Source organism: Paenibacillus sp. LHD-117 (assembly GCF_030929555.1).
In the GTDB taxonomy this organism is placed as follows: Bacteria; Bacillota; Bacilli; order Paenibacillales; family Paenibacillaceae; genus Pristimantibacillus.
Window position 1 is genome coordinate 1 of record NZ_JAVFVT010000028.1, and the last position, 56,506, is coordinate 56,506.

The following is a 56,506-nucleotide window of genomic DNA, read 5'->3' on the forward strand; positions in this document are numbered from 1 at the left end:
ACTGCATAGTAACAGCTCCTTTTGCTATGTAGCTCTGAAAATGGTTGTGTTCTTACTTCCCATTTTTAACCTACGACGTGAAGCACATACGGGGCTGTTTTTACGTTCATCATAGCTAGTCCGAACCAGGAGAGTTTTTCCGGGGGGACATTCATTTTATTAGGCCGCCATGCGGCAAACTTTCATGACCAATTGCTCGCCTTCTAATACCATCCCTTCTGCTCAGGAAAATTCTATAGGCGAAGTCGCCGTCAAGTACATTACGGCCAACTTCAACATCATCCCTTCTGCTCAGAATCGAACCGAAATTTAGAATTTATATCGGAAAGCAGCGGTTAATAAATTAAATACGCGCTCTTGCCAAAAGGTTCCATACATGTTAGTATAAAAGAGAACAAATGTTCTTATTTTGGAGGTGCTGATGTGAGCCGATTGGAAGAAGCCGTAACTCGGTTTTACGAGAAATTTCGTAATGAAGCGGATTGTTTTGATTTCATTGAAAAAATGAGATGGCCCAGCGGCTTCCGCTGCCCATCCTGCGATCATCGGTTTGCTTATCGAATCAGTACCCGGCGCGTGCCGCTTTTTGAATGCATCCATTGTGGGAATCAGACGTCATTAACATCAAATACGATTATGCATAAAAGCAGGACCGATTTAAGCAAGTGGCTCCTTGCTATCTTTCTGGTGTCCACCTTACCTAATAGCATTACTGCAGTGAGACTCTCCGCGGTTATCGGGGTGACGTACAAAACGGCGTGGAGGATGCTGCATGAAATTCGTAAAACGATTTCGGAGGTTGATGAACATATCCGATTATCGGGCCAGATCGAGGCCAAACATGAGATTTTTATGAGCGATTTGTTTATGACGGAATTCCGCATGGCCAAAGAAAAATCGGTCATCATCGCAAGAGAAAACCCAGCAGATCGGTTACCTCGCTATAAAATCAAACTTATTGCACGCAACCAGCAGGCCAGAGTGCCGTTAACCGAGGAAGATGCCTATGCTTTTGTTTTGGAGCATTGCAGCGCTGATTTGACCTCTTTCGCATTGGATCCCAGGCATCAATTCAACACGATTTTATCCGTCCATGATCAAGGCAGCAGCCAGTTTGTTCCGCGTAACCCACGTAACAAATTAATTACGGTCGTAACGTCTATTCCTAGTAGCAAACAGCAAGCCGCTAATGCAAATGTTAACCAATCGTTATCGCAAGTAGCGGTAGAAGGATTCCGATGGTTGAATGCTTCCTTTAACGGTTTAGGCATAAAGTACGCCCAGCATTACCTTGATGAATATTGTTTTAGAATCAATCATGCGATGTTACCCACAGATGAAGTTTTTGGGACATTGCTTGCTTATACATTAAAGAATTACAACGGTTTAAGTCATAAGCCTGACATCATCCATTCAATTCCGATTTCGGCCTAACCATCACTCGAGTGGTGGATTTACTATGCATTTTTAGTATTATTCGTACTCGTGCAGCCAATCGCGTTAGAAAGGGTAGAGCATGGTGAGTATAGCTTAGTGAGAATAGCAAGGTGAGCAAAACAAAGTGAGCAAAATATGGTGAGTATAAGCCTGTTGGACTTAGTTCAAGGGAGAGCGTTCGAAAGACTTGCAAGATGAAGGACTGTTTACATAGCGACAAAGTAGAAGGGATTGTGTTTAAAAAGGGTTGAGAAGAGAGTACTGTGTACGTAGTAACTGAGTAGAGGGGATCGTGTTCAATAGGGTTGTGAAGAGAGTACTGTATATGAGGGACTGAGCAGAGGGGATCGTGTTCAAAAGGGTTGAGAAGTGAGTACTGTATATGAGGGACTGAGCAGAGGGGATCGTGTTCAAAAGGGTTGAGAAGTGAGTACTGTATATGAGGGACTGAGCAGAGAGGATCGTGTTCAAAAGGGTTGAGAAGTGAGTACTGTATATGAGGGACTGAGCAGAGGGGATCGTGTTCAAAAGGGTCGAGAAGAGAGCGCTGTGTATATGAAGGGACTGAGCAGAGGGGATCGTGTTCAAAAGGGTCGAGAAGAGAGCGCTGTGTACGAAGTAACTGAGTAGAGGGGATCCTGTTCAAAAGGGTTGAGCGGGGTAGAGGATGTGCCAATAGTTAGTGTGAAGAAAAGGGGCTGACTCTGCTCTAGGGAAATAAGATCTAAGCAAAGGGAACAAGTGGGAAGGTGCAGTCTGTATGCAGCACCCGTCCCGACCTTTCACGACTGTCCCGACCTGTCCTGTCCATGAAGTAGTTGGGCTCGCTTCCGCGGCCGTAAATACGTAACTGGTTTTCCGTTAATTTTTTGCATTGGAGCCGGATTCGTCCAGCGAGTCCGAGATGGCGGCGTTGACGGCCTCGAGGTCGATCGAAGGGATCATCTCATCCCGCAACTGATATTTGGATTTGAGCCGCAAAATGCGGTATACGCTCTCGTCCAGTCGCGCATTCGAAATGGTACCGTCCTCAACCCTTTGTTTGACGGTGTCGAGGACCTTCTGCTGTAGGTTGTACTCATGGCATACGAGCAGTACATCGCCGCCCGCCAGAATGGCTTTGACCGCTGCGTCTCCGATATCGTTGCCGCCGGTCAGACCTTTCATGGTCATGTCGTCGGTCATGACGACTCCGTCATAGCCCATCCGTTCGCGAAGCAAGCCGGTTATGACCTCGCGCGAGATCGAAGCGGGATGTTCGTCGTCAAGCTTGGTCATTAATAAATGGCCGACCATGATGGCGTCGGCATCGTTGCGGATAGCCTCTTGGAACGGCAGCAGTTCGAAGCGGCTTAGCTCATCCAAACTTTTGTTCACTGCAGGCAAGCTATGGTGAGAATCGATGGACGTGTCGCCATGGCCAGGGAAGTGTTTGACGACCGAAGCAACCCCTTGCGATGAAATGCCGTTCATCATCTCTAGCCCATGAAGGATAACGGAATCGGAATCGGCTCCGAAGGACCGGTCTCCTATGACGGGGTTATCCGTGTTGCTGTTAATGTCGAGCACCGGGGCAAAGTCCATGTTGAAGCCCAGCGCCCCAAGTTCAAGTCCAAGCGATTGGCCGATCGCGTACGTATAGTCCGGATCGTTTTTGCTTGCGATTTTTTGAGCGGAAGGCGTCTTCTTAAATTCGGAGGGCATGCGGCTGACTTTGCCGCCCTCTTGATCGACGCTTAGCCATAACGGTACGGCGTTCGGCTCTTTTGCATTGGTCTCTTTTAGCTGGTTTAACAGCTTTAAGATTTGATTAGCGCTAGCGATGTTGTCTTTGAAGAGGATAAAACCTCCGACATGGTATTTTTGGATAAATTGTTTGGTTGATTCGTCCATGGTTGTGCCTTCAAGACCTATGATCGCGAGTTGTCCTACCTTCTGCTCCAGCGTCATGGAATCGATTTGCTCCCGAATTAGCTGATCCTCGGTTGCGGAAGAAGGATCAGGGCCCGATGTTCCGGAAGGGTTGTCGGGACTCGAAATCGCGCTTGGAGATACGGTTGGCGAACCGGATTGCGTTGGTTGACCTGCAGGGGGTTGTTGATTTGAGTTTGAATCGGAATTTGCTCTGCCGCATCCGGCAAGGGCGCAGCAGATGAGCAAGGCAGCAATGGCGACTAGGAATGTTCGTTGCATTTGAATCTCCTCCTCCATGCATGTTGCGTATCTTATTATTGTATCGGTGCTCCCTTTGGATAGCAAATTGATGCTCGGGCGAAATTATCTCATCGGTTGCATAGTCGGAAGCGCAAAAAATAGAGTCCAACGGATGGTTGGACTCCTTGTAAAGGTCTATGTCGCGGCAAGCCTACGGAACCTATAGAAGCGAGCGGCTGACGAATTGGCGATTGCTCCGCGATGACTTGCCGGTTGCTCGGCGAAGCCTTGGCGATTGCTCGAGGATGCCTCGGCGATGACTTGGCGATTGCCCGGCGATGACTTGGCGATTGCCCGGCGATGACTTGGCGATAGCTCGGCGATGACTTGGCGGTTGCTCGGCGAAGCCTTGGCGATTGTCCGAGGATGCCTCGGCGATGACTTGGCGATTGCCCGGCGATGCCTTGGCGATAGCTCGGCGATGCCTCGGCGATGTCTTGGCATTTGCTCTGCGATGCCTTGGCGATTGCCCGGCGCTACCTTCCGTTCGCCCGGCGATGCCGGCTATTTTCGGCGTTTCATGCGGTAAGCTTGCTGCTGGACCTCGATGTAATCCTCTTCGATGCTCGTGTCGTACCATCTGGTTGTATACTGGTAGCCGACGATTCCGCTTGTTTTGCATAATTTGCTTAAGGCGTCGGTAAGCTGAATTTCGTCGCCGATTCCGGGTTTTGTTTCTTTTAGCCACTTGAATACATCGGGCTTCAAAATATACCGGCCCATAATGGCGAGATCCGACGGGGGATTATGTTTAGGCTTCTCGACAATCGACTGGATGCTATACAAACGGCTGTTCAGTTCTTTGGCGGACACGACGCCGTAGCTGGAAAGCAACTCCGGTTTGACCCGCTGCAGCCCTAACACGCTTCTCTGATATTGCTCGTAACTCTTAATCAGTGGCAAAAGCATCGATTTGCGCTGCAAGCTGACTTGATCCGGAAGCAATACGGCTACAGGCTCCTTCCCAGCGAACGCTTCGCCGAGCATGACGGCATGTCCGAGGCCCAGCGCTTCATGCTGACGGATATATTGCAGGTTTATTTTGGGAGGCGTAATGGATGGAATCAGATGCTCCTTGTCGCGGGATTCCAGGAAACATTCCAATTCGATGGATCGGTCGAAATAGTTCATGATGTCGTTTTTGTTGCGGGATAAAACGATCAAAATTTCCTCTATGCCAGCCAAAATGGCTTCTTCCACAATATAGTCGATGGTCGGACGGCCGTTGATCGGAAACATTTCTTTCGGAATCGATTTTGTCACGGGCAAATTGCGTATGCCGTAACCGGCAGCTGGAATGATCGCTTTACGAATCAATAATAATCACCTCACGTATCTCTCCGATGTCTCCTATAGGTTCAGTATATTAACGGGGGAGCAAAAGAAGCATGTCCGCCCAAAAAAGGGCAGGAATACAACCGAGGTTGTGCCTGCCCCTGTATAAAAGTATTGTAAAGTTAAATAGCAAACGCCGTTTCCAATCGCCGCTCCCCTGCACATGATATCGTACCTATGGTGTCAGGAGAGGATGCGGATTCATGAACATTTGTATCGTTGGAGCAGGATACGTTGGATTAACGACTGCAGCCGTGTTATCGGAGCTCGGACACACGGTTCATTGCGCGGATCGCGACGAGGGCAAGATTGCTATGCTTGGCAAAGGACAAATTCCGATCTATGAGCCTGGCTTGCTGGAGCTTATTTCTCGCAACGCCGATCAGGGCCGGTTATCGTTCAGCTCGGACGTGACGGCATGCATGGAAGAACACGATCTGATTATGATCGCGGTAGGAACACCTTCCGCCGCAGATGGAACGGCGGATCTTGTATACGTAAGAAGCGTATTGCTTGCGATAAGCACCGTGTTAAACAAACATAAAATAATCGTAATGAAGAGCACAGTGCCTCCGGGCACGGGCAAATGGGCGGAGCAATTCCTTATGGATCGAGGGATACCCGCGGCGTTATTCGATATCGTTTCCAATCCGGAATTTCTGCGGGAAGGAACCGCCATCCACGATACGCTCCATCCGGATCGGCTTGTCATCGGCACAAAAAGTACTGCTGCCGCCGAACGGGTACGCGCGCTCTACGAAGGCATTCAATCCGAGACGGTTATTACCGGACAGACGGAAGCCGAGCTTATCAAATACGGCTCCAATGCTTTTCTCGCGACAAAGTTATCTTTCGTGAACGAGCTCTCGCGCGTATGCGACGCGTTTGACGCCGACGTGACGATGGTCGCTCATGGGATCGGCATGGATAGCCGAATCGGAAGCAAGTTCCTGCAAGCCGGCATCGGCTATGGCGGCTCCTGCCTGCCGAAAGACGTGAATGCGTTGATCGGAGCGGCAGCGTCCAAAGAGATTAGGCTGAATCTGCTTCGCGAAGTTGCTGCAGTGAATGATACGCAGCCGGATTATTATATCGGCAAGCTTGAGAATACGATCGGCGCGATTGACGAGAATACGCGCATTGCGGTTTGGGGAGCCACGTTCAAGGAAAACACGGATGATATTCGTTACTCGCAAGCCATCGAGCTGATGAAGCGTTTGGCCGCCAAAGGATGTACGGTAACTGCCTTTGATCCTCTGGTATCGCCGTCCATTCCGGGCGTTAACTGGGCTAAATCGCTTGCGGACGCGACGGAAGGGGCAGATGCGCTGATCGTGGCGACCGGGTGGAAGGAATTCCTGGAAGCCGATTGGAAGTCAATCCTCGCCAGAATGAGAGGTTCAGTCGTCATGGATGGCCGCAACGTGCTGGATCAGTCGCTGATCGCCGAAGCGGGTTTAACTTATTTGGGAGTGGGCAGACCTTAATAATCATGGAGATCGATGCCATGTTGCCGTATCTGAAGAGGTTGCGCCAGAGCGTTGCTTAGAGCGCCTTTAACCTCCCACGCCGTATAATTGGCGGTAAGCGGTCGGCGTCATGCCTTCGTGAGCCATGAACCTTCTGTTGAAATAACTGACGCTGGGATAACCAGCCTCCATCGCAATCTGGCCGATGGGGGCTGCTTGGCGTTCCAACAGCCATTGCTTGGCTGTCTGCAGCCGGCAGCGAGTAATAAAATCCATCGGAGTCATCTCCATTACGCCGCGGAACAGCTTGCAGAAGTAATGGGGGGAGACGCCTACGAGTCCCGCCCAGCGGTCAAGCTCGAATGGCTGCACTGCTTCCTTCTGCATAAGCGGAAGCAGCTCCAGAATGCGGTTACCGGAAGATGTCGACTTGCCGTTCGTTCTCGGAACGGCTTGCTCCACGAACAACGTGAGCAGCGCATAGGTTAACGTCGTGAGCCGATGCGGCCGAAGCATCCGGTATTCCTCCGCCTCGACGAGCAGCTCTTCATGCGCCCCAATCCAAAGGTCGGTCTGGCGAAGCGTCCAAAGCTGGCTCCGGTGGAGCTCCTGGTTCACGAGGAAGTCGCCGAGCAAGCCGTCTCCGTAGAAGTGAAACCAACGGTTGCTCCACGGATCGTCCTTGCTGCTGTAATACCGCTGCTTTTGGAGGGGGAAATAGAACACGGCATCGCCCGGTCCGAGCGTGTGCGTCTCCCCGTCGATCTCGACGTAACCTTTGCCGGACACAACGAAGTGGATGTTGAAGTTATTCAGCGCTCCCGCTTCGCGAGAAACCGTATGCTCCGGATGGTCCTCGTAATGCCCGACGGATTCGGGCAAGCAGAAGTAGGGGCTGTGCGGCAGCGTGAGCAGCAGGCTCTGTCTCTGCATGCGATTCGGTCACCTCCATGACAATATCGTTCTAATGGACTTCAATATATTATTATTTTCATTTTATGCGGGTAGTCATATAATCGCAATATAGTATTATCCAATTCGTAAAGGAGAGAACATGAATGACCGCAACCAAACTAAAATGGGGCGTGCTCGGCTGTGCCGGGATCGCCAAACGCTCCGTTATTCCGGGGGTACAAGCCTCGGCATTGAACGAAGTCAGCGCCATTGCCAGCCGCGATACCGAGAAAGCGGCGCGTACGGCGGAGGAGCACGGTATTCAAAACGCTTATGGCAGTTACGAGGAATTGCTTGCCGATCCCTCGATCGATGTCGTCTATATTCCGCTCCCGAATCATCTGCACAGAGAATGGACGATTCGTGCCGCGGAGGCAGGCAAACACATTTTATGCGAGAAGCCGCTTGCGCTTACCGCCAAGGAAGCGGAGGAGATGACGGAGGCTTGCGCCAAAGCAGGCGTTCAGCTGTCCGAAGCGTTTATGTACCGTTGGAATCCGCGTTATGATCGGATTCGCGATATTATCGCTTCCGGCGAAATCGGCGAGCTGCGCGGCATTCGAAGCGCGTTCACGTTCAATAACGCCAAAGATTCAGCGAACGTGCGTTACCGCAAGGATTGGGGCGGGGGTTCCATCTACGACGTCGGTTGCTACCCGATCAATGCGGCAAGGTTGCTTTTCGGCAAAGAGCCCGAGGCGGCGACGGTGCAAGCGATCTTCTCGCCCGAACATGACGACGTCGACATGATGGCGTCTGGCTTGCTTGAATTCGAAGGCGGCGTCTCGCTGACGTTCGACTGCGGAATGTGGGCCTCGTTCCGCAATCCGCTCGAGGTGCTCGGCACGGAAGGCATCATCGAGGTGCCGTCGGCGTTCGTGACGCCGCATGCGAGAAGCGGCGACTTCTACGTGACGGCAAGAGGAGAGCGCCGTTTAGTCGAAGTGGAGCATGTGAATGCGTACACGGCGCAGGCCGATGCCCTTTATCGCGCGATTAAGGGAGAAGAGCCGCTGCGTTACGATGCCCTGGACGCTGTCCGCAATATGAAGGTCATTGACGCTTGCCTGCAATCGGCACGCGAAAGAACGAGAATTTCCATCAACTAGGGAGAAGGAGAATTCGAATATGGAATATATCAATATTGAAGGCTGTGCAAAACCGGTGTCCCGACTGATGAAAGGCACGGATTATTTCTACCATGACAGCTACGAGAAGGCAGCGGCCAATCTGGATGCCTTCCTTGCCATCGGAGGCAACTCGCTAGACTCCGCTCATATCTATTGCGGCGGCCAAAGCGAGGAAGTGATCGGCCGTTATATGGAGGAGAGAGGAAACAGGGACCAAATGGTCATTCTGACCAAAGGCGCCCATCACGACCAGAACGGCCCGCGTGTCACCCGGGATGCGATCGCTCATGATCTGTCCGTCAGCTTGGAACGGCTTCGGACCGGTTATATCGACTTGTACGGCTTGCACCGTGACGATCAGGAGATTCCGGTCCAAATTATCGTAGACGCGCTAAACGAACATATCGAGGCTGGCAAAGTAGGCGCCATCGGCGTTTCCAACTGGACATGGCAGCGCATCCAAGCGGCTAACGAATATGCTGCCTCGAACGGGCTAAAAGGCTTTACGTTCAGCAGCCCGAATCTTAGCCTGGCGAAGCCGAACGAACCCTTCTGGAAAGGCTGCGTATCCGCGGACGACGAAACATGCGCATGGCATGAACGCGAGCAGCTGCCGTTGTTGTCTTGGTCTTCGCAGGCAAGGGGATTCTTTACCGGTCGATTCACGCCGGAAATTCGCGATAATGCGGATCTTGTGAGGGTATTCTACAACGATGGGAATTGGGAGAGACTCGAGCGGGCGAGGAAGCTCGGGGAAGAGAAAGGGGCAACCGCGATTCAGATTGCCCTTGCGTATGTCCTGAACCAGCCGTTCCCTACCTGCGCCTTGATCGGCGCTCAGACGGCACAGGAGCTTACGTCCTGCGACGAAGGATCGCGGATCACGCTGACGAAGGAAGAGATGGATTGGCTCGATTTGAAGGTTGAGAGCTTAGTCTAGTTCGAGCGAGGATCATTCCGACTTAAACAAAGTGGCGATGGAGCCGCCCTCGGTAATGATTTTGATGGCGGTTCCAAGCAGCGGAGCCATCGGCAGCACGATAAACTTGTCGGAATGCTCCTGATCGAGGCTGATCGTATCCGTTATGACGACTTCCTGGATGTTCGGATGCGTCAGCTTCTGTACGGCGTTCTCTGAGAAGAGGCCGTGCGTCGCGCAAATAAACGCATCTTCGGCGCCGCGTTTCTTCAGCGCCTCGACAACGTTGACGATCGTGCTGCCCGTATCGATCAGATCTTCGATAATGATCGGCGTCATGCCACCGACTTCGCCAATAATATGCGTAATCTCGGATTGGTTGTGCGCCGGGCGGTTTTTGATCATGATCGCGAACGGACAGTCGAGCAATCCGGCCAGCTTCTCGGCCGTCGTCGCGCGTCCCGCATCGGGAGAAACGACGACGGGATTGCGAATGGATTTCGAACGCAAATAATCGATAATGAGGTCGAGCGCCGTCAGGTGGTCGACCGTTATTTTGAAGAAACCTTGGATCGCATCCGCATGCAGATCGACCGTAATGATTCGGTCCGAGCCTACCGTCGTAAGCACATCCGCGACCATCTTGGCCGAAATCGGCTCGCGCGGCGCGGACTTCCGCTCTTGGCGGGCGTAACCGTAATAAGGCATCACGATATTAATGGATTTGGCCGAAGCGCGTTTGGCCGCGTCGATCATGACGAGCAGCTCGACCAGATGTTCGTTGACGGGATGGGACAACGACTGTACGATGAAAATATCGCAGTTCCTCAACGATTCTTCATAGGATACGTGTATTTCGCCGCTTTCTAGACGGGAGATGGCCACGCGACCGAGCGGCTGCTCCAGCTGCTTGCAAACGGCTTCGGCAAGTCTAGGGTTGGAAGACCCGGAGAAAACTTTAATGTTCGGCATAATGCCCTCCGCTTCTACGATTCGAAAATATCGATTCATTCGTTATGTACCTCTACATCATAGCAGATCGGCTCCGACTGACCAAATCTTTCATTAACACGTCAAAAACGCTGAGCACGGCCGCGGCCAATGCTCAGCGTTTATTCATCTTTAGCGCAAGTTCGGGATCGCTACGTCCGGATTCGCTTCCGCCTCGTAATCAACGCCGTCCGTCTCGAAGCCGAACAGCTGGAAGAACTCGCGGCGATAGCCTTCGAGATCGGAAAGTTCATATACGTTCTCGGTCGTCAGATCGGCCCAAAGCTTAGCGACTTCGGCTTGGATCTCCGGCTTCATCTCCCAGTCGTCGACGCGGATCAGACCTTTCTGGTCTACTTGCGTCTCGCCGGCCCCATACAGTCTTTCGGAGAAGAGGCGGTACATCTGCTCGATGCAGCCTTCATGCAATCCCTTTTCCTTCATCACTTTGTACAAAGCGGAAATATAAAGCGGCACGACGGGAATCGCGGAGCTCGATTGCGTCACGAGCGCCTTGTTCACGGATACGAATGCGCGGCCGCCGGTTGCGGACAGCTGGGCGTTCAAGCGCTGCGCCGTTGCCTCAAGGTCGTTCTTCGCCGCACCGATCGTTCCTTCGCGGTAAACCGCGTGCGTAATCTCCGGCCCGATGTAGGAGTAAGCAACCGTTGTCGCGTCGTCTGCAAGAACGCCCGCGGCGCCGAGCTCGTCGATCCACATCTGCCAGTCTTCGCCGCCCATGACGGCAATCGTCTGGCGCAGCTCGTCTTCCGATGCCGGCTCGATCGTCGCCAGCGATACATCGCCCGAATGGAAGTTTACCGTCTTGTTCGTGTACGTTTCTCCCAACGGTTTGATGACGGAGGAGAATGTCTCGCCCGTCTTTGGATGGGTCCGGCGCGGAGATGCCACGCTGTATACCAGCAAATCGATCTTGCCCAGCTCCGTACGGATCAGGTCGATCGTCTTCGCCTTGATCTCGTCGGAGAAGGCATCGCCTACGATGCTGTACGATTTTGTACCTGCTGCTGCTGCGGCTTCTTCGAACGCGGCGGAGTTATACCAGCCCGCGGAAGCGGTGCGCGCGCCTTCGGCAGCCTTGTCGAAGTAAACGCCGATCGTGTTCGCGCCGGCTCCGAACGCGGAGACGATGCGCGATGCCAAGCCGTAACCCGTAGAAGCGCCGACGACGAGCACGTTTCGAGGACCCGTCAGTGCTGGCTGGCCTTTCACGTAATCGATCTGGCGCTGTACTTGTTTGGCGCAGCCTTCAGGATGTGCCGTCGTGCATATAAAGCCGCGAGTTTTCGGTTGAATGATCATATTGGGATATTCCTTTCTCTCCATAAAATGCAATGATAGGTATGTAGCAAGGACAACTCTATCCCATTTTACCGATTTTTGCCCCCGAATGGAAGTCAAAAGCAAAAAGAGAGCGCTGCGGCGCTCTCTGTCTTTGAAGCCATCCCGCGATTAACGGCGGCCGGCTATCTGTTGTTCGGCCATTTGGACAAGACGACGAGTTATATTTCCGCCGATGGAGCCCATATCCCGAGTCGTCATATTGCCGTAGTAGCCGTCTTGCGGGAGCTGGATGCCCAGTTCTCCGGCAATTTCGTATTTCATCTGCTCCAGCGCGGCGCGTGCTTGCGGTACTACAAGATTGCCGTTTCTATTGTTTGCCATCTATTCTCAGCCTCCTTCTTGAGGCTATTATGTGATATCCCGAAACGTATTATTCGTCAGCCGAACCTGTATTTACCGAAAGATTGATGAATAAGAACATGGTAAAATGGATTCGAGGTGACCCATCTTATGTTTATGAAACCGATGCTTGCGACGGAATGGGATCAACCGTTCGACGATGAGCGGTTCCTGTTCGAGCCGATGATCGACGGACACCGCCTCCAGCTTGTCATGGCCGGCGGCAAAACCAGGCTGCTGACGAGGCATGGGAACGATGTAACGGCGCAATACCCGGAGCTACATAATGTACCCTTACGCAAGCCGGCGGACGTCGTATTCGACGGAGAGGTGGCATACGTAAACCCGGATACGGGCAAAACGGATTTTGACGTGCTTCAGCAGCGCTTCAGAATGAAAGGCATGCCGCGCATCCGCGAAGCGAAAAAAACGATCCCGGTCCATTATTTCGTTTTCGATATTCTTTATTATAACGGTCTTGATCTGCGAGAATTTCCACTGTACATCCGCAAGCGGATGCTTCTGTCCTTGCTCGAAGACAATGCGTACTACAAGCGGATGGGTTTCGCGGTCGGATCGGGAGAAACGATGTTCCGGCTGTCCAGCACGCTCGGACTCGAAGGCGTGGTCGGCAAGGCGAGAGGGAGCAAATACGCCGAAGGCGTCAGCGCCGAATGGATCAAAATCAAAGCAAACCAAACATGATCATCACAAAAAAGAGGTTGTCTCATAAGGTCTGAAGGACCTTAGCGAGACAACCTCTTTGTCGTTCCGCATAACGAGAATTACAGCACTCGGCGAGCGGTAACGTATTTGGTTTTCCAATAGCTCGAATTCATGTCGGTAACGCTTACCCCTTTGCTGCTGGAGCTGTGAATGATTTTGTTGCTGCCGGCATAAATCGCGACGTGGCTGATCGACTTGCCGCCATTCGTGCTGTAGAAGATGAGATCTCCCATGCTTAGCGAACCTTTGTCGACCTTCTTGCCCATCCAGGCTTGCGCGGTAGAAGTGCGAGGCAGCCAAACACCAACTGATTTGAACATATATTGCGTGAACGAGGAACAGTCGAATGCGGCGGTCGAGCCCGCGGCCGCGCCGTACAAATAAGGCGTTCCTATGTAGTTTTTGCTTTTGCTGATGAGCGAAAGAGAGGTTGGAGTTGCCGCATGAGCTGTGTCCGCGCTTGCTCCGAACGTAATGGCCGACCAGACGATTGCGCCGCATGTGCCGATCTTCACGATGTGTTTTAGCAGGTTTCCGTTTCTCATGTTGTCAGTTTTCCCTTCTCACTTGGATTAATGTAAATTCACTATAACACAGCCGAAAAAGGCGGTTTTTCGCGAATGAGAAGCCGATTGCAGCATTCCGAGGGCATTCTGAGCGATTATGAGAAAAACATGAAAAAATCCTAATGATTGCCGCGCGGCGAAACCGGGACGAAAAAAAGAATTGCAATGATTGTTCTGTAAGCGTATTCTATGAGTAGGATTAATAATTTTACTAATTAAATTTATGAAAATGTTAATTCAATAAGTCTATCTTACTACGAATAGCGGGGGCGAAAGTATGACAAGTGGAAACACGCTGACGATTGGGGCCGACCAAACGATCGGCAAGCTGGACCGTAATTTGTATGCCCATTTCTCCGAACACTTGGGCAGATGCGTTTATGAAGGGTTATGGGTGGGCGAAGATTCTCCGATCCCGAATACGAAAGGCATCCGAAACGACGTGCTTGAAGCGCTCAAGCGGATTTCCGTTCCAGCTCTGCGTTGGCCGGGTGGCTGCTTTGCGGACGAGTACCACTGGAAGGACGGCATCGGACCGCGCGAGGATCGCAAACGCATGATCAACACCCACTGGGGCGGCGTGGTGGAGAATAACCATTTTGGCACGCACGAGTTCATGATGTTGTGCGAGCTGCTGGACTGCGAACCGATCATCTGCGGCAACGTCGGCAGTGGAACGGTCCAGGAGATGTCCGAATGGGTAGAGTACATGACGTTTGACGGCGTGTCGCCGATGGCCGAGCTTCGCGCGAAGAACGGCCGCGAGAAACCTTGGAAGCTGACGTACTTCGGCGTCGGCAACGAGAACTGGGGCTGCGGAGGCAATATGCGGCCGCAATATTACGCGGACGAATATAAGCGTTACCAGACGTACGTCCGCAACTACGGCGACAACAGGATCCATCGCATCGCCTGCGGCCCTAGCGACGGCGACTACGAGTGGACGGACGTGCTCATGCGCGAGGCGCACCGGCATCTCGACTCCATTTCGCTCCATTATTACACAGTGCCGGGCGTCTGGTCGGACAAAGGCGCTGCGACCGGCTTTGGTGAAGAGGACTGGTTCGTTACGTTGAAGAAGACACTTCGCATGGACGAGCTGATAACCAAACATTCCACGATCATGGACCGCTACGATCCGGACAAACGGGTTGGCCTCGTCATCGACGAATGGGGAACATGGTACAACGTCGAACCGGGCACGAATCCGGGTTTCCTGTATCAGCAGAACACGATCCGCGACGCGCTTGTCGCCGGGCTTAACTTCCATATCTTCCACGATCACAACGATCGCGTGCGGATGGCGAACATCGCCCAGATGGTGAACGTGCTGCAAGCCGTCATCTTGACGGAGGGAGACCGGATGCTGCTGACTCCGACGTATCATGTCTTCGACATGTACAAGGTGCATCAGGACGCCGAGCGGCTGGAGCTGCGGCTCGTTTCGGAGGAAAGGTATTCGTTCGGCGGAGAGTCCATCGCCAAACTGTCGGCGAGCGCTTCGAAGGATGCCGAAGGCCGCATCCACATCAGCTTGTGCAACGTCGATCCGTCGAATGCGGCCGAACTGAGCATCGATTTGCGCGGGTTGGCAGGGGGCGGCATCCGCGTATCGGGAACCGAGCTGACGGCGAACGCCATGGACGCGCACAACACCTTTGAACAGCCGGATCGCGTCAAACCCGCTCCGTTCAGCGAATTCGCCGTCGAGGGTACGAGCTTGAGGGTAAAGCTTTCCCCGATGTCGGTAACGGTGCTCCGGATCGAAGGGTAAGGGAGGAGCAGCATGAGGGAGCATTCTCCGAGCAGTTGTAGAGGCTGTGATCCCGCGTTCCGCGTGTCGGAGGCGGATATCGACCGCGTGCTCGCGGCGCCGATGTTCCAATCGGCGGAGCATGCCGTCCCGGACAATGTTTACGAGAGCAGGTTGGCTTTATGCCGCGCCTGCCCGAAGCTTGCGGGCGGCACGACCTGCATCGTATGCGGCTGCTACGTCCGCGTGGCGGCCAAGCTGAAGGCGCGGTCCTGTCCGATGCCGGGGAACAGCCAGTGGCAGGCTTACGCCGCGCAATAACATTTTCAAGCCCGATATGCTCCGCATGAATAAAAGACGCTTCCGCCGCCACTTGATCAGTGGCCCGCGGAAGCGTCCTTTTTAATTGGATCCCAGAAGTTAGGCTTACCGGTTATTCCTTTTATTGAAACTTCGGAAGCCAATCGCCGTGTGCTTCGATCAGGTCGTCGCACAAGGACACGATGTCGTCCATGGAGAGCTCGGCGGACGTGTGCGGATCGAGCATGGCTGCATGGTAGATATGATCGCGCTTGCGGGTAATAGCCGCTTCGATCGTAAGCAGCTGCGTGTTGATGTTCGTACGGTTGAGGGCAGCCAGCTGCGGAGGCAGGTCGCCGACGTAAGTCGGAGTTACTCCGTTGCGGTCGACGAGACAAGGCACTTCGACGCAAGCTTCCTTCGGCAGGTTCGTGATCAGTCCCGTATTCATGACGTTGCCGCCGATGCGGAACGGCACGTCCGTCTCCATCGCCTCGAGGATATAGGAGGCATATTCATGGCTTCTGCAATGCTCGAGCGCTTTGTCGTTCACGAGCTGCTCGCGCATGTTCACCCAGCCCTGGATCTGGTTGACGCAGCGGCGCGGATATTCGTCGAGCGGAATGTTGAAGCGGTCGACGAGCTCGGGATAATTGCGTTTGATGAAATACGGATGGTATTCCGCGTTGTGCTCGGACGATTCCGTAATGTAGTGGCCGAACTTGAACATCATTTCGAAACGGACCATGTCGTAATGTTTTTCCTTCTGCTTCTCGGCCGCTCTCCGCTTGATCTCCGGATACAGATCCACGCCGTCCTTGCTTACTTCGAGCAACCATGCCATATGGTTGATGCCCGCGATATGCCATTTTACGCCTTCGGCCTCCATGCCCAGATGGCGGAACAAGTCCGGCACGCAGGCTTGCACGCTATGGCACAGGCCGACGGTGTTGACGTTGCCGTACGTGTTCATGACGTTCGTCAGCACGGCCATCGGGTTCGTGTAGTTGAGGAACAGCGCGTCAGGGCATACCTCGTTAATGTCCTTGGCGAAGTCCAGCATGACCGGAATCGTCCGCAAATTACGGAAAATGCCGCCGATGCCGACCGTGTCGGCGATCGTCTGGCGCAAGCCGTATTTTTTCGGCACCTCGAAGTCGGTGATGGTGCATGGATCGTAGCCGCCGACTTGGATGGCGTTTACGATATATTTGGCGCCGTGAAGCGCTTCTTTGCGATCCGAATACGCCTTGATTTCGCATGTGCTGCCGCTCGTGATTTTGATGTTTTGCAGCATTTGCTCGGAATCGCGCAGGCGCACCGCGTCGATGTCGAACAATGCGATTTCAAAGCCTTGCAGAGCCGGGGTATGCATGACGTCGCCTAAAATGTTTTTGGCGAAAACGGTGCTTCCCGCCCCGATAAATGTAATTTTGGACATGTGGAATAGCCTCCTCGGCAAATGATTGATAATGTTGATAATGCTGCGCGCACAGCTCATGTAATCACTTACAGTATAGGACCGAAAGCGGCGGTTTCATATGGAAGGAAGAGATGAATATATGGAGTAATGTCGTATGGTCGTGTATGATTACGGTAATGCAGATCTAAGGAGGAAGCGCCGTCGATGGAGCACTACCGTTACGGACTATCGATCAACGCGGCCCCAGCGCGGGGAGATTTTGAGGTGCTGTTCAGCGGCGAAGCCGATGTGGTCGGAGGTCATTATATCGGCCCCGCCGTACATGATTATTTCCTTATACACGTTGTGACGGAAGGGGAAGGGACGTTCGAGACGCTGGGGCAGAAATACCGGCTAGGCGCGGGCGACGCCTTCCTGATCTTCCCCGACATTCTGGTCAAATACGAAGCCAATCGGGAGCGGCCGTGGACTTATATGTGGATCGGATTCTCGGGCGAGCAGTCCGAGAAGGCGCTTGCGAGAATCGGATTGACGCCGGAGAAAGCCGTCATTCGCGGACTGTCTCCGCAGCGGATGAGGGACATGTTCAAGAGTATTCGAGAAGGTCTGGACGGCGGCGCTACGCAAGAGCTTGGAAGTTTGGCCGCGGCGGGCTGGCTGAGACTCGTCTTGCACGAGATGGGAGTGGCGGCTCTGTCGGGCGACCCCCAATCCGAAGGCGTGACGGAGTCGGTTGACGCGAACAAGGACCCGGTGTTCATGAAGCTGCCGTCCAAAGCCGATGGGCGACCCATGAGCCGACCGGCCGGGGAGGATTCTCTGCCGGGCAGACAGCAGCAGATCGACCAAGCGATCCGAATGCTCTCCTACCAGTACGGCCAGCAAATTTCGATCGGCGCCATCGCCCAGAAGCTCGGTTACCACCGCGCGCATCTGACGAAGCTGTTCAAGGAATCGACCGGGCTGTCTCCCATGCAATATTTGAACAAAATCCGCATGAAAAAAGCCGAGAAGCTGCTGGCGGGCGATCTGACGATCGCCCAGGTGGCGGCTTCGGTCGGCTTTAACGACCCGCTGTTCTTCACCAAACAATTCCGGAAGTGGAGCGGGCTGTCGCCGACGGAATACCGGAAATCGCTTGAGGAGCGGGGCGGGCGGGCATAGTTTATTCGTTGCCCTTCCTCGTTTTGACGGAACGGCGGACAAGCAGCTCGGCCGGCAGCACGATTTTTTTCCAAGGCTGCGCCGATTCCCTGTCTTGGATCCGTTCGATCAGCATGCCCATGCCCATATAACCGAACTGGTAAGCCTGCTGCGCGGCGACGGTAAGGAACGGCTCGACATCCGCGTACGGGCCCAGATCGTCGAAACAGACGATGGACATATCCTCAGGCACGCGAAAACCTTGTCCGTGTAGCAGCCTCATAACTTCGACGGCGAGCACGTTGTTGCCCGTCAGAATGGCTGTCGGCCTCGGCTCGAGGCCCGCCAGCCAAGCCTCCATCTCCGACAAGTCGCTCAGCGAGCCGAAGCTTGTCTCGAACACGTATTCCTCGCGGAACGGAAGCTCGCTCAGCTTCAGCCCCTCCTTATAACCTTGCAGCCGGAGTCTCGCGCTGGATATGGAGGAGGAGCCGTTCACCATCGCGATTCGCCGATGGCCGGCTTCCACCAGATGCGCGACCAGCTGTCGCGCGCCTTCCTTGCTGTCGCCGAGCACGATATCGCATTCAACGCCCGGCACCTCGCGGTCGAGCAGGACGAACGGCACGCCGTGGCGACGCAGCGATTCGAGGTGGGGCAGGGAGGGGTCTCCCGCCGGTGCCAGCAGCACGCCGTCCACCCGCGTCGTCAATATAGTCGTCACATAATCCGATTCCTTCTCCAGACTTTCGTCGCTGTTGCCGAATAGGAGGCGGTAGCCCTGCTTCTTGGCGGCATCTTCCGCGCCCCTCGCCACCGTCGTATAGAACGGATTTGTTATATCCGTAATAAGCAGAAACAAGAGTTTCGTCTGCTGGAGCACGAGGCTCCGCGCGGTCTGATTCGGCACGTAGTTCATCTCTTCCATGACCTTCCGAACCTTCGCCCTCGTTTTTTCGCTTATTCTGCCAGAGTTATTGATAACTCTCGATACGGTCATCGCCGAGACGTTCGCCTTCTCGGCGATATCATAGATGGTTACCATAAATACGCTCCCTATCTCCTTTTCATGAAACTTATCATACTAAAAAGAAAGCGTTGACAGCAACTATTTTAGCTGTTAATTTAGGGTTATCGGTAACATTTCACTTAAAAATGATTCCATTGGAGGGTTAACTCATGTCAGAGACGAACTTACGGTTCCAAGGCGGCTTCCCGAAAATCGGCATTCGCCCTACGATCGACGGCAGACGCAAGGGCGTTCGAGAATCGCTCGAGGAGCAGACGATGAACATGGCGAAAGCGACGGCGGCGCTGCTGTCGGAGCATCTGCGTTATCCGAACGGGGAACCGGTCGAATGCGTCATCGCGGACAGCTGCATTGGAGGCGTCGCGGAGGCGGCGGCATGCGCGGACAAATTCCTGAAAGCCGGCGTCGGCGTTTCGATCACGGTCACGCCATGCTGGTGTTACGGCACGGAAACGATGGATATGGATCCTTCCGTTCCGAAGGCCGTATGGGGCTTCAACGGCACGGAGCGCCCGGGCGCGGTTTATCTGGCAGCGGTCCTCTCCGGCTACGCGCAGAAGGGACTTCCGGCGTTCGGTATCTACGGCGAGCAGGTGCAAGACGCGGGCGACACGTCCATTCCGGACGACGTGAAGGATAAGCTGATCGGCTTCGCGCGCGCGGGCCTAGCGGTTGCTTCCATGCGCGGCAAGTCGTACCTCTCCATGGGTTCGGTGTCGATGGGCATTGCGGGTTCGATCGTGAACGATGCGTTCTTCCAAGAGTATCTTGGCATGAGAACGGAATACGTGGACATGTCGGAATTCGTGCGGCGCATGGACGAAGGCATTTACGACGGCGTTGAATTCGAGAAAGCACTCGCTTGGGTGAAGGAGAACTGCATCGAAGGTCCGGACAACAATCCGGCCGACATCCAAACTTCGAGGGAAACCAAAGACAAGGACTGGGAGACGGTCGTGAAAATGACGCAGATCGCGCGCGATCTGATGGTCGGCAACCCGCGTCTGGCGGAGCTTGGCTTCGGGGAGGAAGCGATGGGCCATAACGCGATCGTATCCGGCTTCCAAGGCCAGCGCCAATGGACGGACCACTTCCCGAACGGCGACTTCATGGAGGCGATGCTGAATTCCTCGTTCGATTGGAACGGCATCCGCTCGCCGTACATCGTGGCTACGGAGAACGACAGTTTGAACGGCGCGGTTATGTTGTTCGGTTATTTGCTGACGAACACGGCCCAAATCTTCGCGGACGTACGAACCTACTGGAGCTCCGAATCCGTGGAGCGCGTAACGGGTCACAAGCTGGCGGGAGCAGCATCCGGCGGCATTCTCCACCTGATCAACTCCGGTCCGGCGACGCTCGACGGAACGGGGGAGCAGACGAAGGACGGGCAGCCTGTCATGAAGCCGTTCTGGGAAATTTCCGAAGCGGAAGCGCAGAAGTGCCTGGATGCTACTTCCTGGAGACCGGCTTCGGTCGAATATTTCCGCGGTGGCGGTTACTCCTCCGACTATTTGACGCGCGGCGGCATGCCGATGACGATGTCCCGCATCAATCTGGTGAAGGGGATCGGCCCGGTGCTGCAAATCGCGGAAGGTTATTCCGTCGACCTGCCGCAGGACGTTCACGATACGCTGGACAAACGGACGGATTCCACGTGGCCGACGACTTGGTTCGCTCCAACCCTCACTGGCGAAGGCGCGTTCAGCTCCGTTTATAACGTCATGGACAATTGGGGCGCGAACCACGGCTCGATCAGCTACGGCCATATCGGCGGCGACCTGATCACGCTGGCCGCGATGCTGCGCATTCCGGTCAACATGCATAACGTGCCTGACGAGAGAGTGTTCCGTCCGCGCGCATGGGGACTGTTTGGCACGGCCGATTCGGAAGGCGCGGACTACAGAGCATGCAACAATTTCGGCCCGTTATATAAATAAGCTGGTTGGAGGTCATTACGAATGAGCAGCTTGGCCATACGCGAAGAACTGTGCAAATACGCCCGCAAGACGGTAAGCAATAAATTAGTTGTCGGTCCGGGCGGCAACATTAGCGCGAAGCACGACGGGAAGATGTATTTGTCCCCGAGCGGCTTCGCTCTCGACGAGATCGAGCCGGAGCAGTGGGTCGAGGTCGACATTGCATCCGGAGACATCACGGACATCGGGCTTCGCCCGTCCTCGGAGGTGCTGATGCATCTCTACGCGTACCGCGCCAACCCGAACATCGGCGCCATCGTGCATACGCATCCGCCGTACTGCATCGCGTTCACCTTGGTCGAGCAAGAGCTGCCGATTATGTTCCCGGATCAGGCCGCGCTCGTGGGCAAAACGCTTTACGTCCCATACGTGCTGCCGACCACGGATAAGCTGGCCGACGCGTACGTCGAGGTCGTGAACCAAGCAAGCTCCGTCCTGCTTGGCAACCATGGTTTGGTTACGACCGGCCGCAATCTGCGCGAAGCGTACTACCGGACGGAGGTCGTCGAGGAGAGCGCCAAAATCTTCCTGATCGCCAAAGCGATTAAGGAACCAAAAGCGCTGACGAAGGAAGAATTCGAGGAAATCGCTTCGCTCGAGAGCGAAGCTTACCGGATTCAGCTGCTTCAGAAGATGAAATAACGGCAAGCCGCCGTTACGAGCGGAAAGGAAGGGACAATATGCTGATCGGCATTCCCAATATTTTGTCTCCCGAGCTGCTTAAAGTGTTGATGGAGATGGGCCATAGCGACGAAATCGTCCTGGCGGACGGCAATTTTCCCGCGGCCAGCCACGCGCAGCGGCTAATCCGCTGCGACGGGCACGGCATACCGGAGCTTCTGGACGCCATCCTGCGATTGTTCCCGCTGGATCAATACGTGGAAAGACCGGCCGGCTTGATGGCCGTTATGCCCGGCGACCGAACGGAGACCCCGATCTGGGCGGACTACGGGAACATCATTCGTGAGCGCTCAGGACTCGAAGATCCGTTCGAGGCGATCGAACGGTTTGCCTTCTACGAGCGGGCCAAGCGGGCTTACGCCGTCATCGCGACGGGGGAAAGCGCGCTCTACGCGAATTTGATCTTGAAGAAAGGCGTTGTGAAAAACGCCGAATAAACGAAACAACGGCAACCCCCCGGCCATCTGGCCGGGGGGTTGCTTGCGTGGGCTGCGCTTCATGTTTGTCCTCGCCTATCGGCCCTGATTGCGATAGGAGTTTTTCTTACCGCGCCGCAAGCCCGTGCATCAGAATGTCGATGGTGCGTTCGATTTCCTCGTCCTCGTCGATGTGTTCGTCCGGCATGAGGAGGAGATGGGTGACGATCATGCCGATAAGCAAGCTGACCGTTGAACGCATAATGCGCCATGGCGGCGCTTCGATCAACTGGCCTTGCGCCTGGAAGTGGATGATTACCTTCTCCATCCGCCGGAAGACGTGGTTTTCGAATAGCTCCTTCACCTGCTGCAGCAGTTCGGGCTGGAACGGCACTTCGTGGACGAATATCCGAATGAGCTTCATATGCTGCCGGGCGAACTGGAAACGGTCCTTTGCAACCGAGCGGAAAAAGTCGTCCACGCGTTCATAAGGAAGCTCCAACATTTTGGCGAAATCCCGCAATAGGAACGGTGCAGCGATTTTGACCGCGATCGGACCCGCGATGGAGAGCAGCAAATCCTTTTTCGTTTTGTAGTGCCGGAAGATCGTGCCTTCCGCTACCCCGGCTTTTTGCGCGATTTCGCTAGTCGAGGCGGCGGCGTACCCTTTCTCCGCGAAAATCTCGATCGCGGCCTCCAGAATGCGCGCCTGCTTCTCGGTTTTCTTGCCGCTGCCGTCCTCGTCCGCGAGGCGGAGAAGATCGTTTAGCCATTGTTCGTTCTGGCCCTTCATGCGCCTTAACTCCTTCTGTAACCAATCTGGCTACAGGTTACTATATTTTCCGATGTTTGCGCAATGCCAGCACGTTCGCTCCCATGAAGACGAGCGATAAGCCTAGAAGTACGAATATGTCTACGGCGATGCCGCTCCAGCCTTCTCCTCGGATCATGATGCCGCGCAGCGCGTCCGCTCCGTAGGTGAGCGGCATCAGATGGGAGAGCCATCTCAGCCACGGGGACATGCTGTCCAGGTCGAACAACCCGGAGAAAAAGATTTGCGGCACGATGACAAGCGGTATGAACTGAATCATCTGGAACTCCGTGTTGGCGAAGGCCGATAGGAACGTGCCAAGACTAAGTGCCGTAACGGATAACAGCAGCGTCACGAGCAGAACGTACCAGATCGAGCCGTCCATCATCAGACCTAACACTTCAATGGCGTAGACGGCGATCAGCACGGCCTGAATGCCCGTGAACAAGCCGAAACCCGCGATGTAACCCGCAACGATTTCCCATCTCCGCAGCGGCGTGGCCAGCAGCCGCTCCAGCGTGCCGCTTGTTCGTTCCTTCAGGAAAGAAACTCCCGCGATCAGGAAAACGAAGAAAAAGGCGAACACTCCGATAAAAACGGGACCCAAGCTATCGAAGGAGGTCATGTCCGAACCGCCGTGCAAATAGTCGATCGCAGGTGCTCCTTCGCCTGGGTTAACCGCGCTTCCAAACCCTCCGGCGAGAGTGCCGGGCGTACCCAGCCATTCGCTGATGGCCGTCATGACGGCACGGTTCTTCGCGGGGTCGCTTCCCTCGAGCTTTATCCGGGGCATGCCGCTGCCCAGTTCGATATAGGCGTCGATGTCACGCGCCTCGAGCGCCGTCTCCGCTTCGGCCGCGCTGGCGTAACCGATGACATCCGCTCCAAGCTCGTCGGCTTTCTGCGCCAGCGCATCGGGAACGCCGACCAAGCCGAGCTTCGGTTTGTACGCATCGCCGTTAAAGACGAGATACATGAGCGACAACACGAGCAGAGGCGCGACGATGAGCAGTGCCATCGTTCGTTTGTCGTGGATGAACTGGCGGACGATCCGCAGGAATAAAGCGCCGATTCTCATCGTCGGGCACCTCCATAATACAAAAAGGCTTCTTCAATGGTCGCGCTGCCCGTCTCTTGCTTCAGCGAATCCGGCGTGCCGACGGCGATCAACCGTCCGTCGCGGATCATGCCCAGCCGGTGGCATTTATCCGCTTCGTCCATCACATGCGTCGTGACGATGATGGTCTTGCCTTGACCGCTGAGCGCCTCCAGCTCGTTCCAGATCGACTTCCGAAGCACGGGATCGATGCCGACGGTCGGCTCGTCCAGTATCAAGACCTCGGGTTCGTGAAGCAGCGCGATGGCGAGGGAAAGTCTGCGCTTCATCCCTCCTGAATACGCGGACACCTTTTGTTTCATGTCGCCGGCGAGACCGACGAGCTCCATGACGTAACGCATCCTCTCTTTCCTTCGAGGCCCCATTAACCCGAACAACGCGGCAAAAAATTCAAGGTTTTCTTGGGCCGACAGCTCCCCGTAGAGCGCATCGGATTGCGCCATGTAACCGATACGTTCCATCATCGACAGCTTGGGCAGCCTGGTGCCGAGCAGCTCGACCTCGCCTTCGGTGCCTTCGTCGATGCCGGCCATCATTTTGACGAGCGTCGTTTTGCCTGAGCCGGAAGGACCCAGCAAGCCGAATATCTCATTTTGGCCAACCTCGAGCGATACCTCGTGAATGACCGTTTTGGTTCCGAAGCGTCGGGTCAATTGCCGGATGCGGATGCTTGGAATCGTCCTATTGCCCATCGAGCACACTCCTCGCGAATTGAGTGAGTAATCACTCATTTTTACATTTAGGTTACGCCCGATCGGCTTGGACTGTCAAGTGAACAATCCATTATTCCACGGCGAAACGCAAATCAAAAAAAGCACGGAAGCCGTTAAGCCTCCGTGCTTGCCCAATCGACCGATTTGTCGATTAGAAGTTGAAATTGTCGGGATCCGGGCCGAACCGCTGGTTGCGGTTAAGCGACGAGATCGCGGCCATATCGTCGTCGGACAGCTCGAAATCGAAGATTTCCGAGTTTTCTTTCAGCCGCGCCGGGTTCGTCGATTTGGGGATCGTGACGACGCCGGTTTGCAAATCCCAGCGAAGGACGACCTGAGCCGGCGATTTGCCGTATTTAGCGCCGATGTCCGCCAACGCGGCATGATCAAGGTTGCCCTGCATAAGCGGGCTCCACGCCGTAAGCTGGATCCGGTTCGATTTGCAGAAGGCAAACAGTTCTTCTTGCGTCAGCAACGGATGGTATTCTACTTGATTCACCATCGGCACGAGGTCGCTGGTTGCCATCAAATCCTGCAGATGATGGATTTGGAAGTTGCTGACGCCGATCGCCCGGGCTTTGCCGCCGCGGTAGATTGTTTCGAGCGCACGCCAAGTATCCTTGTATTTTCCTTTTACCGGCCAGTGGATCAGGAGAAGGTCGACATAGTCCATCCCCAAACGTTCCAAGCTTTGGTCGAAAGCGGCGAGCGATGATTCGTAGCCTTGATCCGCGTTCCATACTTTCGTTGTGATAAACAATTCCTCGCGCGCGACGCCGCTGTTGCGAACGCCGACGCCGACGCCTGCTTCATTCTGATACGCCGCCGCCGTGTCGATGTGCCGGTATCCGGCTTCAATCGCAGTTTGGACAGTGCGTTCCGTTTCGCCATCGTCCTTAACTTTCCATACGCCGAGGCCCAGCCAAGGCATGTTTACGCCGTTATGCAGTACGGTGCTGTTCGTTAACGCGGTTGTCATATTCGTTTCTCCTCCTCGAATCGATCGTATTAGGCTGTCTATAAGGACATTTCCAAAATGTTGCGAACATCCTGCTTTTCCAGTTGCTTGAAAGCGCCGAGTCCGTGATAACGGACGGCTTCCTCGGCCATCCGGTCAAGCTGGTCGGCGCCGATGCCGAACTCGGAGAGACGGGATTCCGCGCCGATGCGTGTGAAGAAAGCGCGCGTAGCTTCGATGCCCGCGAGCGCCAATTCATCGTCCGAGCGACCGTCGCGTACGATGCCCCATACGCGTTCCGCGTATTGCGCGAACCGGTCGACGCGTTCCTTATACACGTATTTCATCCAGTTCGGGAAAATAACGGCCAAGCCGGCCCCGTGCGGAATATCGTAAATCGCGCTGACCTCATGCTCGATGCCATGGGTGGCCCAGTCATTCTGCATGCCAAGGCTGATTTGGCCGCCGTTCAGCGCCATCGTGCCGCACCACATCAGATTGGCGCGTGCTGCGGCGTCGCTCGGATTAACCAGAGCAGGCTCGACGTTCTCGATAACCGTCTGCAGGATGGATTCGCAAAACCGTTCTTGCAGCGGCGTGTTTTCCGTTAAGCTGAAATACTGCTCGAACACGTGCGACATAATATCGACGGAGCCATATACGGTATGGTTGCGCGGTACCGAATAAGTGACTGTCGGGTCCAGGATGGAGAACTTCGGATAAAGAAGCGGACTGCCGCTGCCGCGCTTCAGCTTCTCTTCCCAGTGGGAGATGACCATGCCTCCGTTCATCTCGGAGCCGGTCGCGGCGAGCGTCAGAATCGTACCGAGCGGAAGCGCCTTCTCGATGCGCGCTTTGCCGACGAAGAAATCCCAAACGTCGCCTTCGTGAGGCACGCCTGCCGCGATCGCTTTGGAAGCGTCGATGACGCTGCCGCCGCCGACCGCCAATATGAAGTCCACGCCTTCCTTGCGGCAGATATCGATCCCTTTCTGCACTGTCGCGAGCCGAGGATTTGGTTCGATTCCGGGAAGCTCATGCACGGTGATGCCCGCTTCCTTCAGTAATTGGATCGTTTGGTCGTACAGACCGGTGGCCTTGATGCTGCCGCCTCCGTACACAAGAAGGACGTTCCGGCCGTATGTAGCAGTTAATTCGCCGACTTGGCGCGTTTCGCCTTCGCCGAACACGATGCGGGTAGGATTGTGAAACTGAAAGCTGTTCATGCGGATTCCTCCTTATATTCGTTAACTTGTAAGGTAATGAATGAGAGACATTTCTTGTTGACGCGATTTATTTTATCGGTAAGATAGAGGGGTGTCAAGGTTGTGCGTCGATATTGAAACGATAACTTTTAAGTTATATAATCATAAATAAAACATCTGAATAATGGGCAAGGGGAGCCGTCGTATCATGGAAATCGAAGTGAATAGCGCTAATATGAATTTTTTGGAATGTTTTTCGTCGCCCACGCGCGTCCGGATCATCGAGCTGCTCGGCGCGGGACCGATGAATATTAAGAGCTTATCTGAAGCGCTAGACATAAAATCCCCAATCGTCACCAGACATATCCATATGCTGGAGGGGGCAGGCATCGTCAGATCCGAAAGCGCGGCCGGCAAGAGGGGGATGCAAAAAATATGTTATTTGGAGCTGACCCATGCGACGCTGATGTTCAAAGGGAATGCGGCGGTTAGGGAGCGCAGCCGCTATTTCGTCTCTTTGCCGGTGGGCACGTATTCATCCTTCGAGGTTAAACCGACCTGCGGGCTCGCATCGGAGACAAACATGATCGGGATGTGCGACGATCCGCGGTATTTCGCCGATCCTGAGCATGTTCACGCGCGGGTACTGTGGTTCGGATCGGGTTATGTCGAGTACAGGATCCCGAATTACATGGTCAACACCGAACGTCCCAATTCGCTCGAAATTTCCCTGGAAATTTGTTCTGAGACGCCTTGTACGGTCGACCACTTGCCGACGGACATCGTCTTTTCGGTTAATGGCTCCGAGGTCGGCACCTGGACGTACCCGGGCAACTTCGGCAGCGAACGCGGCATCTATACCCCGTCCTGGTGGTACAAAAACATCCATCACGGTCTGATGAAAACAATCCGGATCACGACGCAGGGCTCCTTCATCGACGGTGTCAAAGTGTCGAACGTAACGATCGGCGAGTTGTCCTTGTCGTACGACAAGGAAATCCTGTTCCGCATCGCCTGCAGCGCAACGGCCAAAAACTGCGGAGGCGTGACCCTCTTCGGCAAAGGCTTCGGCAACTACAATCATGACATCGAGGTCACGCTCAGATGCAAATAAAACAAACCAGTCTAAATTCGGCAGCCTGAGCAACAACTCGCCGACTGCGATTAGCCGCGTCCGTTTCTCTCCTCACTCGACTGCGGCGGTTATCAGCAGTTGGCTTCTTCGTGCTAGCGCCAATATAGCAGGAACAAACGTGCTTCTTTCATACAGCTTTCTCCGCCTACTAATCACTATCCCTTCCGCTCAGGAGCCTGTCTTCTCGAACATTGTGCGGCAAGGCTGCATCTTATCACTCGCTTTGAGCGCTATCCCCGCAACGCAGGAACCGATTCTCAAACGATTGCGGCGGCAAAAAGTCATCCTTCTACTCCTTTTGAACACGATCCCATTAACTCAGGTGCTAAATTCAAAGTCGGAGCGCCAGCTGTCGAGCGTCGCCACCCGGGCGTCACCTCCCAAACATCATCTGAAACGTTACCTCCCAAACGTGACCTCCGAAACATGACTTCCCAAACGTGACCTCCCAACGTCACCTCCCGTCACCCACAAACGTCACCTCATGGGCGACTCTTTAAACTGTTTAGGGGGCTTATTGGGTGAACGCTAATAAGCCGCTACTTTCAGTTCGCTATGAACACTATCCCTTCTCCTCAGGAATCTCTTCTTAAACACACATGTCTGGAAGCTTGTTATGTTTTGAATCTTTTTGTTTGGCTATTGGTTTGACTTTCGTATGGGTTCTTCATTGCCCTGAGCAAAGGGGATAGTGACCAATAAACGTGGTAAACGTGCTCTCATCTAGATAATCACAACATAGCTAAGGTTCATTAAATAAGCAGGTTCCTTCATTACCCTGAGCAAAGGGGATAGTGATCAATAAACGTGGAAAACGAGCTCTTGTCTACGTAGTCGCAGCATAGTGCAGATCCATTAAACAGGCAGATTCCTTCATTACCCTGAGTAAAGGGGATAGTGATCAATAGACGTGGAAAACGTACTCTCATCTAGTTAATCGTTATATAGCGAAGGTTCCTGTAAAAGGCAGGTCCTTCATCGCCTGAGCAAAAGGGATAGTGATCAATAGACACGGGAAGCGTGCTCTCATCTAGTTAATCGCAGCTAGTGCAAGTTCCTTTAATAGTCAGGTACTTGCAACAACCATGTACGATTGAGTGGGAAAAGAAGGTCAATTATTTTTGTTTATTTTTGAAAAACGGTATATTCAAACATAAACAAAGGTGATATACTGATTTCAATCATAATCAAATAAAAACAAACATTATTCGGAGGTATGAACGATGGTGCAATCATTATGGGAAACATCGAAGGCGGCTGCGCTTAGCGCGGGATTGGATGAGCTGGTTTATCGCTCCAACTTGATCGGGACGGACCGCAGGGTTTGCAATTACGGCGGCGGGAATACTTCGAGCAAAACGGTCGTCAAAGATTTCCGCGGCCGCGACGTTGAAGTGATGTACGTAAAGGGAAGCGGTTCTGATCTTGCGACGATGAAGGCGGGCAACTTTACGGGACTGCGCATGGACGACATCCGTCCGTTGTTCGAGCGCGGCGAAATGTCCGACGAGGATATGGTCGCATACCTGGCGAACTGCATGATCGACGCCAAACATCCGCGCGCTTCGATCGAGACGCTGCTGCATGCGTTCCTGCCTTTCAAACATGTGGACCATACGCATCCGGATGCGATCATCAGCTTGGCATGCGCGGATAACGGTCGCCATTTGGCCGAAGAGATTTTCGGCAACCGGTTCGTTTGGGTGCCTTACGTGCGTCCGGGCTTCACGCTTTCCAAAATGATTGCAGAAGGCGTACTCGCGAACCCGAACGCCGAGCTCGTCATCATGGAGAAACACGGCCTCGTCACTTGGGGCGAGACGTCCGAGGCTTGCTACGAGCAGACGATCCGGATCATCAGCGAAGCCGAAGCGTTCATCGAAGCTCGCGTGAGCGAGGCGAAGCTGTTCGGCGGCGCGCGCTGCGAAGCGCTCCCGGCCGATGCGCGCAGGGCAATCGCGGCGGAAGTGATGCCAATCGTGCGCGGCGCCGTGAGCGACGCGAAAAAAATGATTCTTTCCTTCGACGACGCGGAAGACGTGCTTTCTTTCGTAAACGGCAAAGATTCGGCGGCGTTGTCCCAAGTCGGCGCGGCTTGCCCGGACCACTTGGTCCATACGAAAGTGGTGCCGCTGTTCATCGACTGGACGCCTAACGCGGAAGATGCCGCAGGGCTGAAGGAGAAGCTGTCGGCCGGCATCGCGGCGTATAAAGAACAGTACGCGCAATATTTCGAGCGGAACAAACTCGAAGGCGACGTTATGTTCGAAGCAGCTCCGCGCGTCATTCTGATTCCGGGCATCGGCATGATCAACACGGGCAAAAGCTGGGCGATTTCGCAAGTAAGCGGCGCGCTGTACCATCGCGCGATCGCCGTCATGCGCGGCGCAACGGCGCTGGGCAACTTCGTCTCCCTCAGCGAGAACGAATCCTACAACGTGGAATATTGGCCGCTGGAGCTGTATAAGCTGTCGCTCGCGCCCGCCGAAGCGGAGTTCTCCCGCAAAGTTGCTTTCATTACGGGCGGCGCAGGCGGCATCGGCAGCGAGACGGCTCGCAGGCTCGTATCCGAAGGCGCTCATGTCGTGCTGGCCGACTTGAATCTGGAAGGTGCACAGAAGGTTGCCGGCGAAATTAATGAGAAGTACGGTGAGAACCGTGCGATCGCGGTGAAGATGGACGTGACGAGCGAGGAGCAGGTGGCGGCGGCTTACGCCGAGACGGCGATTGCTTACGGCGGCGTTGACATTATCGTCAACAATGCAGGCTTGGCGACATCCAGCCCGTTCGATCAGACGTCGCTTAAGGAATGGAACCTGAACATGAACGTACTTGGCACGGGTTACTTCCTTGTCGCCCGCGAAGCGTTCAAAGTGATGAAGACGCAGGGCATCGGCGGCAACATGGTGTTCATCGGTTCGAAAAACTCGGTATACGCAGGCAAAAACGCGACGGCCTACAGCGCAGCGAAGGCGCTCGAGGCGCATCTGGCCCGCTGCATCGCGGCGGAAGGCGGAGAATTCGGCATTCGCGTCAATACGATTCTGCCGGATGCGATTCTGCAAGGCTCCGCGATCTGGAACGGCAGCTGGCGCAACGAGCGGGCGGCCGCTTACGGCATCGAGCCGGATCAATTGGAGGAATACTACCGCAAGCGCACGACGCTGCTCGTTAATATTTATCCGCGGGATATCGCGGAAGGCATTGCGTTCTTCGCCTCGTCGAAAGCAGACAAAACGACAGGCTGCATGCTGACGATCGACGGCGGCGTGCCAGCGGCCTTTACGAGATAATAACCTGGCGCATAGTCCGACTTTCGCGCACTCAAGCGCAAGATGGGCTTGCCGCCTATAAGGAGAGGGGCAGCCATGTTTCAAGCAAGAGGAGAAAAACATTGGGTCATTCCGGACGGATTCATCCCTCCGGATAGCTCCGGCAACCTGACGAGCCATGAATCGATTTGCGTGCTCAACACGTCGTCGGAGGAAGCGCTGCTTCGGTTTACGATTTTTTTCGAAGATAGGGAGCCGCTGGAGGATCTGCTTTACGTCGTTCCTCCACGGCGAACCAAACATATACGAACGAGCTCTCTGCAGAAAAACGGAGAGCGGGTGCCGGTCGGCGTGCCTTACGCCATCGAGGTGAAGAGCGACATACCAGTCATCGTGCAATACAGCAGGCTGGACGCCACGCAGGCGGAGAACGCCTTAATGTCGACGATGGCTTTTCCACTAAGATCGAAATAATATTCTGACTAGATAGAGAGGGTGCTGTAGCATGACAGATCGCGCTTATGAATTGTTCGAAGAGCAGCAGCAGGCAAGGGGAATTGACCTGAACGAAGCGAAGGCGAAGCTGAGGGCGCTTCGGATCGAGACGCCGTCCTGGGGATACGGGGATTCCGGAACGCGTTTCAAAGTGTTCAAGAAGGAAGGCGTGCCGCGCAATCCGTTCGAGAAGTTCGAAGATGCGGCGCAAGTGCACAAGTTGACCGGTCTGGCGCCTTCCGTCGCGATCCATATTCCTTGGGACAAAGTAGAGGATTACGGCAAGCTGAGAAGCCATGCGGAGAGCTTGGGGCTTTCGATCGGAGCGGTGAACCCCAACCTGTTCCAAGAAGACGATTACATGCTCGGCAGCGTGACGAACGCGGACGCGGCTATTCGCCGCAAAGCGACGGATCATTTGCTCGAATGCGTCGATATCGCGAAGGAAACCGGCTCGAGAGATCTTAGCCTCTGGTTCGCGGACGGCACGAACTATCCGGGCCAAGGCAACATCCGCAAGCGGAAGGCTTGGATGCAGGAAGCGCTGGGCGAAATGTATAAGGCGCTTGCGCCCGACATGCGCATGCTGATCGAATACAAGTGCTTCGAGCCCGCGTTCTATCATACGGATCTCGCTGACTGGGGCATGGCGTACAACATGGCGCTGAAGCTCGGTCCTCAGGCGGAAGTGCTGGTCGATACCGGCCATCATTTGCCTGGCGCCAACATCGAGCATATTGTCGCGTACCTGATCGACGAGAAGCGGCTCGGCGGTTTCCACTTCAACAGCCGCAAATACGCCGACGACGACCTCATCGTAGGTTCCGTCAACCCATACGAGCTGTTCCTTATTTTCTATCAAATCTTAAGCGCGGCAACTGATCGGGACGAAGCGGTGAAAGCCTGCGTGAACAACATTGCCTACATGATCGACCAATCCCACAATATCGAGGCCAAAATTCCTGCCATGCTTCGTTCCGTCCTCAACGTTCAGACGCAGTTCGCCAAGGCGCTGCTCGTAAACCACGAGGAAGTAGAGGAAGCGGCGAACCGGGGCGACGTGCTTGCGGCAGAGCACGCGGTCCGCAGCGCATTCGAGTTCGACGTGGCGCCGCTGCTGCGCGTTCATCGCGAGGAGCAGGGGCTGCCGGTTGATCCGATGGGCGCGTATTTGTCCGCGAGCTATGGCAAAGACATTGCCGCGAGAGGCAAGGGCGGTGCGAGCTGGTGACGCATGTACTGGCTTTCGATCTCGGCGCAAGCAGCGGCAGAGCGATGCTCGGCCGCCTAGCGGACGGCAAGATACAGCTGGAAGAGCTGCACCGGTTTCCGAATGACCCCGTGCAAGCGGGGGGAAGGCTTCACTGGGATATTTTGAGATTGCTGCACGAATTGAAACAGAGCTTGCTGAAAGCTAAGCATCGCGGCATTAAGCTTAGCAGCATCGCCATCGATACATGGGGTGTTGACTTTGGTTTGCTTGGCGAGGGGAACGAGCTGCTCGGCAATCCTTACCATTATCGCGATCCGCATACGAACGGCGTCATGGAGCGGGTGCTCGGCAAGGTGACTTCGGATGAAGTGTTCGGCAGAACGGGCATCCAGTTCATGTCGATCAATACGATTTACCAAATCGCGTCAATGAAGGAAGCGGGTTCGCCTCTGCTCCGGGAAGCCAAACATTTTCTTATGATTCCTGCGCTGCTCCGTTATTTCCTTACAGGCGAGATCCATAACGAGTTCTCGCTCGCCACGACGACCCAGCTGTACAATCCGTTGACGGGCGACTGGGACGACCAGCTGCTGGAAGCGATCGGCGCGGACAGATCCATGTTCGGTCCCGTCGTTCAGCCGGGAACGCCGGTCGGCCGCTTAAGCGACGAGGTATGCGCCGAGCTCGGCATCGAATCCGTGCCGGTCATCGCCGTCGCCGAACATGATACGGGCTCCGCGGTTGCCGCCGTGCCCGCGCTCGAGCCTTCGTTCGCCTACTTAAGCTGCGGAACGTGGTCGCTGATCGGCACGGAAGTCGGCGAACCCGTCATTCACGCGAAGGCACAGGAGTTGAACTTCACGAACGAAGGCGGCGTTTACGGAACCTACCGTCTGCTGAAGAACATCATGGGACTCTGGATTCTGCAGGAATGCAGGCGGGAGTGGGAGCGGTCCGGGGTCAGCTATTCGTTCCCCGAGCTGGTCGCGCTTGCCTCGGCGGCGGAACCATTCGCCTGCTTCATCGACTCGGACGACGACATGTTCCTTCCGCCGGGCGACATGCCCGCGCGTATCCGATCGTTTTGCGAGCGGACGGGACAGAAGGCGCCGGAAGGCGCAGGCGCTTATGTAAGGGCGATTCTGGAAAGCTTGGCGTTCAAGTACCGTTACGCGCTGGAGCAGACGGAATCGCTCTCGGGCGTTGCCTACAAGGGTCTGCACATGGTCGGCGGCGGCATCCAGAATACGCTGCTGTGCGAATGGACCGCGAACGCGATCGGCAAGCCGGTCTGGGCGGGTCCGACGGAAGGAAGCGCGATCGGCAATATGCTGGTACAATGGATTACGAACGGCGAACTTGGCGATATTTGGGAAGCCAGGCGCGTCGTAAGCGATTCGTTCCCCGTCGCCGTTTACGAGCCGAATGAGCGGGAGCAATGGGATCAAGCCTATGCCGCGTTCAAGGCGATGACGGGATTGGCATACTAATATTATTAGATCGATGAAGGTCGGGAAGAGGGATTCTATGCTGGTTGCGGAGCGTTACGATAAAATTGTGCAGCTTGTGAACGAGAGAGGCAGTATTCGCGTGACGGAGCTAAGCGAGCTGTGCCAAGTCACGGAGGAAACGATTCGCCGCGACCTGGACCGCTTGGAGCAAGCCGGACGATTGCGCCGCTCGCATGGCGGCGCGGTAAGCGTAAAGGAGCAGCAGCCGGAGATTCCTTATTTCGAACGGGAGATCGTACGCGCGGACGAGAAGCGGCGAATCGCCGAGGAAGCGGTGAAGCTGATCCGCCCCAAGGAGCGGATTCTGCTGGATGCCAGCTCTACGGCCTGGTACATGGCGCAAAGTATGCCGGATATCCCGCTTACGGTGCTGACGAACTCCATTAAAGTCGCGATGGAGCTCGCGGGCAAGGAACGGATTGAGGTCATCTCGACGGGCGGCATTTTGGCATCGCGCAGCTTGTCGTATATCGGGCCGCTTGCCGAACGTTCGCTTGACGCTTACCATGTGGACCGGACGTTCCTCTCTTGCAAGGGGGTCCATCTGGAACGCGGCATCAGCGAGTCGAACGAGCTTCAAGCCCGGATCAAACACCGGATGGTCGGCATGGCGGACGAGGTCGTCTTGCTCGCGGACTCCAGCAAATTCGGCGTCCAAGCGTTTACCCACGTGGCCGAACTGAGCGGCATTCATCGGATCATTACGGATTACGGGTTGACCCCGGAGCTCGCGGCAGGCTTCCGGGAACGCCAAATTACCGTTACGACGGTTTAACATGCGGGGGAGAGCGATGAAGGTATCTCTATTTATTACATGTTTAAGCGACGCCATCTACCCGCGGGTCGGAGAAGCGATGGTCAGGCTGCTGGCGAATTACGGCGTTACGCTGGAATTCCCCCGCGTCCAGACCTGTTGCGGTCAACCCGCATACAATAGCGGTTATTGGAAGGAAGCGCGTGACTCGGCGCGAACGATTCTGGACGCGTTCGAAGACAGCGACTTCGTCATCTCGCCATCCGGCTCATGCACCGGCATGCTTCATCACTACACGAAGCTGTTCGAGAAGGACCCCGTCATGCTGAAGCGGGCGGAAGCGCTGCGGGCCAAATCGTACGAATTCACCCAGTTTCTCGTGCAGGTGCTTGGCGTGACGGACGTGGGCGCGACCTTCGCCGGCAAAGTCACGTACCATCCTTCCTGTCACGGAAGCCGCATCCTAGGCGTGAAGGACGAACCGATGCAGCTCATGCGCAACGTGAAGGGAATGGAGCTCGTCCCACTTCCTTTCGCCGAGGACTGCTGCGGCTTCGGGGGGACATTCGCGGTGAAGATGGCGGATATCTCCGGCGCGATGGTGACTGAGAAAGCCGACCATGTGCTGGAGACGGAAGCCGAAGTGCTGGTCGGGCTCGACATGGCTTGCCTGATGAACATCGCTGGCAATCTGCATTACCGCGGAGAGCCTGTGCGCGTCATGCATCTGGCCGAGCTGCTGTACGAGGGAGTGAAGGGAGCATGAGTGGAGGCAAATCCGGCGCGACCGTCAAAGCGAGAGCGGAGCTGGCGCTGAACGACGAATTTCTGCGCAAGGCGGTCCGCTTCACGACGGAGCGGCTGCGGAACGGCAAGAAAAAAGCTTCCGAGGAGCACGGAAACTGGGACGAATGGCGGGAACGGGGCCGGCAAATCCGGCTGCATACGATCGCCCATTTGGATTATTATTTGAATCTGTTTGTCGAGAACGCGAGGGCGAACGGGGTTCACGTTCATTTTGCAGATACGGCCCAGGAAGCAGTCGAGCTGACCTTGGATATCGCCGAACACGCGGGCGCTAGGTCCGTGGTAAAGTCGAAGTCGATGGTATCGGAGGAGCTTCACCTGAACCATGCGCTGGAGTCCATCGGCGTCGAGGCCATCGAAACGGATCTCGGCGAATACATTATCCAGCTCGCAGGGGAGATGCCTTCGCATATCGTCATTCCGGCCATTCACAAAAACCGTTACCAGATCGCGGAGCTGCTATCGAAGGAGGCGGGCTACGAGCTGCCGCCGGACACGACGGCGCTCGCCGGCTTCGTCCGCAAGAAGCTGCGCGAGAAATTTCTCGAGGCGGATATCGGCATGACGGGCTGCAACTTCGCGATTGCGGAGACGGGCTCCATGGTGCTCTTCGAGAACGAAGGCAACGCCCGGATGGTTACGACCGTTCCCAAGACGCAAATCACGTTGATGGGAATGGAGCGGATCATCCCTTCTTGGGAGGATCTCGAAGTGATGGCGACGCTGCTTCCTCGATCGGCGACGGGGCAGAAGCTGACGATGTACATGTCCGGCATAACCGGCCCGAAACGTTCGGTAGACGCGGACGGCCCGGAAGAGATGCACATCATCATCGTCGACAACGGCCGTTCGCTGCAGCTTGGCGACCCCGAATTCCAGGAGCTGCTGAACTGCATCCGCTGCGGCGCCTGCCTGAACGCCTGCCCGGTCTACCGCCATATCGGCGGACATGCGTACGGCAGCACGTACAGCGGACCGATCGGCGCGGTGCTTACGCCGTCGCTGAACAAAAACATCGCCGAGTGGGACGACATCGCGAACGCGTCCAGCTTATGCGGCGCCTGCTACGAAGCTTGCCCGGTGAAGATTCCGCTGCACGACATGCTGGTGTACCTGCGCCGCCGCAAGGTGGAGAGCGGCAACGGCAACATGCTGGAGAGCATCGGCATGCAGGGCTTCGCCGCGGTCATGGGCGACTCCAAGCGGATGGGCGGCCTTATGCGGCTCGGCAAGCTGGGGCAGAAGCTCGTCGTACGCGGCGGCGTCATCCGCACGAAGCTCGGCCCGCTCAAGGGCTGGAACACGTACCGCGTGACGCCGAGCCTGCCGAAGCAGTCGTTCCGCGACCGCTGGGCGACGCTGGATCAGGAGCTGAAGGCCGGGCTGCGCGAGATGGATCCAGCTATGCGCGAGCGGATGGAACGAAAAGCCCGCGAGCAGCAGGACGCTAAGGGACAAGGAGGTCACGGCCATGGCTGACACATCAAGACGAAGCACGGCGAAGGAGTCGCAAGGCAGCATGGCCGAGTCGCATGGCGTTTGGCTTTCCCGTCTGGAGGAGCAGTCGCGCAAGAAGCAGGAACGATTCATGGACGGCATTTCGAAGCGGCTTGGCCATCCCCGGATGACGCAGCCGCCGAAACATCCTTACCGCGGAGCGCCCGACTTCTGGAGGGGGCTCGACTGGTCGCCGGAGGAGAAAATTCAGGGTTTCACCGAAAACTTCCTATCGGTCGGCGGCCATGTCGCCCGCCTGCAGGGGATGGAAGAGGCGTCCGCCTTCATCGCGGCCAAAGCGGCGGAGATGGGCGCCAAGTATCTCGTCCGCCAAGACGAGCCGGCGCTCGCCGCGCTCGGGCTCGAGGAAGCGCTGCCCGGCGTGCAGATAAACGTGTGGAACAGCGACTCGGAGCGCGAATGGAAGGCGCTAGCGGCAGGGGCCGATTTCGGCGTCGTGCAGGCGGATCACGCCGTGGCGTACACCGGCTCGGTGACCGTATTGTCGTCGAAGGAGAAAGGCCGATCCGTCAGCCTCCTGCCGACGGTGCTGTTCATCGTCATTCCGGTCGAACGGCTGAAGACGCGGCTCGGCGAGGTGCTGATCGGACTCGACGAGGGAGGCCGGGAGGCGCTGCCGGCAGGGGTCCATTTTATCACCGGCCCGAGCCGCTCCTCCGACATCGAAAACGATCTGACGATCGGTGTGCACGGCCCCGGCATCGTTTACGCGCTCCTTGTCGGTTGACGGCAACGAAACCGGGGAATAGAACTAGGAATCAGCTCCGTAAAGACGCAGTTTCGTCTTTACGGGGCTAGTTCGCGTCCAAGGTAATTATGTTTAGAGAATAGAAAAAGACGTCAAGCGAGAGACTAGTGCCAATCGTATGGAAAAAGGTGCGCGTGCTTGTGCTTGATTGGATATTGGCGATTTTTTTGTGGATCATTGCTTTATCAGCAATCATTTACGGATTGTATCTTACGAAAGAAGTTCATAAGGAGAACGGCGTAATGGATTACGCCATCTTGCCGAGCTCGTTTAACCATGTTTCGGACTCGATATGGGGGTGGATCGCCGGCGCAGTTTTGGGTATACTCGCGGGACTATTCGTCGGTTTATTCTTTAAGCTGTTGCCATGGTGGTTGGCGAGAGGAGTTCTTATTGTGATTGGAATCGGTCTTCTTGTTCTTGGAGTGATGCTGGTTCGAAACTAGCGATTTGAGGATAAGCCGCTTGCGGCCACATTTCTTCACTTAACGGACCACGGCGTCGCTATTTGGCGTCCATTAGGACATTTCAAAACGTAACGGACTGTAGGAGCGTTATTTGCCTAATAGGCGGCTTAAAACTCATCAAAATCTCGAAATAACGGCAGCTGGGTCCGTTAGATTTCAAAAGGGTCTCTTTTTGGTCCAATAGCGTCATCCCAGTCCGTTAGCGGAGGTCCGGCCCGTTCGTTCGGACGGTTTTCCCATTATTCGAATGCTGCGCATTGAACGACCCTTGGAATGGCCTCGATCGGTAAAAAAGAAAAACCCCTTAAAAAAAAGGGGTTTTCGTTTCCGATTACATTACTGCTGCAGCGTCTTCAAATACGTCTCGATGAATTGAAGCGCCTTCTCCGGATGTTCGGCGTTCACGCGGACGCCGACGATCAGATCCTGCTTCATGAGCGGGAGATCCTTATCCAGCTTTGAGTCCTTCAGGTCGATGCCGTATACGCGTTCCTCCGGCTGCTCCTCGGTCGTGAGCTTGAGCGTACGGGAGGCATCGACGCCTTCGAACTCCGGCTTGCCGTCGAGGCTCATGAGGACGCCCTGCGAGCCGACCCACTCGAACATGGCGCGATCCATGATATAAATGTCGGGTTTCTCCGACATCAGCGTTACGACGGCCTTCTGCAGGTAGGCATATTGGTTCATGTCGTCCTGCGGCACGAACACGATATTCGACTGCAGCCGTTTCCAGTCCGGGAACGCGCCGAGCATGGAGGCGTTCAACGCGTCCTTATCGTCCTGGCCGTCCGGCTCCACGAACGTGCCGAAGAAGGAGATGTTCAGATCGATCGGGGGAAGGCTGGCCAAATATTTTTCGTGCTCGCGTTTGTCGATGTAGCTGTTGATTCCATAGATGATAACGGCAATGAGTGCGATCGCGACGAACGTATGGATCTTGTAATACCGCCAGAAGTGATCCATCTTCTGGGCTTGTCCCGCCATGCCTTTGTACTTGCCGTATTCCTGCTCGTTGAACGCGTCGGTTACCTTCCGGTCCTCATGCGCCAGAATGAGCTTGTAAGCCTCCGTGATCTTGGCGAAGTCCTCGCCCTCCGGGGAGGCGCTTTCATCCTGCTGCAGCTTCGATCTGGATCGCTCGCGCCGCATCAGCGTCGTATACCTTTTTTCGACTTCCTCTTTGGGAGCCAGCTGCTCCAGCCCCATCGTTTCGTAAGCTTCCTTCAACCCATCCAACTTCTCCACTGCGTCACCTCGATTTTGAAAAAGCTCTCGTTCTCTTCTTCTAAGTATACGGTTTTCGACGGCAATCGGCAAACCCGCGGGATGTCTGTTTTTTGAACAAAAATCTCCCAATCTTGCGCTTCCAATCCGCCGGCGTTCTGTTATGCTAGTCTTGATTGCTAGACGCTCTCCCGCGTCCGCAGGAAGCCTCGGAAAGGCAGGCAAACGACTATGCCGAATTACAAATTCGATTTCGGGATCGGGGACGGACCCGCCGATGGTTATATCCAGGTGCTTCCGGATACCTTGTACGACAGCGGCCTTGGTTACGGTTTCCTCCCGGGAGCCCGGATCGGCTCTCGCGACCGAAGGGAGGCCAGCCGCTTGAAGGGCGCGTTCTGCATCCCGATGGACGCCGAATTCGTCGTGGATCTCCCGGACGGCTGTTATCACGTCGCCGTGACGGTCGGCGACGCCATCGCGCCCACGCTTACGTCGCTTCAATACGGGCAGCGGCGCTTCGCGTTCCATCAAGCGTCCACGCTCGCGGGCCAATACGCCGTCCATAGCTTCACGGCGAAGGCGACCGGCGGACAGCTCCGCCTTCGTTTCTCCGGCATCGCCCCCCGCATCAACACGCTCGACATTGCGGAAGCGCCGGAAGCGGTCACGGTCTATCTCGCGGGCGATTCCACGGTGACGGATCAGGAAACGTTCCCGTACGCGGGCTGGGGGCAGATGCTGCCGCTTTATTTCAAAGCGGAGATCGCCATCGACAACCGCGCGCGATCGGGCCGGAGTTCCCGAAGCTTTATGGCGGAAGGAAGGCTGGACGCCATCCTAAAGGAGATCAAAGCAGGGGATCACCTATGGATCCAATTCGGCCATAACGACCAGAAACCCGATGAGGCGCGGGCGACGGAGCCGTTCGGCAGCTACAAGGAGATGCTGGCGACTTACGTGGGCGAGGCGCGCGCCCGGAACGCTGTCCCCGTCTTGATTACGCCCCCGCATCGCCGGAAATTCGACGGGAACGGCCGCATCGTCGATACGCACGGCGATTATTTGAACGCGATGAAGGAGCTGGCGCTGGAGCTCGACGTTCCGGTGATCGATTTGGCGGCCAAGAGCAGGGCGCTGTACGAGGAGCTCGGCGACGAAAGCTCCAAGGAGCTGTTCGTGTGGGCGCTCCCCGGCGAATACATGGCCTTCCCGGACGGCGCGAGGGATGATACCCACTTCCACGAGCTGGGCGCGGTCCGGATCGCAGGACTCGTGGCGGAAGGCGTGCGGGCGCAGCTCGGGCATTTGCCGATCTCGCTGTATTTGAAATAAAGGTGCCCGCGCGTATACAATGGGAGGCGACTGGTTGAATAAAGGGAAGCCGGGATCGGCAACGAGCAGCTTCCCTTAATGCGGCGGAGGTGCGGGATGTTCGACCCGACGGTATTCGAAAATTTGAAGGTGGCGCTGGAGAACGGTTTATACGATCTCGATAACCTGGATCGGGCGATCGACATCGTCGGCAGGCGGGATCTGCTGGACATGGCGGTCTTCTCGCGGGAGCTGTCGCTGTCGTTCCGCCTCGCGGGCGGCGGATCGGCGACGGCCGAGCTGCTGCTTCGCGCTACTCTCAAGGAGCTGGCCGCCGAGATATTGGAGCAGCCGGGAGCGGCGCCGACCTGCCGGCTGCGCCTTCGCTTCCATCTGGAATCGGACGGCGCGGACGACACATGCGAGACGGTCGGAAGATGCCTTCTATCGATCTGGCAGCCGGCGGAACCGCCCGTACAGACGCTGAGCCGCGACTACGGCGTCGGAGGCAATCGCTGGCGCCATACGGCCGAGCTGGATTTCGGCCGCGGCATCGGCGAGGAGCAGATGGAGGATTTGCCCGAGCTGCTGGAGCACATGTTGCTGACGTTATCCGAATTGGATCGGCTTGCGAAACCCGGGGGAGCATGACGCGGGTTTGTCAAAACTCCCCATTCCATTCCCGCCCGGGCTGTGCTATAGTACGAGAGAATAATTGAAGATGAAACTCCGGATCGGAGCGCGAGCAATCGCCTGCCGGCCGGGAGAGGTTCGCGAACTCCCTCTATAAAAAACTAAAACGAAACGATTGCCCGTCAGGGGCAACGTCGTTTTTGTGTTCGGCGCGCCGCGGGCCTCCTCATGGAGGACCGCGCGCGCCGTTTCTTATTTGCCAGGAATCTCGCGAAGCTCCCGTCTTCAACTCCTAGAGAGGTGGAAACGTCATGAAAAAAGAGAAAGCCGTCGTCGTCTTCAGCGGCGGGCAAGACAGCACGACCTGCCTGTTCTGGGCGCTGGACCGATTCGCCGAAGTAGAGGCGATCACGTTCGACTATGGCCAGAGGCATAAGCTGGAGCTGGATTGCGCCGCGGAAATCGCCAAGGAATTAAATATAAAACATCATGTGCTCGACATGTCGCTGCTGAACCAGCTGGCGCCGAACGCGCTGACGCGGGACGATATCGCGATCGAGCAGAACGAAGGCGAGCTGCCGACGACGTTCGTGGACGGCCGCAACCTGCTGTTCCTGACGTTCGCCGCGGTGCTGGCGAAAGGCATCGGCGCCAAACATATCGTGACGGGCGTCTGCGAGACCGACTTTAGCGGTTACCCGGACTGCCGCGACGTCTTCATCAAGTCGCTGAACGTGACGCTGAACCTGTCGATGGACTACGGCTTCGTCATCGATACGCCGCTTATGTGGCTGAACAAAGCGGAGACATGGGCGCTCGCAGACGAGCTTGGCGCGTTCGACTTCGTCCGTGAACGGACGCTTACTTGCTATAACGGCATCCCGGCGGACGGCTGCGGCGATTGCCCGGCGTGCAAGCTGCGCCGCAAGGGGCTTGACGATTATTTGGCGGAGCGCGTACCCGGAGAGGCGGTCCGGTAATGCTGCAGCAAATCTATCCATCCGTACAGCATGACTACTGTTACGAGCTGAACAAGGACTTTCATTTCGCGGCGGCGCATTACGTCCCTTCCGAGGAAGCGGGCAAGTGCCGCATGACGCACGGGCATACGTATTACGCCAACGTGACGGTCGCGGGCGACGATCTCGACGGCTCGGGTTTTCTGGTCAATTTCGCCATCGTCAAGAAGCTCATCCACGACCGGTTCGACCATACGCTCCTTAACGATAACGAGGCCTTCGACGACGCGACGCCGGATCGGTTCCCGACGACCGAGGTCGTCGCCAGGGCGATCTACGAGCTGGTGCAGACATACCTGGACGGCATGCCGAACCGCCCGCAATGCTTGCAGGTATTCCTGCGGGAGACGCCGACCAGTTACTGCCTGTACCGCCCGAAGCGGAAGGTGAAGATCCATGACTGACGCGGGAATGGCGATAGGCGCGATCGTTGCCGCCGGCGCGGCTTCCGGCAAGGCCCCCAAAGCAAGGCCCATCCCCGTGCTGGAGGTGTTCGGGCCGACCGTGCAGGGCGAAGGCATGGTCGTCGGCCGCAAAACGATGTTCGTCCGCACGGCGGGCTGCGACTACAGCTGCAGCTGGTGCGATTCCGCCTTTACGTGGGACGGCACGGGCAAGGATGACATCCGTCTCATGTCGGCTGCCGAGATTATCGAAGAGCTCGATCGCGTCGGCGGCCGGACGTTCGACCACGTGACGATCTCCGGCGGCAATCCGGCGCTGCTGCCACAGCTGTCGGCTTTGATCGACGGCTTGCATGAACGCGGCATCGCGGTCGCTCTGGAAACGCAAGGCAGCCGATGGCAGCCTTGGTTCGCGGAGATCGACGACCTGACGCTTTCTCCCAAGCCGCCAAGCTCGGGCATGTCGACGGATTGGGAGGCGCTGGACGGCATCGTCGGGCGTTTAACCGAAGCGGGGCGCAGCTTCTGCCTCAAGGTCGTCGTCTTCGACGACGCCGATCTCGATTACGCGCGCTCGGTGCATGCGCGTTATCCCGGCGTCCCGTTCTACCTGCAGGCGGGCAACGGCAATCTGACGGAGACGGAGCCGCTGCGGATGCTGCCTTATCTTGTGGAGCGCTACGAATGGCTGATCGGAAAGGCGATGGCGGACGAAACGTTCCGCCGCGTCCATGTGTTGCCTCAACTCCACACCTGGGTATGGGGCAACAAAAAAGGCGTTTAAGGAAGTTCAAAAAGCCGCTTTTGATCACGAAGTATCTCGGGAAGCTGATTCGACATCGAATCTTGAACTCAGCCGAACCTTCCGGTGCTCACGTAGCGCTGCTACGCTCCGCTCCTCAGTTTCTAGCTTCATCCAATCTTCTTGATGCTAGGAACCGAACTTTTTGAACCCTCATTTTAATCATTGATATCAATAAAGGACGTGAACCCTTAATGGAAGGCAGACAAAAGGAAGAGCTGGGCGGCATTACGCTGCTCGGCAACCAAGGAACCAAATACCCGTTCAACTACGCGCCGGAGGTGCTGGAGTCATTCGATAACAAACATCCCGGCCGCGATTATTTCGTCAAGTTCAATTGCCCGGAGTTTACGAGCCTTTGCCCGATCACGGGCCAGCCGGACTTCGCGACGATCTATATTTCCTATATTCCGGACGTGAAAATGGTGGAGAGCAAGTCGCTGAAGCTATACTTGTTCAGCTTCCGCAACCACGGCGACTTCCACGAGGATTGCATGAACATCATCATGAACGACCTGATCGCGCTCATGAATCCGCGTTACATCGAGGTATGGGGCAAGTTCACGCCGCGCGGCGGCATCTCGATCGACCCGTACTGCAACTGGGGACGCCCCGGCACGAAGTTCGAGGAGATGGCCGATCACCGGCTCATGAACCACGACCTGTACCCGGAGAAGGTCGACAACCGCTAACCGATGAAGACCGTGCTCATAACCGGTTACCGCGCGCATGAGCTGAGTATTTTCAGCCAGAAGCACAAGGGCATTGCCTTCATACAGAAAGCGATCGCGAACAAGCTCGTTCCGCTTCTCGAGGAAGGGCTGGAATGGGTCATTACGCCCGGCCAATACGGGGTGGACTTATGGGCCTGCGAAGCGGCGATCGCGCTGAAACGGCAATATCCCGGTCTGAAGGTGTCCATCCTGACGGCTTTCCAGAATCCCGAGGAGAACTGGAAGGAAGACAAACAAACGTATTACCGCGAGCTGCTGAAGGATGTGGATTATTACGCGGCCGTCTCCAAAGCGCCGTACGAGGGCCCGTGGCAGTTCAAGGCGAGGGACGAGCTGCTGCTTCGCAAGTCGGACGGAATCATCCTCGTCTACGACGAGGACGCGGGCGAGGGGAGCCCCCGCTTCATGAAGGAGCGAGCGGTGAGGAAAATGCAGGAGGACGGTTATCGCTATATTTCCGTTACGTCCGAAGACATTCAGAGCATCGCGGACGAGGACGCTTACCGCGATATGGAATAGACGAAAGGACTTGCGCCGAGTGAGGTGCAGGTCCTTTTTTGTTTTGGGCCGCCTATTTCGACCGATAACGAGGCATAAGGGACAAGTCAACAATCAACTCGCGTGATCGCCGCATAAGATATCCCATATATTTAATCTCAATGAGAAAAGAGGTGGCGGGAATGCCATTGATTTGGGTTTGTTCTGCTTGCGGAGTGCTGGGATCGATTCTTACGTTCGCTTTCGGAGGTTGGTCGGAGTCTTTAACGTTTCTTTTGGTTGCGATGGGGGCGGATTATGTGACAGGGGTGATCGCTTCCATTAAGGAGGGGAAAGGTCTGAGCAGTTCGATCGGCGCATGGGGACTAGCGCGCAAAGGATTGAGCATACTCGTTGTGTTGCTCGCCCACCGCATCGATATTTTGTTGGGAATCGAAGACATGACGATGGGAGCGGCCATCTATTTTTACATCGCCAACGAGCTGATATCCGTGACCGAGAATTATGGAAGGCTCGGTCTGCCGCTGCCCGAACGCATTCGCAAAATGATCGCGGTGCTGAAGGAGAAGGACAAGTAACGGTTATTTCCGCTTGCATGGACGCGCGAATTCTGGCTATAATAAGAACAGATGTTCTCGTTTGTTCTCGTTTAATAACTGACTGGCGCACAAGCGCCGGCCTATATACGCGTATGGCATGGAGGTGTGGCAATGACCGCTAACAAGGAAGCCGTACGGACGGGAGGAGGCGGGCGCGCTTCGGTTCCGCCCGTTCAGACGGAAGAAGAGCTGGAGCTCGTGAAGCAATACGTGCTGCTTGGCATCGTCATGCGCATCTTGGATCACGATATCCGCGCGATCGGCGTGTCGGGCATGAAGCTTCCGCGCTTCTACGAGTCGGTGCTAAGGGCGGTCCAGGACCGCGTTCTGCTGGATCTCGCAGGGATGCGGAGGCAATTCCGGGAGACGGGCATCAAGGTGTACGAGGAGAAGCGGGAGCCGGACGGCCTGCACGCGCAATACGTGTGCCGCGGATACCATCATCGGTTTTTTATGTTATGGGGTTTCGTTAAAGCGGAATCCGAACGGGTACTGAAGGGTTATATGGCCCGGCCCGAGTCGACATGAAGGAGCCTTCGGGCTCCTTCGTTTTTTTTGGTCCGCTAAGCCGCGCTCCCGCGTTTCCTTCGGTCGCGCGCGATAAAGAGATCCGCCACGAATCCGAGCAGCGCCCAAGTGAGCACCGTGAGCGCGTAGAGCAGCAGGACGCTCACCTCATGGATGTCGACGAACATATCTGCGAACCAGGCGGGAATGCTTAACATAAAAAAGATCATATTATGCGGATCGTATCCTGTGTAGTTAAACGCGCAGATGGCAAGTGCGATGAGAGTGGCGATCATGGTAACCGTATATCGCATAACGCGCTTTCGCTCCTTTGAACTAAAGATTGCCGTAATGTTATCCCATGGGTTATTATGTGACAAAAGGACGAATCTCATGCCGCATGGAACCATAAGGCGGCAAACCGTAGAATGGGGAGGACTTTGTACATGATTACGCACATCGTATGTTTTAAGCTGAAGGACGGCAGCGCGGAGAGCGTGGCGCGCACGGCGGCGGTGCTTCGGGATATGGAAGGCAAGATCGAGGAGTTGAAATACATAGAGGTAGGAACGGACGTGCTCCATTCCGAGCGCTCTTACGATATCGCTTTGATCACGAAATTCGAATCGATGGCCGCACTGGAGGCTTACCAAGTGCATCCCGTTCATAAGAAAGTCATCGAACATATGTCGCAGGTCCGCGAAGCGTCGGTCAGCGTCGATTACGAAAGCCCGAGGGAATAACGAATGTCGGATATGAGAGATGTATACGAAATTTTTACGTACTTGCTTGTCATTATTTTGAGCAGCATCATCATGGTGGTCTGGTTGAAGCGCAAGGCGAGACGAAACAAGAAGTAATCCGAAAGCAGGGAATGACATGTATTATGTGAACCGGGAACAGATCGCCGTCAGGCTGGAGGCGATTCCGGCGCTGGCGGACGCGCTTCACGCGCTCGCATCGGAATGGAGCGGCAACTTGCTCCAGGGCCTCGCGCAGGAGCGGTCGCTTCACCTGGCTATCGAGATTGTGACGGATGTCGGCAGTTATCTGATCGACGGGTTCCTGATGAGGGACGCGAGCAGCTATGAGGATATTATCGAAATTACGGGAGCGGAAGGCGTCTTTCCGGCCGAAATGACGGCGACGCTTACGGAGCTGGCGAAGCTGCGCCGTCCGCTTGTGCAGGAATATTACGGCTGGCCGAGAGCGGAACTCCATCCGTTCACAGCCAAGCTCGCCGAGCTGCTGCCGGCGTTCAAGACGGCAGTCGAAGCTTATTTGGCGAAAGAATTGCAATAACGGTCGGCAGCGGCATGAGGAAAGGAGGGGCGACAATGGCTAGAGACGGCATGAGCGAGGATCAAAGCTTCGGAACATCAGGGACGGGAGCAGCGGGCTCCGGCGCGACGCGCGGGCGTCTGCTTCATCTGCTCCGCACGCGCGGGCGCATGAACGCAGCAATGTTAGCTGCCGAGCTTGGTTTGACGGAGATGGCCATTCGCAGGCACATGCACGAGATGGAACGCCAAGGGAGCGTCAGCATCGTTCCCCTCCGCCAGCCGAAAGGCAGGCCGCTGCATGTGTTCGAGCTGACGGAAGCGGCCGATCGCCATTTCCCCAAGAACTATCACAATCTCACGATCGATCTGCTGGCCGAGCTGGAGGACGATCCCGACACTTCGCCTCTGATCGACCGGATGTTCGAGGGCAGGAAACGGAAGCTTCAGGAGCGGTACGCGCCCCGGATGGCGGGCAAGACGCTGGAGGAACGCGTTCGCGAGTTGACGGACATCCAGAATGGCAGCGGGTACATGGCGGAGATGGAGCGCGAGGATGATGATGGTTTCATGCTGCACGAGTACAACTGCCCCATCACGGATGTCGCCGGCAAGTACGGTCAGGCTTGCGACTGCGAGCTGTCGTTGTTCCGCTCGCTGCTGGAGGTTCAAGTAAACCGGACGGAATGCCTCGCCAAGGGCGGAAGCCGGTGCAGCTACGTCATAGGCGGCCGCGAGAGGCGGGAACCGACGGCCTAACCGCTGCACATCTTTATTACTATTCGAAAAGCATCACGATATTAGCATGCAATCACGGTCTGCCGAGGCCGTGATTTTTTTTGTGCGCGCGGACCTGCTAACGGTGTGTCAAGACGAGCCCAGTCTGCTTATACTGTCATTACGCAAATGGGCATTCGCCCTATTTGGTCGAAATCAGACGCAGTGTTCAGAGCATCGCGCATTCGGGAGGAGAGGACGGTTATGGCGATGGAATGGATTGCAACCGCTGCGGCGGCTGCTTTCGTCGTATGGGTGGCCGGCACGCTGCTGGCGGCTCGCATGTTGCTTGCCAGACTTGCAAGGATTCAGGCGGCGGCGGAATCGGTGCGCGCGGACGTGCACAGGCTGTCGGGGGAACTTAGCCAGGTGCTGCTGCCGACCGAACAAACCGTCCGCTCGGTGCTGCAGAGCGTGGAATCGGCCGAACGGCTCTTCCAAGCGGCCGGGCAAGTCGGAGGCACGATCGAAAGCGCGACTTCCGCGGTGGAGCGCGTGGCGACGACGTTGTCCCGATCGGCGATCAGCCACGCCGAACGGATCGCCCATAAGCGCGAAGTCGATCAAGCGGTCCAGTGGGCGGAGCTGGGATTAACGGCTTGGCAGCTTTGGCAATCGGGGCGCAACTCGCCGTCCGGCGAAGCCGTTCTCAAAACCTCTTCCCCGAATTCGAGCGCGTCTGAATGACCGGACTGAGACGAAGGGCACTCTATGTAGTACGAAAGGAGCGACGATCACATGTCAACACGTAAAGGAAGCAAAGGATTTTTGTTTGGCGCGTTAGCCGGAGGTGTGCTTGGGTCTATCGCGGCGCTGCTGTTCGCGCCGAAAGCAGGCAAGGAGCTTCGCCAGGACATTTCCGTTCAAGCCCAGAAGGTTGGCGACAAAACGGGCGAAATCGCGAAGGGCATCGGCAACGGAGCGATTCAGCTCGCCGACAAGACGAAACAAGCGGCAAGCAACGTCGCAAGCAATGTGAGGGGTTTCGGACGTTCGAGGGGCGCCGAGATCGCCACGATTTCCGGAATCACCGCAGAAGCGGCAGAGGAGCTTGCCACAGGCGTCATTGAACGGTCCGTCGAGGCGGCCGACCAGCTTGCCGAAGCGACGGAAGAAGCGTACGAGAACGCGGCGGAAACCGCGGAGCTTGGCGTTGAATTCGCGGAAGAAGCGTTCGCGGATGCCGGGGAAACGTTAGCCGAAGCGAGCGCGGCAGTACTGGAAAATGCGGAGCAAATAGGCGAGCAAGCAAGCGCCGAGGCGGATGCGGAGTCGGCAAAGGAGCTGTAAGCCGTGAGTGAACCGCAAGGAGCCGGGCGACTATCCCAAGGATGGCGCTTTCGGCTCTTTGCCGTACGCGGGCGCGGGTAGCCGTTCTTGAACGTTGTCCTATTATGCGTTAAGATGTAGGTACGTTTTCGAATGGTCGGTCATATGCTATGTTGATTTTGACCAAACATCCTTATTCCATCATCCCAGTCCAGAAAGCGGTGTGTTTGTGCAGCAACCGATAGCGATACTAGATTCCGGCGTAGGCGGCCTTACCGTAGTAAAGGAAGTCATGCGCCAACTGCCGCGCGAGAAAATTATTTATTTCGGCGATACGGCGAGAACGCCTTACGGACCGCGGTCCGCGGAAGAAGTGCAGGCGTTCACGAGGGAAATCGTTGATTACCTCATACAATTCCAGCCCAAAATGATCGTCATTGCCTGCAATACGGCTACCGCGGTCGCGTTGTCCGATATTCGCTCCCGCGTGGCCATTCCGGTCGTAGGCGTCATAAACCCCGGAGCAAGAGCGGCGATCGGCCGTACGACGACGGGCTGTATTGGCGTGATCGGCACCGTCGGCACTATCAAGAGCGGTGCTTACGAGAATGCTCTTCGGGAGCTGTCGCCCCATGTACAGGTCATCAGCGAGGCTTGTCCCAATTTCGTTCCGCTCGTGGAGAAAGGCAATTTCCGCTCCGACGAAACGTACGATGTCGTCCGCGCGTCGATAGCCCATCTGCGGCAACATCCGATGGATACCCTCATCCTCGGCTGCACGCATTATCCGTTCCTGACCGAGACGATCTCCGAGGTCATGGGCAGCGAGGTCGCGCTCATCAGCTCGGCGGACGAAACCGCGCGGGAGATCAGCACCATCCTGCACGACAAACGAAAGCTGGCGAAGAACGACCAAATCCCGGTCCACCAGTTTTTCTGCAGCGGCGATCCTTATATGTTCAAGCAGATTGCCCAGCAGTGGCTCGGCGAGCAGATCGACCTGACTCCGGTCGTGTGGCAAGTGCCGAATATAAGCTGACTGGGCCGACAGGGGCGGCTGTGCCGTACGCAGAAACGAAGTCTGCGCACGGGCAGCCGTTTTTGTTTTGGCGTTTTTCCGGGACTGACAACGGCCGTCCTCCGCATACGATGAAGAGAAACGATTTTTTTTCATCTATCGCGCAAAGGAGTGCGGACATTGAACGATAACGGCTTCGGAATAAACGTCTATACTTACGAAATGATGATGGAGCAATGCCGTCAACTGGCGATCGCATATCCGTTCGTCGCGGCGGAGAGCATCGGCAGGAGCGTGATGGGCAAGCCGATCCTGGCGATGCGCTGCGGCTGCGGACCGAGGCAGATCCATCTGAACGCGTCGTTCCACGCGAACGAATGGATTACGTCGGCGCTGCTGATGCGATTCATGACGGAGCTTTCGGATTGTTACGCGACGGGCAGGCCCATGGGAGAGAACGACGTCTCGCGGTTCTGCTTCGAAACGACCGTATGGGCCGTTCCGATGGTCAATCCCGACGGCGTGGAGCTCGCGCAGCGCGGCGTCCTGCCGGATCATCCGCTGTATAGCCAGCTCATGTCCTGGAACGGCGGCTTGACCGACTTCAGAGGGTGGAAAGCGAACATCCGCGGCGTCGACCTGAACGATCAGTTTCCGGCCTACTGGGAAGAGGAATGCAAGCGCAGAGGCGCGCAAGGACCTTCGCCCCGCGACTATTCCGGCCCTTATCCGTTAAGCGAACCGGAGGCACAGGCGATGGCGAGGCTGACGGAAGCCGTCCCGTTCCATGCCGTCATCGCGCTTCATACGCAAGGCAAGGAAATCTATTGGAACTACCGGGACTACGAGCCCCAGGAAGCGGAGGAACTGGCGCTTCGCCTGGAACGGGCAAGCGGCTACAAGTCGGTGAAGCTGAGCGGCAGCGATGCCGGCTATAAGGACTGGTTCATTTATCGCTACAGGAAGCCCGGCTTCACCGTCGAAGCGGGCTACGGCGAGAATCCGCTGCCCTACAACAGTCTGGATACCATTTATGCCGAGCTTCGGCCTCTTCTGCTGGAGTCGCTTCGGCTCTAAGCCGGGCGGCTCCGGCCTCCTGTCCTTGCTTACGCCGGCGCTTTCGGCATTCGCGCTTCCGCTGTGATATACTGGTATAAACGCAGCATCATAGACGGTTGGGAGGTACGGACATGCGTAAGCTGCTTTCGCTTAGACATTGGAAAACGACGTTCGGATTAATTTATAGACTGCTCATCGCCAAAGAAGTGGCCTTGATGGACAAGCTCCTGTTCCTCGTGCCGGTCATCGTCTACTGGGTCATCCCGGACTTGCTGCCGTTCCTGCCGATCGACGATATCGCCTTCACGATGATTATCGCGGAATGGTTTGCTCATCGAATGGGCAGGAAGTATAATATATCTTGACTATATTTGAACAATTTATCGAAGGACCAACGTTCATAGAAGGAGCTGTTGAATGATGTACTGCAAAATTTCCCGCAACGCGGCCAAGATGATAAAGCTGGAGCTGGACAAGCCCGAGAACGAAGGCAAGCTGCTTCGCGTCTACGTGACGCACGCGCACGGCGACCACGCGCATTACGGCATGGGAATCGACGAGCCGACGGATAACGACGTCGTCGTGTCTACGGACAAGGAGATCGACGTTATTCTGGAGAAGGATAATGCGTTCCTGGACGGCGTCCGCATCGACTACTTCTACGTGCCGGAAGAAGGATTCGCCATTACGAATCCGTCGATGGGCAATCACGGGGATCATTAAGCTTCGCCGGCGGCGCAAGCGGATTGGAACGATGAAGAATGGCTGCGAACGATATTAGAGTATGCGACAAGTGCAAGCACATGAGGATGAAGACGGCGGTAGCCAAGCTGGGAAAGCTGGCGCCGGATGCCGAAGTCCGCGTGGGCTGCAAGTCTTATTGCGGGCCTTGCGCCCGTTATGCATTCGTATTTATTAACGGTAGATACGTGAAAGGCGCTACGGAAGACGAAGCGATCGAGAAAGCGATGGTCTACTTGAAGAAGTAACGAGCGTAACATGTCATCCAGCGACGACGCAGCAACAAGAGACAGGGTACGCGACCGGCGAGCGGCCGGCGCGGCTGCTTTGTCTCTTTTGTTTTGGCCGGGTTGCCGCTGGATTATGCCGAAGGGACGGTTAAAGGGATGTCGGGCAATCGAAGGAAACCGAATGGGGCGAGGGCGTACCGGAGGTATTATATTGCGGGGTTGATCTTGGCGTTCGTCTATTTGGCCGCGGCGGAGTTGATCTGGGTCCCGGCTCCCGTAGTAACTAGAGGCGGGATGGAATGGATCGAGTGGATCGACTACTTGTTCTATGGTTTGTCGATCGTGCCGCTTTGCTGGTTCGCGGGGGCGCTGCGAAGACTGTTGTCAGGCGCGAGCGCCAGAGTCGCGCTGAGGACCGTCCGGGCGGCGCTCGCCATTGTAAGCGCGGCCGCCGCCGCAACGATCTGGTTCGCCGCGGAACGGCTGGAGCTGCAGCTTGCCGGCATTGCGGCCGGCGCTTTGTTATTGTTCGCGGATTTGCTTCTGAGCGAAATCGCGAGCGGGAGACGAATGCCGTGGGGGAGCATCGGGATGCTTGCCGGAACTTTGGCGCTGCTCGCGTTTATGGCATGGCCGACGTCGTACAACGTGACGTATCCGGGCATGACGATGAATTTGAACCGGTATGCCAAGGTCGAAGGCGGCGGGGGCGGCGGCGTCATCGACGGCGTGCTCGTGTTCGACCGCCCAGCCGTGCTGGCGGACAGGCTGTACGGCAGCCTGTTCCCGCAGTACCGGTTCGAGCCGATACCGGAGGACGAACCGCCGCTGTCGGAGACGTACGCCCAAGTCGTTGCGATGAAAAGCGACGCGAATCGCGTAGCCGCGGCGATCGCCATGGAGAAGGCGGGCATCGGCAATGGGGTCGTGCCGGACGGCGTGCGCATAATCGCCGTCGTCAAGGACAGCCCGGCCGATGGCGCGCTGCATGCAGGCGATGTGATCGAGGCGCTGAACGGGGAGAAGGTGGCGAAGGTGGAAGAGTTGGTCGCCATCATGGAAAACGCCGTGAAGGCTGGCGATATCGTTCAGGTATCGCTGCGACGCGGCGCGGAATCGGTTGACGTTGCCGTCGAGGCTGCCGCATCGGAGGATGACCCGAAACGGTCTGTCTTCGGAATCTCCGTTCAAACCGAGGTGAAGCTGGACACGCCGAGACAAGTTACGTTCAACGACTATATGGCGCATGTAGGCGGCCCTTCGCATGGCGCGATGCTTACGCTCGCGTTGATCGACCAGTTGACGCCCGGAGGCGTGACGGGAGGACTTCGCGTCGCGGGGACGGGCACGATCGAGCCCGACGGCTCCGTCGGCATGGTCGGCGGCGTGCCGCAGAAGGCGTTCGCCGTCAGCCGCACGAAAGCGGATGTGTTTTTTGTGCCGCGCGAAGGCGAGGAGGCGGCGAAGAGCGCCGCGCCCGGACTCCATATCGTAGCGGTTGACACGATCGACGACGTGCTCGGCTGGCTGGCGAGCCAATAGCGGCGGCGATTGCTGGCGAAACCGCGCGGCGGCGGGACGCCTTGAAACGCATTCCATCTCTTAACGGACACCAGCGCCGCTAATTGGTGTAAAAGAGGGCATTTCAAATCGTAACGGACTCCAGCGACGTAATTCACCTGTGAGGCGGCTCTAACCGATCAAACTCTCGAAATAACGGCATCTAGGTTCATTAGATTTCAAAAAGGGTGTTTTTTGATCAAATAACGTCGTACCTGTCCGTTAAGGGAAGCCCTCAATCCGTTTCTTACGGGTATTATCGTGGACTTGAACTTCTTGGGAATAGTCATACTTTTCAAGTCTGTTGGGAAATGATATCGATTAAAATATTTTAGTGTAAGACGGATCTATCAAGACACGATCGTTCAACAAAACAGCGGTAGTCATGGACGAGAAAATCAAGTCCTAGACTACCGCTGTTTTGTTCTTTTTCGTAGACTTATTTTTCACCCGACATCTGAATCGCCTCGACCGCGCCATTTTTCTTGAACGCCGGCAGCAGATCGCCCATGACGATCCGGTCCGACATCATAAGCTGAAGCTCGGCTTCCGCCGTCTTGGCCGCGCAGCTTGCCGTATCCAGCAGGCTGCCGTCGGCATTCTTGTAACATCGGCCGTTCGCGGGCAAGCCATCCTCGGAAGGCAAGTAGTGCATTTCGCCATCCGTCCAGGAGCCGTCGCGCTGAACGACCAGACGCTTCGTATCGTCCGATGCGGTCAACAACGGCATGCCGAGCATGTAGCTTCGGCTCGACGAGATGCCTAGCAGATGAAGCAGAGTCGGCGTCGTGTCCAGCTGGCCGCCGACCGTATCCCGGCTCCCGGCATATGCGCCGTCGGGCAGGTGGATCAGAAACGGAACCTTCTTGATGGTCTGCTCTTGCGCGAGCGGACTCGCCGTGTCGTCGATGAAGCGGTCGTACAAGCTCCAATCGGTAATCGAGCTGTCATGGTCGCCGTACAGCGCGAAAATCGTATTTTCCCATAACCCGTCGGCCTTCATGCGGGCAATCAGCTCGCCGAGCGCGGCATCCGCATAATGGACGGATTGCAAGTAATCGCCCATCATCGTCCCCTCGAGCTCTTCGACATCGAGCTTCTGTGAAGCTTTCGGTAGTTTGTAAGGATGATGGCTTGTCAGCGAGATGAGGAACGCATAAAACGGAACTCCGGCATCCCGCTTGGCAATGTAGTCCATGGATTGCCTATAAAACGACTTATCGCCGAGCGCCCAGCCGAGCCTCTCGTCCAGCTCGAAATGTTTCAGGCTATAAAACTGATCGTAATCCATATGGCCGTACATGACGTTGCGATTCCAGAATCCGCCCTGATAGGGATGGAAAACGTTTGCGGAGTACCCGTTATTCTTAAGCGTCTCCGGCAAACAATCGAAGTCGTGGGACGCGTATTGAATGAAGACGGATCCGCTCTTGAGCGGCTGCATGGAGCAGCTGGTCGCGAAGTCCGCGTCCGAAGTTCTTCCCTGCGCCGTCTGATGATAGAAGTTGTCGAAGTAGGCGCTCTCCTTGATCAGATCGTTTAACACCGGCGTAATTTCCCGGCCGCCGATCGAAGCGCCGATCATGAAGCTTTGCAGCGATTCAACCTGCACCATCAGCACATTGCTTCCGGCGTAAGCGCCGAACAGAGGATCGCTCTCCAGCCGGCCTCTCCGGTTGCCGAGCTCCTCGATCCATTGCTCCGTTTCCGACTTCTGCTCGGCGGTGACGGTCTCCGCTCCGAACCAGTTGACCTTAGCATACCGATAAATGTCGTAGCCGTGGAAGCCAAGCCCTCCGGCTACGTTGTAGATGGTCAGGTTCCAATAGTTTTTCTCGAATAATCCTTTGGCCCAAGTATCCGTCGCGTTGTTAAGGTTGACCGCAAACAGCATGAAGCCGATCGCGAATGCCGCGAGCCCGGAACCGATCCGCGCGAGCGGCTT

General features: G+C 56.0%; 59 protein-coding genes and 1 riboswitch (1 of these 60 cut by a window edge). Of the genes, 41 read left to right on the top strand and 18 right to left on the bottom strand.

Features of this window, described 5'->3' with window-relative positions; genetic code table 11:
- The first annotated feature begins 423 nt into the window (after window positions 1-423).
- Window positions 424-1,434, top strand: coding sequence for a transposase (locus tag RB620_RS20315; RefSeq protein WP_308097486.1), 1,011 nt, complete (start codon window positions 424-426; stop codon window positions 1,432-1,434).
- Between the two features lie 864 nt (window positions 1,435-2,298).
- Here RB620_RS20315 and nagZ read toward each other — a convergent pair.
- The 3 genes from nagZ to RB620_RS20330 form a co-directional block, all read right to left on the bottom strand.
- Complete coding sequence (gene nagZ, locus RB620_RS20320) at window positions 2,299-3,630, bottom strand: beta-N-acetylhexosaminidase (protein ID WP_308097487.1); 1,332 nt, start codon at window positions 3,628-3,630, stop codon at window positions 2,299-2,301.
- 156 nt (window positions 3,631-3,786) lie between these two features.
- Window positions 3,787-4,095, bottom strand: a complete 309-nt coding sequence (locus tag RB620_RS20325; protein ID WP_308097489.1) for a hypothetical protein — start codon at window positions 4,093-4,095, stop codon at window positions 3,787-3,789.
- 60 nt (window positions 4,096-4,155) lie between these two features.
- Window positions 4,156-4,968, bottom strand: coding sequence for a UTP--glucose-1-phosphate uridylyltransferase (locus RB620_RS20330; RefSeq protein ID WP_308097491.1), 813 nt, complete (start codon window positions 4,966-4,968; stop codon window positions 4,156-4,158).
- A gap of 221 nt (window positions 4,969-5,189) precedes the next feature.
- Here RB620_RS20330 and RB620_RS20335 point away from each other — a divergent pair, with 221 nt between their 5' ends.
- Window positions 5,190-6,473 carry a UDP-glucose dehydrogenase family protein gene (locus RB620_RS20335; protein WP_308097493.1) on the top strand — a complete coding sequence of 428 codons (1,284 nt, stop codon included), beginning with the start codon at window positions 5,190-5,192 and terminating at the stop codon, window positions 6,471-6,473.
- Window positions 6,474-6,542: 69 nt separating this feature from the next.
- On the opposite strand, the gene RB620_RS20340 is transcribed toward RB620_RS20335, so the two are convergent.
- Window positions 6,543-7,388, bottom strand: a complete 846-nt coding sequence (locus RB620_RS20340) for an AraC family transcriptional regulator (RefSeq protein WP_308097495.1) — start codon at window positions 7,386-7,388, stop codon at window positions 6,543-6,545.
- A gap of 125 nt (window positions 7,389-7,513) precedes the next feature.
- Between RB620_RS20340 and RB620_RS20345 the strand changes: the two genes are divergently transcribed.
- Entirely contained in the window at window positions 7,514-8,518 is a 1,005-nt protein-coding gene (locus RB620_RS20345) for a Gfo/Idh/MocA family protein (protein WP_308097496.1), read from the top strand.
- 19 nt (window positions 8,519-8,537) lie between these two features.
- A complete protein-coding gene (locus RB620_RS20350) occupies window positions 8,538-9,479 on the top strand; it encodes an aldo/keto reductase (RefSeq protein WP_308097498.1) in 942 nt (313 codons plus the stop codon).
- Window positions 9,480-9,491: 12 nt separating this feature from the next.
- Here the strand turns inward: RB620_RS20350 and RB620_RS20355 are convergent, their stop codons facing one another.
- The 3 genes from RB620_RS20355 to RB620_RS20365 form a co-directional block, all read right to left on the bottom strand.
- Window positions 9,492-10,469, bottom strand: coding sequence for a ribose-phosphate diphosphokinase (locus RB620_RS20355; protein WP_374121438.1), 978 nt, complete (start codon window positions 10,467-10,469; stop codon window positions 9,492-9,494).
- A gap of 111 nt (window positions 10,470-10,580) precedes the next feature.
- Window positions 10,581-11,771, bottom strand: a complete 1,191-nt coding sequence (gene fabV / locus RB620_RS20360) for an enoyl-ACP reductase FabV (protein WP_308097500.1) — start codon at window positions 11,769-11,771, stop codon at window positions 10,581-10,583.
- A gap of 150 nt (window positions 11,772-11,921) precedes the next feature.
- Complete coding sequence (locus RB620_RS20365) at window positions 11,922-12,134, bottom strand: alpha/beta-type small acid-soluble spore protein (RefSeq protein WP_308097501.1); 213 nt, start codon at window positions 12,132-12,134, stop codon at window positions 11,922-11,924.
- A gap of 129 nt (window positions 12,135-12,263) precedes the next feature.
- Between RB620_RS20365 and RB620_RS20370 the strand changes: the two genes are divergently transcribed.
- Window positions 12,264-12,857, top strand: a complete 594-nt coding sequence (locus tag RB620_RS20370) for an ATP-dependent DNA ligase (protein ID WP_308097503.1) — start codon at window positions 12,264-12,266, stop codon at window positions 12,855-12,857.
- Window positions 12,858-12,937: 80 nt separating this feature from the next.
- On the opposite strand, the gene RB620_RS20375 is transcribed toward RB620_RS20370, so the two are convergent.
- Window positions 12,938-13,423: a C40 family peptidase gene (locus RB620_RS20375; protein ID WP_308097505.1), complete on the bottom strand. Its 486-nt coding sequence runs from the start codon at window positions 13,421-13,423 to the stop codon at window positions 12,938-12,940.
- A 298-nt stretch (window positions 13,424-13,721) separates the two neighbouring features.
- Between RB620_RS20375 and RB620_RS20380 the strand changes: the two genes are divergently transcribed.
- Both RB620_RS20380 and RB620_RS20385 read left to right on the top strand, forming a co-directional pair.
- Window positions 13,722-15,218, top strand: coding sequence for an alpha-N-arabinofuranosidase (locus tag RB620_RS20380; protein ID WP_308097507.1), 1,497 nt, complete (start codon window positions 13,722-13,724; stop codon window positions 15,216-15,218).
- A 12-nt stretch (window positions 15,219-15,230) separates the two neighbouring features.
- The gene (locus tag RB620_RS20385) at window positions 15,231-15,518 is read left to right on the top strand and encodes a DUF6171 family protein (RefSeq protein ID WP_308097508.1); all 288 of its coding nucleotides are present in this window, start codon (window positions 15,231-15,233) and stop codon (window positions 15,516-15,518) included.
- 121 nt (window positions 15,519-15,639) lie between these two features.
- Here RB620_RS20385 and melA read toward each other — a convergent pair whose 3' ends face one another.
- A complete protein-coding gene (gene melA, locus RB620_RS20390; RefSeq protein ID WP_308097510.1) occupies window positions 15,640-16,938 on the bottom strand; it encodes an alpha-glucosidase/alpha-galactosidase in 1,299 nt (432 codons plus the stop codon).
- Between the two features lie 186 nt (window positions 16,939-17,124).
- Here melA and RB620_RS20395 point away from each other — a divergent pair, with 186 nt between their 5' ends.
- Entirely contained in the window at window positions 17,125-18,084 is a 960-nt protein-coding gene (locus tag RB620_RS20395; protein ID WP_308097512.1) for an AraC family transcriptional regulator, read from the top strand.
- Window position 18,085: 1 nt separating this feature from the next.
- Here RB620_RS20395 and RB620_RS20400 read toward each other — a convergent pair whose 3' ends face one another.
- Complete coding sequence (locus RB620_RS20400; protein WP_308097514.1) at window positions 18,086-19,108, bottom strand: LacI family DNA-binding transcriptional regulator; 1,023 nt, start codon at window positions 19,106-19,108, stop codon at window positions 18,086-18,088.
- Between the two features lie 134 nt (window positions 19,109-19,242).
- On the opposite strand from RB620_RS20400, the gene RB620_RS20405 reads away from it, so the two are divergent.
- Genes RB620_RS20405 through RB620_RS20415 form a run of 3 tightly spaced genes read left to right on the top strand, consistent with a single transcriptional unit; the run spans window position 19,243 to window position 22,190 of the window.
- The gene (locus tag RB620_RS20405; protein ID WP_308097516.1) at window positions 19,243-21,033 is read left to right on the top strand and encodes an L-fucose isomerase; all 1,791 of its coding nucleotides are present in this window, start codon (window positions 19,243-19,245) and stop codon (window positions 21,031-21,033) included.
- 21 nt (window positions 21,034-21,054) lie between these two features.
- Window positions 21,055-21,714, top strand: coding sequence for a class II aldolase/adducin family protein (locus RB620_RS20410; RefSeq protein ID WP_308097518.1), 660 nt, complete (start codon window positions 21,055-21,057; stop codon window positions 21,712-21,714).
- A 38-nt stretch (window positions 21,715-21,752) separates the two neighbouring features.
- On the top strand, window positions 21,753-22,190 hold the full coding sequence (locus tag RB620_RS20415; RefSeq protein ID WP_308097520.1) for an RbsD/FucU family protein: 438 nt from the start codon (window positions 21,753-21,755) through the stop codon (window positions 22,188-22,190).
- Window positions 22,191-22,296: 106 nt separating this feature from the next.
- On the opposite strand, the gene RB620_RS20420 is transcribed toward RB620_RS20415, so the two are convergent.
- The 5 genes from RB620_RS20420 to RB620_RS20440 all read right to left on the bottom strand — a co-directional run bounded on the left by RB620_RS20420 (window position 22,297) and on the right by RB620_RS20440 (window position 26,994).
- Window positions 22,297-22,962, bottom strand: a complete 666-nt coding sequence (locus RB620_RS20420) for a TetR/AcrR family transcriptional regulator (protein ID WP_308097521.1) — start codon at window positions 22,960-22,962, stop codon at window positions 22,297-22,299.
- Between the two features lie 40 nt (window positions 22,963-23,002).
- Window positions 23,003-24,058: an ABC transporter permease gene (locus RB620_RS20425; RefSeq protein WP_308097522.1), complete on the bottom strand. Its 1,056-nt coding sequence runs from the start codon at window positions 24,056-24,058 to the stop codon at window positions 23,003-23,005.
- Complete coding sequence (locus tag RB620_RS20430) at window positions 24,055-24,789, bottom strand: ABC transporter ATP-binding protein (protein ID WP_308097523.1); 735 nt, start codon at window positions 24,787-24,789, stop codon at window positions 24,055-24,057. Before RB620_RS20430 ends, RB620_RS20425 begins: the two co-directional genes overlap by 4 nt.
- Before the next feature lie 172 nt (window positions 24,790-24,961).
- On the bottom strand, window positions 24,962-25,789 hold the full coding sequence (locus RB620_RS20435; protein ID WP_308097524.1) for an aldo/keto reductase: 828 nt from the start codon (window positions 25,787-25,789) through the stop codon (window positions 24,962-24,964).
- Window positions 25,790-25,827: 38 nt separating this feature from the next.
- Window positions 25,828-26,994, bottom strand: coding sequence for an iron-containing alcohol dehydrogenase (locus RB620_RS20440; protein WP_308097525.1), 1,167 nt, complete (start codon window positions 26,992-26,994; stop codon window positions 25,828-25,830).
- A gap of 187 nt (window positions 26,995-27,181) precedes the next feature.
- Here RB620_RS20440 and RB620_RS20445 point away from each other — a divergent pair, with 187 nt between their 5' ends.
- The 10 genes from RB620_RS20445 (at window position 27,182) to RB620_RS20490 (ending at window position 38,872) form a co-directional block, all read left to right on the top strand.
- Window positions 27,182-28,087, top strand: coding sequence for an ArsR/SmtB family transcription factor (locus RB620_RS20445; protein WP_308097526.1), 906 nt, complete (start codon window positions 27,182-27,184; stop codon window positions 28,085-28,087).
- Between the two features lie 1,244 nt (window positions 28,088-29,331).
- Window positions 29,332-31,401 carry a bifunctional aldolase/short-chain dehydrogenase gene (locus RB620_RS20450; protein WP_308097527.1) on the top strand — a complete coding sequence of 690 codons (2,070 nt, stop codon included), beginning with the start codon at window positions 29,332-29,334 and terminating at the stop codon, window positions 31,399-31,401.
- Between the two features lie 75 nt (window positions 31,402-31,476).
- Window positions 31,477-31,854: a sensory rhodopsin transducer gene (locus RB620_RS20455; RefSeq protein ID WP_308097528.1), complete on the top strand. Its 378-nt coding sequence runs from the start codon at window positions 31,477-31,479 to the stop codon at window positions 31,852-31,854.
- A 31-nt stretch (window positions 31,855-31,885) separates the two neighbouring features.
- Window positions 31,886-33,106 (top strand): L-rhamnose isomerase, encoded by a 1,221-nt coding sequence (gene rhaI, locus RB620_RS20460; RefSeq protein ID WP_308097529.1) that lies wholly within the window; start codon window positions 31,886-31,888, stop codon window positions 33,104-33,106.
- Window positions 33,103-34,578 (top strand): rhamnulokinase, encoded by a 1,476-nt coding sequence (locus RB620_RS20465; protein WP_308097530.1) that lies wholly within the window; start codon window positions 33,103-33,105, stop codon window positions 34,576-34,578. The genes rhaI and RB620_RS20465 overlap by 4 nt, the downstream gene beginning before the upstream one ends.
- Before the next feature lie 37 nt (window positions 34,579-34,615).
- On the top strand, window positions 34,616-35,374 hold the full coding sequence (locus tag RB620_RS20470) for a DeoR/GlpR family DNA-binding transcription regulator (RefSeq protein ID WP_308097532.1): 759 nt from the start codon (window positions 34,616-34,618) through the stop codon (window positions 35,372-35,374).
- Window positions 35,375-35,390: 16 nt separating this feature from the next.
- Window positions 35,391-36,119 carry a (Fe-S)-binding protein gene (locus RB620_RS20475; protein ID WP_308097533.1) on the top strand — a complete coding sequence of 243 codons (729 nt, stop codon included), beginning with the start codon at window positions 35,391-35,393 and terminating at the stop codon, window positions 36,117-36,119.
- Window positions 36,116-37,639, top strand: a complete 1,524-nt coding sequence (locus tag RB620_RS20480; RefSeq protein ID WP_308097534.1) for a LutB/LldF family L-lactate oxidation iron-sulfur protein — start codon at window positions 36,116-36,118, stop codon at window positions 37,637-37,639. The genes RB620_RS20475 and RB620_RS20480 overlap by 4 nt, the downstream gene beginning before the upstream one ends.
- A gap of 40 nt (window positions 37,640-37,679) precedes the next feature.
- Entirely contained in the window at window positions 37,680-38,405 is a 726-nt protein-coding gene (locus RB620_RS20485) for a LutC/YkgG family protein (RefSeq protein ID WP_308097642.1), read from the top strand.
- Between the two features lie 128 nt (window positions 38,406-38,533).
- The gene (locus tag RB620_RS20490; protein WP_308097535.1) at window positions 38,534-38,872 is read left to right on the top strand and encodes a hypothetical protein; all 339 of its coding nucleotides are present in this window, start codon (window positions 38,534-38,536) and stop codon (window positions 38,870-38,872) included.
- Window positions 38,873-39,229: 357 nt separating this feature from the next.
- Here the strand turns inward: RB620_RS20490 and RB620_RS20495 are convergent, their stop codons facing one another.
- Window positions 39,230-40,138 (bottom strand): J domain-containing protein, encoded by a 909-nt coding sequence (locus RB620_RS20495; protein ID WP_308097536.1) that lies wholly within the window; start codon window positions 40,136-40,138, stop codon window positions 39,230-39,232.
- A 210-nt stretch (window positions 40,139-40,348) separates the two neighbouring features.
- Here RB620_RS20495 and RB620_RS20500 point away from each other — a divergent pair, with 210 nt between their 5' ends.
- The 9 genes from RB620_RS20500 to RB620_RS20540 all read left to right on the top strand — a co-directional run bounded on the left by RB620_RS20500 (window position 40,349) and on the right by RB620_RS20540 (window position 46,648).
- Entirely contained in the window at window positions 40,349-41,452 is a 1,104-nt protein-coding gene (locus RB620_RS20500; protein WP_308097537.1) for a rhamnogalacturonan acetylesterase, read from the top strand.
- Window positions 41,453-41,548: 96 nt separating this feature from the next.
- Entirely contained in the window at window positions 41,549-42,082 is a 534-nt protein-coding gene (locus RB620_RS20505) for a hypothetical protein (protein WP_308097538.1), read from the top strand.
- A 109-nt stretch (window positions 42,083-42,191) separates the two neighbouring features.
- Window positions 42,192-42,235: riboswitch (PreQ1 riboswitch) on the top strand.
- Window positions 42,236-42,375: 140 nt separating this feature from the next.
- Window positions 42,376-43,044, top strand: a complete 669-nt coding sequence (gene queC, locus RB620_RS20510; protein WP_308097540.1) for a 7-cyano-7-deazaguanine synthase QueC — start codon at window positions 42,376-42,378, stop codon at window positions 43,042-43,044.
- Entirely contained in the window at window positions 43,044-43,487 is a 444-nt protein-coding gene (locus RB620_RS20515; protein ID WP_308097541.1) for a 6-carboxytetrahydropterin synthase, read from the top strand. The genes queC and RB620_RS20515 overlap by 1 nt, the downstream gene beginning before the upstream one ends.
- Window positions 43,480-44,271, top strand: coding sequence for a 7-carboxy-7-deazaguanine synthase QueE (gene queE / locus RB620_RS20520; protein WP_374121439.1), 792 nt, complete (start codon window positions 43,480-43,482; stop codon window positions 44,269-44,271). The genes RB620_RS20515 and queE overlap by 8 nt, the downstream gene beginning before the upstream one ends.
- Before the next feature lie 212 nt (window positions 44,272-44,483).
- Window positions 44,484-44,981 carry a preQ(1) synthase gene (queF, locus tag RB620_RS20525; RefSeq protein ID WP_308097543.1) on the top strand — a complete coding sequence of 166 codons (498 nt, stop codon included), beginning with the start codon at window positions 44,484-44,486 and terminating at the stop codon, window positions 44,979-44,981.
- Between the two features lie 3 nt (window positions 44,982-44,984).
- Window positions 44,985-45,542: an SLOG family protein gene (locus tag RB620_RS20530; protein ID WP_308097545.1), complete on the top strand. Its 558-nt coding sequence runs from the start codon at window positions 44,985-44,987 to the stop codon at window positions 45,540-45,542.
- Window positions 45,543-45,703: 161 nt separating this feature from the next.
- Window positions 45,704-46,099 (top strand): phage holin family protein, encoded by a 396-nt coding sequence (locus RB620_RS20535; RefSeq protein WP_308097546.1) that lies wholly within the window; start codon window positions 45,704-45,706, stop codon window positions 46,097-46,099.
- 132 nt (window positions 46,100-46,231) lie between these two features.
- Complete coding sequence (locus RB620_RS20540; protein WP_308097548.1) at window positions 46,232-46,648, top strand: YhjD family protein; 417 nt, start codon at window positions 46,232-46,234, stop codon at window positions 46,646-46,648.
- A gap of 35 nt (window positions 46,649-46,683) precedes the next feature.
- On the opposite strand, the gene RB620_RS20545 is transcribed toward RB620_RS20540, so the two are convergent.
- The gene (locus tag RB620_RS20545) at window positions 46,684-46,941 is read right to left on the bottom strand and encodes a hypothetical protein (protein ID WP_308097550.1); all 258 of its coding nucleotides are present in this window, start codon (window positions 46,939-46,941) and stop codon (window positions 46,684-46,686) included.
- Window positions 46,942-47,073: 132 nt separating this feature from the next.
- On the opposite strand from RB620_RS20545, the gene RB620_RS20550 reads away from it, so the two are divergent.
- The 11 genes from RB620_RS20550 (at window position 47,074) to RB620_RS20600 (ending at window position 54,543) form a co-directional block, all read left to right on the top strand.
- Window positions 47,074-47,370 (top strand): Dabb family protein, encoded by a 297-nt coding sequence (locus tag RB620_RS20550; RefSeq protein WP_308097552.1) that lies wholly within the window; start codon window positions 47,074-47,076, stop codon window positions 47,368-47,370.
- Window positions 47,371-47,506: 136 nt separating this feature from the next.
- Window positions 47,507-47,929, top strand: coding sequence for a DUF86 domain-containing protein (locus RB620_RS20555; RefSeq protein ID WP_308097554.1), 423 nt, complete (start codon window positions 47,507-47,509; stop codon window positions 47,927-47,929).
- A 35-nt stretch (window positions 47,930-47,964) separates the two neighbouring features.
- Window positions 47,965-48,666: a helix-turn-helix transcriptional regulator gene (locus RB620_RS20560; RefSeq protein WP_308097556.1), complete on the top strand. Its 702-nt coding sequence runs from the start codon at window positions 47,965-47,967 to the stop codon at window positions 48,664-48,666.
- Between the two features lie 222 nt (window positions 48,667-48,888).
- A complete protein-coding gene (locus RB620_RS20565; protein ID WP_308097558.1) occupies window positions 48,889-49,371 on the top strand; it encodes a hypothetical protein in 483 nt (160 codons plus the stop codon).
- A 51-nt stretch (window positions 49,372-49,422) separates the two neighbouring features.
- A complete protein-coding gene (locus RB620_RS20570) occupies window positions 49,423-49,974 on the top strand; it encodes a YtxH domain-containing protein (protein ID WP_308097560.1) in 552 nt (183 codons plus the stop codon).
- A 208-nt stretch (window positions 49,975-50,182) separates the two neighbouring features.
- Window positions 50,183-50,992 (top strand): glutamate racemase, encoded by an 810-nt coding sequence (racE, locus tag RB620_RS20575; RefSeq protein WP_308097563.1) that lies wholly within the window; start codon window positions 50,183-50,185, stop codon window positions 50,990-50,992.
- Between the two features lie 159 nt (window positions 50,993-51,151).
- Window positions 51,152-52,048: a M14 family metallopeptidase gene (locus tag RB620_RS20580; RefSeq protein ID WP_308097565.1), complete on the top strand. Its 897-nt coding sequence runs from the start codon at window positions 51,152-51,154 to the stop codon at window positions 52,046-52,048.
- 113 nt (window positions 52,049-52,161) lie between these two features.
- Window positions 52,162-52,395 carry a hypothetical protein gene (locus RB620_RS20585; RefSeq protein WP_308097566.1) on the top strand — a complete coding sequence of 78 codons (234 nt, stop codon included), beginning with the start codon at window positions 52,162-52,164 and terminating at the stop codon, window positions 52,393-52,395.
- A 55-nt stretch (window positions 52,396-52,450) separates the two neighbouring features.
- Window positions 52,451-52,753 (top strand): iron-sulfur cluster assembly accessory protein, encoded by a 303-nt coding sequence (locus RB620_RS20590; RefSeq protein WP_308097646.1) that lies wholly within the window; start codon window positions 52,451-52,453, stop codon window positions 52,751-52,753.
- 38 nt (window positions 52,754-52,791) lie between these two features.
- Window positions 52,792-53,019: a YuzB family protein gene (locus tag RB620_RS20595; RefSeq protein WP_308097568.1), complete on the top strand. Its 228-nt coding sequence runs from the start codon at window positions 52,792-52,794 to the stop codon at window positions 53,017-53,019.
- A 138-nt stretch (window positions 53,020-53,157) separates the two neighbouring features.
- On the top strand, window positions 53,158-54,543 hold the full coding sequence (locus RB620_RS20600; RefSeq protein WP_308097570.1) for a PDZ domain-containing protein: 1,386 nt from the start codon (window positions 53,158-53,160) through the stop codon (window positions 54,541-54,543).
- A 457-nt stretch (window positions 54,544-55,000) separates the two neighbouring features.
- On the opposite strand, the gene RB620_RS20605 is transcribed toward RB620_RS20600, so the two are convergent.
- Window positions 55,001-56,506: the 3' portion of an LTA synthase family protein gene (locus RB620_RS20605; protein WP_308097572.1), read on the bottom strand. Its footprint extends 546 nt past the window's final position; the window shows 1,506 of its 2,052 coding nt (coding positions 547-2,052); the start codon falls outside the window, past its right edge; the stop codon is at window positions 55,001-55,003.

Coding starts and splice junctions, on each gene's coding strand:
- nagZ (WP_308097487.1), bottom strand. CDS start 3,630: ATGCAACGAACATTCCTAGTCGCCATTGCTGCCTTGCTCATCTGCTGC.
- RB620_RS20325 (WP_308097489.1), bottom strand. CDS start 4,095: ATGCCAAGACATCGCCGAGGCATCGCCGAGCTATCGCCAAGGCATCGC.
- RB620_RS20335 (WP_308097493.1), top strand. CDS start 5,190: ATGAACATTTGTATCGTTGGAGCAGGATACGTTGGATTAACGACTGCA.
- RB620_RS20340 (WP_308097495.1), bottom strand. CDS start 7,388: ATGCAGAGACAGAGCCTGCTGCTCACGCTGCCGCACAGCCCCTACTTC.
- RB620_RS20345 (WP_308097496.1), top strand. CDS start 7,514: ATGACCGCAACCAAACTAAAATGGGGCGTGCTCGGCTGTGCCGGGATC.
- RB620_RS20350 (WP_308097498.1), top strand. CDS start 8,538: ATGGAATATATCAATATTGAAGGCTGTGCAAAACCGGTGTCCCGACTG.
- RB620_RS20355 (WP_374121438.1), bottom strand. CDS start 10,469: ATGAATCGATATTTTCGAATCGTAGAAGCGGAGGGCATTATGCCGAAC.
- fabV (WP_308097500.1), bottom strand. CDS start 11,771: ATGATCATTCAACCGAAAACTCGCGGCTTTATATGCACGACGGCACAT.
- RB620_RS20365 (WP_308097501.1), bottom strand. CDS start 12,134: ATGGCAAACAATAGAAACGGCAATCTTGTAGTACCGCAAGCACGCGCC.
- RB620_RS20370 (WP_308097503.1), top strand. CDS start 12,264: ATGTTTATGAAACCGATGCTTGCGACGGAATGGGATCAACCGTTCGAC.
- RB620_RS20375 (WP_308097505.1), bottom strand. CDS start 13,423: ATGAGAAACGGAAACCTGCTAAAACACATCGTGAAGATCGGCACATGC.
- RB620_RS20380 (WP_308097507.1), top strand. CDS start 13,722: ATGACAAGTGGAAACACGCTGACGATTGGGGCCGACCAAACGATCGGC.
- RB620_RS20385 (WP_308097508.1), top strand. CDS start 15,231: ATGAGGGAGCATTCTCCGAGCAGTTGTAGAGGCTGTGATCCCGCGTTC.
- melA (WP_308097510.1), bottom strand. CDS start 16,938: ATGTCCAAAATTACATTTATCGGGGCGGGAAGCACCGTTTTCGCCAAA.
- RB620_RS20395 (WP_308097512.1), top strand. CDS start 17,125: ATGGAGCACTACCGTTACGGACTATCGATCAACGCGGCCCCAGCGCGG.
- RB620_RS20400 (WP_308097514.1), bottom strand. CDS start 19,108: ATGGTAACCATCTATGATATCGCCGAGAAGGCGAACGTCTCGGCGATG.
- RB620_RS20405 (WP_308097516.1), top strand. CDS start 19,243: ATGTCAGAGACGAACTTACGGTTCCAAGGCGGCTTCCCGAAAATCGGC.
- RB620_RS20410 (WP_308097518.1), top strand. CDS start 21,055: ATGAGCAGCTTGGCCATACGCGAAGAACTGTGCAAATACGCCCGCAAG.
- RB620_RS20415 (WP_308097520.1), top strand. CDS start 21,753: ATGCTGATCGGCATTCCCAATATTTTGTCTCCCGAGCTGCTTAAAGTG.
- RB620_RS20420 (WP_308097521.1), bottom strand. CDS start 22,962: ATGAAGGGCCAGAACGAACAATGGCTAAACGATCTTCTCCGCCTCGCG.
- RB620_RS20425 (WP_308097522.1), bottom strand. CDS start 24,058: ATGAGAATCGGCGCTTTATTCCTGCGGATCGTCCGCCAGTTCATCCAC.
- RB620_RS20430 (WP_308097523.1), bottom strand. CDS start 24,789: ATGGGCAATAGGACGATTCCAAGCATCCGCATCCGGCAATTGACCCGA.
- RB620_RS20435 (WP_308097524.1), bottom strand. CDS start 25,789: ATGACAACCGCGTTAACGAACAGCACCGTACTGCATAACGGCGTAAAC.
- RB620_RS20440 (WP_308097525.1), bottom strand. CDS start 26,994: ATGAACAGCTTTCAGTTTCACAATCCTACCCGCATCGTGTTCGGCGAA.
- RB620_RS20445 (WP_308097526.1), top strand. CDS start 27,182: ATGGAAATCGAAGTGAATAGCGCTAATATGAATTTTTTGGAATGTTTT.
- RB620_RS20450 (WP_308097527.1), top strand. CDS start 29,332: ATGGTGCAATCATTATGGGAAACATCGAAGGCGGCTGCGCTTAGCGCG.
- RB620_RS20455 (WP_308097528.1), top strand. CDS start 31,477: ATGTTTCAAGCAAGAGGAGAAAAACATTGGGTCATTCCGGACGGATTC.
- rhaI (WP_308097529.1), top strand. CDS start 31,886: ATGACAGATCGCGCTTATGAATTGTTCGAAGAGCAGCAGCAGGCAAGG.
- RB620_RS20470 (WP_308097532.1), top strand. CDS start 34,616: ATGCTGGTTGCGGAGCGTTACGATAAAATTGTGCAGCTTGTGAACGAG.
- RB620_RS20475 (WP_308097533.1), top strand. CDS start 35,391: ATGAAGGTATCTCTATTTATTACATGTTTAAGCGACGCCATCTACCCG.
- RB620_RS20480 (WP_308097534.1), top strand. CDS start 36,116: ATGAGTGGAGGCAAATCCGGCGCGACCGTCAAAGCGAGAGCGGAGCTG.
- RB620_RS20485 (WP_308097642.1), top strand. CDS start 37,680: ATGGCCGAGTCGCATGGCGTTTGGCTTTCCCGTCTGGAGGAGCAGTCG.
- RB620_RS20500 (WP_308097537.1), top strand. CDS start 40,349: ATGCCGAATTACAAATTCGATTTCGGGATCGGGGACGGACCCGCCGAT.
- RB620_RS20505 (WP_308097538.1), top strand. CDS start 41,549: ATGTTCGACCCGACGGTATTCGAAAATTTGAAGGTGGCGCTGGAGAAC.
- queC (WP_308097540.1), top strand. CDS start 42,376: ATGAAAAAAGAGAAAGCCGTCGTCGTCTTCAGCGGCGGGCAAGACAGC.
- RB620_RS20515 (WP_308097541.1), top strand. CDS start 43,044: ATGCTGCAGCAAATCTATCCATCCGTACAGCATGACTACTGTTACGAG.
- queE (WP_374121439.1), top strand. CDS start 43,480: ATGACTGACGCGGGAATGGCGATAGGCGCGATCGTTGCCGCCGGCGCG.
- queF (WP_308097543.1), top strand. CDS start 44,484: ATGGAAGGCAGACAAAAGGAAGAGCTGGGCGGCATTACGCTGCTCGGC.
- RB620_RS20530 (WP_308097545.1), top strand. CDS start 44,985: ATGAAGACCGTGCTCATAACCGGTTACCGCGCGCATGAGCTGAGTATT.
- RB620_RS20535 (WP_308097546.1), top strand. CDS start 45,704: ATGCCATTGATTTGGGTTTGTTCTGCTTGCGGAGTGCTGGGATCGATT.
- RB620_RS20540 (WP_308097548.1), top strand. CDS start 46,232: ATGACCGCTAACAAGGAAGCCGTACGGACGGGAGGAGGCGGGCGCGCT.
- RB620_RS20545 (WP_308097550.1), bottom strand. CDS start 46,941: ATGCGATATACGGTTACCATGATCGCCACTCTCATCGCACTTGCCATC.
- RB620_RS20550 (WP_308097552.1), top strand. CDS start 47,074: ATGATTACGCACATCGTATGTTTTAAGCTGAAGGACGGCAGCGCGGAG.
- RB620_RS20555 (WP_308097554.1), top strand. CDS start 47,507: ATGTATTATGTGAACCGGGAACAGATCGCCGTCAGGCTGGAGGCGATT.
- RB620_RS20560 (WP_308097556.1), top strand. CDS start 47,965: ATGGCTAGAGACGGCATGAGCGAGGATCAAAGCTTCGGAACATCAGGG.
- RB620_RS20565 (WP_308097558.1), top strand. CDS start 48,889: ATGGCGATGGAATGGATTGCAACCGCTGCGGCGGCTGCTTTCGTCGTA.
- RB620_RS20570 (WP_308097560.1), top strand. CDS start 49,423: ATGTCAACACGTAAAGGAAGCAAAGGATTTTTGTTTGGCGCGTTAGCC.
- RB620_RS20585 (WP_308097566.1), top strand. CDS start 52,162: ATGCGTAAGCTGCTTTCGCTTAGACATTGGAAAACGACGTTCGGATTA.
- RB620_RS20590 (WP_308097646.1), top strand. CDS start 52,451: ATGTACTGCAAAATTTCCCGCAACGCGGCCAAGATGATAAAGCTGGAG.
- RB620_RS20595 (WP_308097568.1), top strand. CDS start 52,792: ATGGCTGCGAACGATATTAGAGTATGCGACAAGTGCAAGCACATGAGG.
- RB620_RS20600 (WP_308097570.1), top strand. CDS start 53,158: ATGTCGGGCAATCGAAGGAAACCGAATGGGGCGAGGGCGTACCGGAGG.